General features: G+C 53.1%; 50 protein-coding genes, 2 pseudogenes and 2 riboswitches (2 of these 54 only partly in view). Of the genes and pseudogenes, 15 read left to right on the plus strand and 37 right to left on the minus strand.

All coding sequences use genetic code 11. The features are described 5' to 3' along the window. The 20 genes from HP555_RS08280 to HP555_RS08375 all read right to left on the minus strand — a co-directional run. Positions 1-522, minus strand: the 5' portion of a protein-coding gene (locus tag HP555_RS08280; protein WP_199261437.1) for a tetratricopeptide repeat protein. Its footprint begins 450 nt before the window's first position; only the first 522 of its 972 coding nucleotides appear in the window; the start codon lies at positions 520-522; its stop codon lies beyond the left edge, outside the window. Positions 523-542: 20 nt separating this feature from the next. Beyond that, positions 543-4,565: an eCIS core domain-containing protein gene (locus HP555_RS08285; protein ID WP_199261438.1), complete on the minus strand. Its 4,023-nt coding sequence runs from the start codon at positions 4,563-4,565 to the stop codon at positions 543-545. 18 nt (positions 4,566-4,583) lie between these two features. Then, entirely contained in the window at positions 4,584-6,092 is a 1,509-nt protein-coding gene (locus HP555_RS08290) for a contractile injection system tape measure protein (protein WP_199261439.1), read from the minus strand. Between the two features lie 8 nt (positions 6,093-6,100). Then, positions 6,101-10,030, minus strand: coding sequence for a hypothetical protein (locus HP555_RS08295; protein WP_199261440.1), 3,930 nt, complete (start codon positions 10,028-10,030; stop codon positions 6,101-6,103). A gap of 36 nt (positions 10,031-10,066) precedes the next feature. After that, a complete protein-coding gene (locus HP555_RS08300; RefSeq protein ID WP_199261441.1) occupies positions 10,067-12,880 on the minus strand; it encodes a hypothetical protein in 2,814 nt (937 codons plus the stop codon). Continuing rightward, complete coding sequence (locus HP555_RS08305) at positions 12,873-16,190, minus strand: baseplate J/gp47 family protein (protein WP_199261442.1); 3,318 nt, start codon at positions 16,188-16,190, stop codon at positions 12,873-12,875. The genes HP555_RS08300 and HP555_RS08305 overlap by 8 nt, the downstream gene beginning before the upstream one ends. Beyond that, positions 16,191-16,613 (minus strand): GPW/gp25 family protein, encoded by a 423-nt coding sequence (locus tag HP555_RS08310; RefSeq protein ID WP_199261444.1) that lies wholly within the window; start codon positions 16,611-16,613, stop codon positions 16,191-16,193. It abuts the gene before it with no gap. A gap of 23 nt (positions 16,614-16,636) precedes the next feature. Beyond that, on the minus strand, positions 16,637-16,930 hold the full coding sequence (locus tag HP555_RS08315) for a PAAR domain-containing protein (protein WP_199261446.1): 294 nt from the start codon (positions 16,928-16,930) through the stop codon (positions 16,637-16,639). Between the two features lie 9 nt (positions 16,931-16,939). Then, entirely contained in the window at positions 16,940-18,691 is a 1,752-nt protein-coding gene (vgrG, locus tag HP555_RS08320) for a type VI secretion system tip protein VgrG (RefSeq protein WP_199261447.1), read from the minus strand. Position 18,692: 1 nt separating this feature from the next. Further along, positions 18,693-19,364 (minus strand): CIS tube protein, encoded by a 672-nt coding sequence (locus tag HP555_RS08325; protein ID WP_199261449.1) that lies wholly within the window; start codon positions 19,362-19,364, stop codon positions 18,693-18,695. After that, positions 19,364-19,540 carry a DUF5908 family protein gene (locus HP555_RS08330; RefSeq protein WP_199261451.1) on the minus strand — a complete coding sequence of 59 codons (177 nt, stop codon included), beginning with the start codon at positions 19,538-19,540 and terminating at the stop codon, positions 19,364-19,366. The genes HP555_RS08325 and HP555_RS08330 overlap by 1 nt, the downstream gene beginning before the upstream one ends. A gap of 8 nt (positions 19,541-19,548) precedes the next feature. Further along, a complete protein-coding gene (locus HP555_RS08335; protein WP_199261453.1) occupies positions 19,549-20,001 on the minus strand; it encodes a phage tail protein in 453 nt (150 codons plus the stop codon). 23 nt (positions 20,002-20,024) lie between these two features. Then, the gene (locus HP555_RS08340) at positions 20,025-20,456 is read right to left on the minus strand and encodes a phage tail protein (protein ID WP_199261455.1); all 432 of its coding nucleotides are present in this window, start codon (positions 20,454-20,456) and stop codon (positions 20,025-20,027) included. Positions 20,457-20,564: 108 nt separating this feature from the next. Further along, positions 20,565-22,565, minus strand: coding sequence for a phage tail sheath C-terminal domain-containing protein (locus HP555_RS08345; protein WP_233249114.1), 2,001 nt, complete (start codon positions 22,563-22,565; stop codon positions 20,565-20,567). Positions 22,566-22,610: 45 nt separating this feature from the next. Then, a complete protein-coding gene (locus HP555_RS08350) occupies positions 22,611-24,089 on the minus strand; it encodes a phage tail sheath family protein (RefSeq protein WP_199261457.1) in 1,479 nt (492 codons plus the stop codon). A 24-nt stretch (positions 24,090-24,113) separates the two neighbouring features. After that, positions 24,114-25,325, minus strand: coding sequence for a hypothetical protein (locus tag HP555_RS08355; RefSeq protein ID WP_199261459.1), 1,212 nt, complete (start codon positions 25,323-25,325; stop codon positions 24,114-24,116). Positions 25,326-25,354: 29 nt separating this feature from the next. Next, the gene (locus tag HP555_RS08360) at positions 25,355-25,972 is read right to left on the minus strand and encodes a DUF4255 domain-containing protein (protein ID WP_199261461.1); all 618 of its coding nucleotides are present in this window, start codon (positions 25,970-25,972) and stop codon (positions 25,355-25,357) included. A 355-nt stretch (positions 25,973-26,327) separates the two neighbouring features. Further along, on the minus strand, positions 26,328-26,723 hold the full coding sequence (crcB, locus tag HP555_RS08365) for a fluoride efflux transporter CrcB (RefSeq protein WP_199261462.1): 396 nt from the start codon (positions 26,721-26,723) through the stop codon (positions 26,328-26,330). Positions 26,724-26,836: 113 nt separating this feature from the next. Further along, the gene (locus HP555_RS08370) at positions 26,837-27,097 is read right to left on the minus strand and encodes a hypothetical protein (RefSeq protein ID WP_199261464.1); all 261 of its coding nucleotides are present in this window, start codon (positions 27,095-27,097) and stop codon (positions 26,837-26,839) included. 85 nt (positions 27,098-27,182) lie between these two features. After that, on the minus strand, positions 27,183-27,650 hold the full coding sequence (locus HP555_RS08375; protein ID WP_199261466.1) for a hypothetical protein: 468 nt from the start codon (positions 27,648-27,650) through the stop codon (positions 27,183-27,185). A 296-nt stretch (positions 27,651-27,946) separates the two neighbouring features. Then, positions 27,947-28,129, plus strand: a riboswitch (cobalamin riboswitch). Positions 28,130-28,466: 337 nt separating this feature from the next. On the opposite strand from HP555_RS08375, the gene exbB reads away from it, so the two are divergent. The 7 genes from exbB (at position 28,467) to HP555_RS08410 (ending at position 34,633) form a co-directional block, all read left to right on the plus strand. After that, positions 28,467-28,898, plus strand: coding sequence for a TonB-system energizer ExbB (gene exbB / locus HP555_RS08380; RefSeq protein ID WP_199261468.1), 432 nt, complete (start codon positions 28,467-28,469; stop codon positions 28,896-28,898). After that, on the plus strand, positions 28,879-29,262 hold the full coding sequence (locus HP555_RS08385) for an ExbD/TolR family protein (RefSeq protein WP_199261469.1): 384 nt from the start codon (positions 28,879-28,881) through the stop codon (positions 29,260-29,262). The genes exbB and HP555_RS08385 overlap by 20 nt, the downstream gene beginning before the upstream one ends. After that, positions 29,259-29,993, plus strand: a complete 735-nt coding sequence (locus tag HP555_RS08390; RefSeq protein WP_199261471.1) for an energy transducer TonB — start codon at positions 29,259-29,261, stop codon at positions 29,991-29,993. Before HP555_RS08385 ends, HP555_RS08390 begins: the two co-directional genes overlap by 4 nt. Positions 29,994-30,090: 97 nt before the next feature. Continuing rightward, complete coding sequence (locus HP555_RS08395) at positions 30,091-31,260, plus strand: adenosylcobinamide amidohydrolase (protein ID WP_199261473.1); 1,170 nt, start codon at positions 30,091-30,093, stop codon at positions 31,258-31,260. A 153-nt stretch (positions 31,261-31,413) separates the two neighbouring features. After that, on the plus strand, positions 31,414-31,935 hold the full coding sequence (gene cobO / locus HP555_RS08400; protein WP_199261475.1) for a cob(I)yrinic acid a,c-diamide adenosyltransferase: 522 nt from the start codon (positions 31,414-31,416) through the stop codon (positions 31,933-31,935). Between the two features lie 184 nt (positions 31,936-32,119). After that, positions 32,120-33,646, plus strand: a complete 1,527-nt coding sequence (locus tag HP555_RS08405) for a carbon-nitrogen hydrolase family protein (RefSeq protein ID WP_199261476.1) — start codon at positions 32,120-32,122, stop codon at positions 33,644-33,646. 84 nt (positions 33,647-33,730) lie between these two features. Next, positions 33,731-34,633, plus strand: a complete 903-nt coding sequence (locus HP555_RS08410; protein ID WP_233249115.1) for a sirohydrochlorin cobaltochelatase — start codon at positions 33,731-33,733, stop codon at positions 34,631-34,633. Between the two features lie 445 nt (positions 34,634-35,078). Here HP555_RS08410 and HP555_RS08415 read toward each other — a convergent pair. The 7 genes and pseudogenes from HP555_RS08415 to HP555_RS08445 form a co-directional block, all read right to left on the minus strand. Beyond that, positions 35,079-35,189, minus strand: a pseudogene (locus HP555_RS08415) (GIY-YIG nuclease family protein); the annotation flags it as partial. A gap of 107 nt (positions 35,190-35,296) precedes the next feature. Continuing rightward, the gene (locus tag HP555_RS08420) at positions 35,297-35,560 is read right to left on the minus strand and encodes a GIY-YIG nuclease family protein (RefSeq protein WP_199261480.1); all 264 of its coding nucleotides are present in this window, start codon (positions 35,558-35,560) and stop codon (positions 35,297-35,299) included. Between the two features lie 177 nt (positions 35,561-35,737). Further along, positions 35,738-35,824, minus strand: a pseudogene (locus HP555_RS14380) (GIY-YIG nuclease family protein); the annotation flags it as partial. Positions 35,825-36,144: 320 nt separating this feature from the next. Continuing rightward, the gene (locus HP555_RS08430; protein ID WP_199261482.1) at positions 36,145-36,747 is read right to left on the minus strand and encodes a PqiC family protein; all 603 of its coding nucleotides are present in this window, start codon (positions 36,745-36,747) and stop codon (positions 36,145-36,147) included. After that, the gene (locus HP555_RS08435) at positions 36,740-38,371 is read right to left on the minus strand and encodes a PqiB family protein (protein WP_199261483.1); all 1,632 of its coding nucleotides are present in this window, start codon (positions 38,369-38,371) and stop codon (positions 36,740-36,742) included. The genes HP555_RS08430 and HP555_RS08435 overlap by 8 nt, the downstream gene beginning before the upstream one ends. After that, positions 38,368-38,997: a paraquat-inducible protein A gene (locus tag HP555_RS08440; RefSeq protein ID WP_199261485.1), complete on the minus strand. Its 630-nt coding sequence runs from the start codon at positions 38,995-38,997 to the stop codon at positions 38,368-38,370. The genes HP555_RS08435 and HP555_RS08440 overlap by 4 nt, the downstream gene beginning before the upstream one ends. Next, entirely contained in the window at positions 38,994-39,698 is a 705-nt protein-coding gene (locus HP555_RS08445; protein ID WP_199261487.1) for a paraquat-inducible protein A, read from the minus strand. The genes HP555_RS08440 and HP555_RS08445 overlap by 4 nt, the downstream gene beginning before the upstream one ends. A gap of 438 nt (positions 39,699-40,136) precedes the next feature. After that, positions 40,137-40,315: riboswitch (cobalamin riboswitch) on the plus strand. 403 nt (positions 40,316-40,718) lie between these two features. Here HP555_RS08445 and HP555_RS08450 point away from each other — a divergent pair. The 6 genes from HP555_RS08450 (at position 40,719) to HP555_RS08475 (ending at position 45,999) form a co-directional block, all read left to right on the plus strand. Next, positions 40,719-41,069: a hypothetical protein gene (locus HP555_RS08450; RefSeq protein ID WP_199261489.1), complete on the plus strand. Its 351-nt coding sequence runs from the start codon at positions 40,719-40,721 to the stop codon at positions 41,067-41,069. 196 nt (positions 41,070-41,265) lie between these two features. Beyond that, entirely contained in the window at positions 41,266-42,105 is an 840-nt protein-coding gene (locus HP555_RS08455) for an EFR1 family ferrodoxin (RefSeq protein WP_199261491.1), read from the plus strand. A gap of 181 nt (positions 42,106-42,286) precedes the next feature. After that, positions 42,287-42,649, plus strand: coding sequence for a hypothetical protein (locus HP555_RS14445; protein WP_233249116.1), 363 nt, complete (start codon positions 42,287-42,289; stop codon positions 42,647-42,649). Positions 42,650-42,779: 130 nt separating this feature from the next. Beyond that, positions 42,780-43,793: an AmmeMemoRadiSam system radical SAM enzyme gene (gene amrS, locus HP555_RS08465; protein ID WP_199261493.1), complete on the plus strand. Its 1,014-nt coding sequence runs from the start codon at positions 42,780-42,782 to the stop codon at positions 43,791-43,793. Between the two features lie 96 nt (positions 43,794-43,889). Beyond that, positions 43,890-44,762: a glycosyltransferase family 2 protein gene (locus HP555_RS08470; protein ID WP_233249117.1), complete on the plus strand. Its 873-nt coding sequence runs from the start codon at positions 43,890-43,892 to the stop codon at positions 44,760-44,762. Positions 44,763-44,772: 10 nt separating this feature from the next. Next, positions 44,773-45,999 (plus strand): glycosyltransferase, encoded by a 1,227-nt coding sequence (locus tag HP555_RS08475; protein ID WP_199261497.1) that lies wholly within the window; start codon positions 44,773-44,775, stop codon positions 45,997-45,999. A 21-nt stretch (positions 46,000-46,020) separates the two neighbouring features. Here the strand turns inward: HP555_RS08475 and HP555_RS08480 are convergent, their stop codons facing one another. From HP555_RS08480 to HP555_RS14285, 10 genes are all read right to left on the minus strand, one after another. Next, complete coding sequence (locus HP555_RS08480) at positions 46,021-47,001, minus strand: glycosyltransferase family 4 protein (protein WP_233249118.1); 981 nt, start codon at positions 46,999-47,001, stop codon at positions 46,021-46,023. A gap of 132 nt (positions 47,002-47,133) precedes the next feature. Then, positions 47,134-48,387, minus strand: coding sequence for an oligosaccharide flippase family protein (locus tag HP555_RS08485; RefSeq protein ID WP_199261501.1), 1,254 nt, complete (start codon positions 48,385-48,387; stop codon positions 47,134-47,136). Continuing rightward, complete coding sequence (locus HP555_RS08490; protein ID WP_199261509.1) at positions 48,384-50,102, minus strand: phospholipid carrier-dependent glycosyltransferase; 1,719 nt, start codon at positions 50,100-50,102, stop codon at positions 48,384-48,386. The genes HP555_RS08485 and HP555_RS08490 overlap by 4 nt, the downstream gene beginning before the upstream one ends. Further along, the gene (gene hepT, locus HP555_RS08495) at positions 50,086-50,508 is read right to left on the minus strand and encodes a type VII toxin-antitoxin system HepT family RNase toxin (protein WP_199261511.1); all 423 of its coding nucleotides are present in this window, start codon (positions 50,506-50,508) and stop codon (positions 50,086-50,088) included. Before hepT ends, HP555_RS08490 begins: the two co-directional genes overlap by 17 nt. Then, a complete protein-coding gene (gene mntA, locus HP555_RS08500; RefSeq protein WP_199261513.1) occupies positions 50,498-50,887 on the minus strand; it encodes a type VII toxin-antitoxin system MntA family adenylyltransferase antitoxin in 390 nt (129 codons plus the stop codon). The genes hepT and mntA overlap by 11 nt, the downstream gene beginning before the upstream one ends. A 157-nt stretch (positions 50,888-51,044) precedes the next feature. Next, on the minus strand, positions 51,045-51,269 hold the full coding sequence (gene brnA, locus HP555_RS08505) for a type II toxin-antitoxin system BrnA family antitoxin (protein ID WP_199261515.1): 225 nt from the start codon (positions 51,267-51,269) through the stop codon (positions 51,045-51,047). Further along, complete coding sequence (locus HP555_RS08510) at positions 51,250-51,522, minus strand: BrnT family toxin (RefSeq protein WP_199261517.1); 273 nt, start codon at positions 51,520-51,522, stop codon at positions 51,250-51,252. The genes brnA and HP555_RS08510 overlap by 20 nt, the downstream gene beginning before the upstream one ends. A 329-nt stretch (positions 51,523-51,851) precedes the next feature. Beyond that, positions 51,852-53,069 (minus strand): vitamin K epoxide reductase/DsbA family protein, encoded by a 1,218-nt coding sequence (locus tag HP555_RS08515; protein ID WP_199261519.1) that lies wholly within the window; start codon positions 53,067-53,069, stop codon positions 51,852-51,854. Positions 53,070-53,080: 11 nt separating this feature from the next. Beyond that, positions 53,081-55,165, minus strand: a complete 2,085-nt coding sequence (locus HP555_RS08520) for a tetratricopeptide repeat protein (RefSeq protein WP_199261521.1) — start codon at positions 55,163-55,165, stop codon at positions 53,081-53,083. An 88-nt stretch (positions 55,166-55,253) separates the two neighbouring features. Further along, positions 55,254-55,670 (minus strand): prepilin-type N-terminal cleavage/methylation domain-containing protein, encoded by a 417-nt coding sequence (locus tag HP555_RS14285; protein WP_332908635.1) that lies wholly within the window; start codon positions 55,668-55,670, stop codon positions 55,254-55,256. Between the two features lie 381 nt (positions 55,671-56,051). Between HP555_RS14285 and HP555_RS08530 the strand changes: the two genes are divergently transcribed. Both HP555_RS08530 and HP555_RS08535 read left to right on the plus strand, forming a co-directional pair. Then, complete coding sequence (locus HP555_RS08530; RefSeq protein WP_199261523.1) at positions 56,052-57,581, plus strand: sensor histidine kinase; 1,530 nt, start codon at positions 56,052-56,054, stop codon at positions 57,579-57,581. Continuing rightward, on the plus strand, positions 57,571-57,671 hold the 5' end (the start) of the coding sequence (locus tag HP555_RS08535; protein ID WP_199261524.1) for a sigma-54-dependent transcriptional regulator. Its footprint extends 1,279 nt past the window's final position; the window shows 101 of its 1,380 coding nt (coding positions 1-101); the start codon lies at positions 57,571-57,573; its stop codon lies beyond the right edge, outside the window. The genes HP555_RS08530 and HP555_RS08535 overlap by 11 nt, the downstream gene beginning before the upstream one ends.

Genomic DNA, 57,671 nt, shown 5'->3' on the forward strand with positions numbered 1-57,671 from the left:
ATGCTCGTCATCGTAGTCTGCAGCCAGGGTCAGCACATCCCGTGCCTCATCAAGCCGGCGCTGCTGAACAAGACAGTGGGCCAGGTTGAGCAGGTTTTCCTGGTTGGGTTGAATGCGGTTGGCTATGGTCCAGTACGAGACGGCGCGATCGTTCTCATTGTGGAGCATGGCGAGTTTGGCCAGGCTTTCGTAGGCATGCCATGCGTTGTTGTCAAGCTCTGTTGCCCTGGTCAGGTACTCGTAGGCCTCTTCCCAACGCTGCATCAGCAGGTAGGCCTGGCCGAGGTTCGTATAGGCTGTTGCATAGGCGGGACTCAGTGCAATGGCGCGCTGGTACGCCTGCTCGGCACCCTCAAACTCCCGGCGTTGCATAAGGAGGAAGGCAAGGTTGTTGTGGGCGACAGCGCTCGAGTCGTCAAGCTCCAGTGCCTGCCGGTAACAGCGTTCCGCATCGGCCAGGTTGCCGGCCAGGTGGAGTTCAGCCCCCTCTTTGAGCAGTGTCTGTATAACGGTTGTATCCATGGCAGAGAAGAGTCGTTCTGTTAGAATTCATGAACCAGCGGATCAACGATCTTTTCCCGCACCTTGCCGGTCAGATCATCAAGGCTGGGATAGGTGAACCGCAGGTTTTCAAAGGACACATCCGCCTTGTTATCCTTGTAGGCAAACGGAAATTCAAAGCCGATCTCCAGGCCGGTATCAACCTCTTTCTTGAATATCGGCCATCTCCAGGTCTTGGAGATCTCCGCCGGCCAGACCCCGGCCGAGGCCCGTACGAACAGGTCGCCGCTGAAGCCGAGAATAGCCGCTACCTTGGCGTTGACCAGACCATCCAGTTCAAAGCCGGATGCAGGTGAGTACGAAAGCGCTGTGTGAAAAACCGGTTGTTTGGCTGCCGCCTTGATAAAAGCCGAAAGATCGATGCCACCGGTCAGTGCGGCAACAGCGACACTGGCCGAGAGCCCGAAGTCGACCCCGGCAGTGATGCCCGCTTCGGCAACAAACTCGAAATCAGCCCCACCGGTAATGCTCATCGTTTCCGGGTGCGCTGGATTGTACGTGATCTCGGCACCGACATTCACCAGGCTGCCGGGACCGATCTGCACGCTGGCCGTGAGTCTCGGCGAGATGACCGCCTCAACACCAATGGTGGTGATCCCGAGGGGAATACCGAATAACGGTATATGAATGGGCGGAACTGTGATCAGCGGCTTGTTGGCCACGCTGAGCAAGGTAGGAACCACCTCGAACCGCTGCGGCAGGCGGATGCCTCCGGTGACCTCAATCTCACCATTTTCAAGCAGGTTGACTCCGGCATTGACCACCAGCTTATCGGTGATCATCAGCTCCAAAGTGCTTTTACCATACACTTTGTAGTCCGGAAGGGCCTCACCGGTGGGATTGCCTGCAGCATCGATGGCCCGGTTGGTGATGCCGAGGTTGAGGGTACCCTTCAGGCGGTTCTTGTCATAGGCAACCCGGGCATCGACCAAGAAGATGTTGTTGTGGAATTCGAAATCGATCTGGGTGGAAAGACCGGGAATGTCGGGTGTGATCTTGCCGGCACCGCTGAAGTCGTAGTCATCCCCTGTTTTGATCAGTTTAAGTTGACCGGATCCCTCCTTGACGCCCGGCAGCTTGCCGATTTTGATCGTGCCCTCGATCTCCGAGACCTCTTCACCAAACCTGATGGCCAGGGTCACTTCATCAACTCCTCTCAGCGCCACTTGAGCAGTGCCGTTGGCAGTCAGTTGCCTGTTGGCATAGGCAACAGCGATCTTTGCCGAGTCGATTCCCCTGACCGTACCTTTACTTATCTGCAACTCACCTTTGGCAGCCCAGCCCTGTTTGTTGTTGTACTCAACCTCAATGGAGGCTGCTCCCTGTTTGAAGAGTTTGGGGTCGAAGTCAAAACGGCCTTTAATGCCGAAATCGCCGTTACTCTTGCCAAGACCTGAAATCATACCGGTGCCGAGCTTGCTGATTTCAAAGAGCACGTCGCCTTCAACAAAGATGCCCTTGTTGCCCGCACCGATGGTGAGGAGTGCTGCATTGATCTTGAACGGTGGCGGCAGCTTGAACTCACCGGCAGTGATGGTCTTGCTGATTCCGAAGCTGTCTCCTTCCAGGAAAAAGTCGAGTTCAACGCCTTCAAGAATATCAAGTGTGGGTTGAATCCGACCACGAACCACCAGACCGATCCCGGGAACGAAATCAACCATATCCAGCTCCGCAGGGCTGAGCCCGTTGATCTGCAGTTTACTCAGAATTTTTTCCAGGCCGCCCTGACCTTTTTTGCTGCCGCGTCGGGGCATGTGGCCGCCGAACACGATCCCATCCATCTTGTAGATGGGAATCGGCACCTTGATGTCGCCGTTAACCACGGAAGGAGGTGTGATGGTCAGTTCAATATCGCCAGCCTTTTCACCGGTCGGAGCCGGCGGGAAGGTGAACTTGCTCACCGCGATACCCTTTATTTTTTCAAGGTCTGCTTTGCGTAAACCAGTGCCGCCTGCCTCGGAGGTGTAGATAATCGGGTCGTTTTCAGTGCCTTTGGCCGCCGCAATCTGTCTGGTGGTCATGGGCTTGAACTGTTTCAGGTGTGCTGCATTGTCCGCTATATCTTTCTTTGACCAGTAGTCATCACCCAGTGCACCTTTACTGAAGTTGGCCTTGGCATCGTCATAACCAACACTGCTGAAGGTGATGTCATAGGTGGTTTTGGCTGTTTTGAGACTGGGCAGCTTTTTGCCGGCATCAGCAGCTTGTTTTTTCGCCTCTTCGGAAGCAAGAAATGTGTTGACTGCAATCTCAATGGTCCTCTTCACCGCTGATCCTGAGGCGCGGTTGGCGGAGAAGTTGAGCAGCTCCATGTTATCAAGGGAGTTTTCACCGCCAAGTTGCAGTTCCTTGACATGGTCCACGTCATAGGCTGAAGCCTTGCCGGTCTTATTCCAGAGCGGTACCAGGGCATTTTTGACAATGGTCTCTTTGGAGCCGATCAGGTTCAGAGAGCCCCATTTTAAATAGTAGGCGTTGGCACTTGCATCATAGGCCATACTGTCGGCAGCCTTTTTCGTCAGCTTCTCAACCTCGGTTGTCACCTTGGGCTCAACACCGGTTTTCCACACCACATCCTGAGCCTTGCTGGAACTGGTTGCCGTATCCTTATACGAATCTTTCCGTTTATAGTTGCGATTACGTGTAACCGCTGTACCGATCAGGTTTTTATTGCGGCCCTTGAGCTTGGGAAGATACAGTTTTTTGATGGTGATGGTCTTGTCACTGAAGTTAATTGCCGGCTCTTTGGAGCCCCCGGGATTGGCGGCCCTGTTCACCATTGGCTGTAAGCCGTCACGCTGCTGCAGGGTATGGGTGAGTTCGTGGGCAAGCAGGTGTTTCCCTGCAGAGGTCTCCGGATTGTAGGTCCCCTCATTGAAGTAGATGTCGTTGCCGTGGGTAAAGGCCTGGGCGTTTAAGGTGTTACTGAGGCGGGCAGCCTCATTATCGGTATGGATGCGAACACCGCCAAACTCCGTCCCGAAGCTGGTTTCCATGGTCCCGCGGGTTGTATTGTCCAGCGGCTCACCCCGGCCTTTTTGTGCCTGTAGGCTGCTTTCAAGATCAGGGGTGTTTTCTGCGGATCCCTCATCCTGTTCTTTTTTCTGAACGGCAGCGGTGGTGTGCTGAGCGGTAAAAAAACCGGTATAGGCGGTGCGGGAGCGTTTGTTTTCGGTGATCTCACTGAACAGGCCGCTGTTCCCGTCAATGGATTCGATGCTGTCGCCTTCCACTCTGCTGATAATGCAGTGGTGCTGGTAGGGTTGATCAATGTAGCCGATATCACCGGGTTGCGGGCTGTCGGTGGGCTTGAGTGTACCGTAGGCCGCGACCCCTTTGCCCATCTGCCAGTTGCCGATATCGATACCGGCCTTTTTGATGCAGTAGGTGGCAAAAATGCCGCACCAGGAAGGCAGCCCCGGTCCGATGTACTTGACAACGTCGTCACTCCATACGCCTGGGGCACTCAGTTGAAAGATCTCCAGAAGCAGATCATAGCCGTAACGAAGCGGTCGACCACCATCGCTGCCTTCGGGTTGCTTGGCTTTCACCTTGCCGAGTTTGGAGCGGGCAATGGCCACAATGGCCTCACCTCTGCTCATGCCAACCGGGAGGTCATCTTCACTGCGAAAGACCTTGTCACCCTCTTCAACCTCACGGTGAAAACGCTGAACCGGTTCATCATCATCTGCCTCGCTTTCAAAAAAAGGCTGACGATGGATGTGGGCATCTCCCTGTGTTTGCAGGTCACGGCGGCTAAGACGTTCTTCCTGATTGTCGTTCGTTGGGGCGGTGGGGCTGTCTGTTCTGTTGACCACCTGATCAGCCATGGTCTCAGCTTCCTGCTCGTAGATATCACCCCGTTTGCCGATTTTGAGTTTTGGCTGCACCGGAGCTGTTGTAAAAAAGCCGCTCTGCTGTTCAGGCGTAAAAAACGGTTGTCGGGTACCTGTTGGTTGGGGTTGTCGACTGGTGGCAGGCGGGGCTTTAGCGGTCTCTTTCATGGCCGTATCCAGGAGGATTTAACTGTGCCAGTCAACCAGCAGCGGCGCGGTCAACCAGGGCAGTCTGATGATCCCAAGTCCCCAGGGCAGGTAGTTGAGCAGTATGTCATGACTGTGTGCCTCCACAGTCAGCCGGTTTTCAAAGGTGCTGACAGTGAGTGTGCCCGGACGCTGGAGAAAACCCTCACGTAATCCCGCTGGTGAGGTACTTTTTAAGATCTTCCAGTGACCGATGGCAGCACGCAGGAGCGTGTCGGCCTCCTCCTGCATACGGGCTGTCAGTTGAATAAAGCGTGGAACACCATCAGACGGCTGAAGCCCGCAGAGAAATTTTTCCAGAGTCAGCACGTGCTCCGCCGGGCTCTCCCGGCCGGTTACCAGGTACTGAAGGAGGTGAACAGCAAGAGCACGGGCCGCAGTGTCGCAAAAGTGTGGGCCGTCAAGAAGATCGAATTCCCGGAAAAAGTATTCGAAAAACGGATGGAGAAGAACCAGTCCGGCATGATCAACGTATATGCCGTTTTCTGCAGCTGTCCGGGGTTGGGGCGGCAGCTGTTCGGAGCCTGCATCCTCTTTGAGCAGCTGCCGATCGCCTGCAACGGTTGCAGTGTTGTGCACATCTCTGGCGGCCGGTTGCCTCTTCCTCTCCATGTGGAGTGTAGCTTTGGTTGTTTCCCTGTGCAGCGATCCGGTGAACGTATCCTCCTGGTTGTTCATGTTCTCCAAAGGGTCTGCTGAGGAAGAGAGCAGCGACTGTACCTGTGCCGGTGCAGGCAGGTCCTTGTCCTGGGCAAAGAGCAACCAGCGCAGAAGTTGGTGCAGCGTATTCAGCTCTGCAGAGACAGCCGGTGGCGTCAGCTTTGCAGGACTCGCTGCCCAGCTGCGAAGCAGGGTTTCGATCAGTTGATCAGCGTGTTTTTTCTGGCCGGTTGTCCCTGTCTCTGCCAGCAGGCGGATGAGGCGGTCAACAAAAGCAAGCGGGAATTGAAGGAGTAATCGTTTTGTTGCAGAGGTGTCTGTGGCGAGCAGCACCAGCAGCGATGAGGCAGCTGCTGGTCCGGTCTGCTGCACGTGCAGCAGCAGTATATCGAGTGTATCTTTATCCCAAAAGTCGAACACTCGTTCACTCCACCAGGGGAGTTGACCGGTTGCAAGAAAATGAAGCAGGGTATCAAAGGTCCGCTGCACCGGTGTCCGCACGATGAGGTGTTCGTCGGGCCCTTGGGCGACTCTGCCAAGGGCTGTATCAGCAACATGCTCAAACCTCTTCTGCAGTGCACTGAGGACAGAGCTGCCAAACTCTTCGGAAAAAGTATCTGCATCAAGCGGATCAAGAACAAGATTAAGGGTGTCAATACAAACAACAGTCTCGTCCGGCACCAGTCGGTCCAGCAGTTGCTCTAATCCGGGAAGGATCTGATTATAGAAGATGTGCGCAGCCTCATCCTGCAGACGACCGGCCTCCTGTTCGTCCGGTGCCTCGATCTCAAGATTGACGCGATGGATGATGTAGTGTGCAGCGGTCATGGCAGTGTTCAGATAAACAGATCAAGAACTTCGAGTACCTGTTGGAGTTTTTCCTTTATACGTGCATGCTGAGAAACAAAGTCGGCCTCATACGCCTTGATGGCCTCCTGGAGGATATCCTTGGTATCCAGCTGCGGGTAGTAGGTGTGCAACCAGTTGGTGTGCTCAACAAACCTGTCCAGACTCTCCAGTATAATTTGTAGAGCGGTGTCAGAGAGTTTCTGATCGCACCGCACCAGATTGAGCATGAGCATCAGCAGGACGCGAAGCAGCTCTTCAAGAACACGCGGCAGCTGCCGGGGGATTTCCTCTGGGAATTTGAACGGATAGACCTGCTGCAGGAGCTCGGTTGTTTCACGAAGAACCTGTTCACGAAGAGCTGAATCGTCCTTCTCAACTGCTGTGGTTGCAGTATCAAGCAGTTTACGACAGGCTTCATACAGGCTCCGGATGTCGGGTAGATTGATTCTGCTCAGGAGTGTTTGGAAATCCTCCGAGGTGAGCGTGGCTATTGCCGCAGCAATAAAAGCAAGGACAGTATCCGGGCATGTGTCGGCAACAGGGGGGGCCGGGACCCTCACACTGACGGTAGTGGTGGAGTTGCACGGATCGTCGAGCACTGTTACGGTTGCAGCAATGGTGGTGATCCCTGCTGCTGACAGATCTCTGCGACTGAATGTTTTAACCAGCTGCGCTTTTCCCTGTGTTTTTTCCGTACTGTTGTCGTTGAAGGCCCAGATATACGTATTCTCACCGGACTGTCGCTCATCAGTGGTGTTGGTATAGACAATAACAACACTGCTGCTGTCTGAGGATTGGACCTCTGCAGTGAGCAGAAGGTCAAGCGGTCTTTTGACAACGATCACACAGTCGGTTGTTTCGCCGTCAAGTGTAAAGGTTATGGGCGTATAGAGCTGCCGGACAAGCACCCTGCCGGGATCAAAGGCCGGGTTTTCACCTCTGATGATTGCCTTGGGTGCCTCGGGTGAATCGATAATTGCTCCTTTCGGAGAGTAAAGACTGAAGGGTATGGGAGCGTCTGTGGTACAGGCCAGGTCGGTCGGCAGGGCCAGGATCCTCTTTTCTCTGGGAATGATAAAGGCTATGGGCGGGCAGTCAGAGCAGCAGAGGTAGGGGAGGCAGAAGTCGGCAACAACCACACCTTGTTCAGGTTTTGTGAGTTTCTTTTGAAGTATTGGGGTAAGTTCGTTGACCTTTGTGTTCAGCTCGTCGATCAGGTACCTGGCAGCAAGACTGTCCTGGCGAAGGCCCCTGATGCTGAGGAAGTTGTTCAGCTCGGTCTCCTTGTCCGGGATGCCGGGATTACCGGCAATGTACAGGGCAAAGGTATCGGTATCAATGTAGCGTGAGCCGATTACATCCTCGGTTATCCCCAGTTGTGCAGCACTGGAACGGAAAATGTCGCTCACCAGGGTACCGGTGGCTGCCGGGTTGGAAGTGGCCGGTGTATCGGCATAGACGAGAACAAAGGTACCGCCCCGATGTGTCCCGCCTTTATGCTCCAACCCCGGGTGCTGTTCACTGAAACGGGCAAAGGTAAGCTGCTCGAGAAGTGTTCTTTTCCGTTGTTCAATTTCCTCAAAGAGCACCTCGAGCTTTTCGTGGCTGCAGCGGAGTCGGCCAAGGTGGTCGATCGTGTTCAGGTACTCTGTTTCAAAACCGCGTTGTACATATTGGGGATTGGTGAAGTAGTTTTCCAGCCGCTCACCAATTACCTGCAGGTGGCCATACAGAGTTTCGTTGCCTTGCCGGTACCCGGTGACCAGATCAGCGGTAATGTTGTCCAGTGAAGAGGGGATGAACTTCTGCAGAGCGTTGAGATCAGCGATTATCTGGATCGGATACTCAAACAGGACATACTGCTCATCTTCGGATAAGCCGTCAAGCACACTGGCGGCAGCGGCCTTGGCACGCGTTTTTTCAACAAAGTCCGCAGTCGTTGCCGGTTCATCCTGCAGGGCCCGGGTCACAAACCTGCCGATGCTGAGCTCATCGCTGTTGATATTCGCTGCCACAACACGTTTGGTTGGGAAGATGACCTGGCCGACGGTCTGCAGACCTGTCGGATCCCGTAAGACTGTTTTTATTTCGAGCTCCCTCTTAGTCAGGATCGTTTGTGATGGTCTGGTGCCGATGTTGAGCTGTTCCTCTTCTGCTGCAGGGCGGACAATTTTCTGGAGCTGTTCTTCATCGATTCTCCATTTATGTGCCCCTGACAGTTCACCGATCACCCCGATGTTGACATGCGGTCTGTCGGGGTCTGTCGTAAAACCGGAGAAAAACGTGACCCCTTCGGCCACCAGACAGTTTATTTCAGCCTGAAAAAGAGCGAGTGTGGTTTCCAGATCACTGAAGTAACATGAGAAATTTTCAAGGTCGACATCAGTGAGCTTCACGTCGCCAAGACGGACGGCAACAAGATCAATGGGGAGCCCTTTTGTGGTGCGCAGGTCGTGCAGTTCTTTTAAGGCATCCTTGAATGGTCTGCCCATGTGGCCTTCAATGCGGAAGAAGTTGTAGGCATCGATATCATAATCCAGCGGGTTGAGAGTCTCAGCCGGTATGGGGTTGGCGTACTGGTCCGCATTGTAGGAGAGGTTACGTTTCACCTGATTTTTCAGGCTCTTGCTGTAGCTCCATTCCGGTGCCAGCTTCCTGATATCAGTATAGTAGAAGGGGATGGCCCGTTCAGCGAGTCGCTGATCGTAATCCCGACTGGGCGTAATCCGGATCTTCTCGGTCAACCCGGGTTTGAAGGTCTCGATCATGAGCTTGAGCCTGGCAAGCATGCTGCCGGCTGCATCGAGCCTGACCTTATTCTTGCTGATGGCTGACGACGGGTAGAACTGGTGACGGTAAGCCGGTGGTTTGGGTTCGTACTTGATGTTCGGTGCTCCCAGCATGATGTGCTTGGGAAAGGCATAGAGGTTCGGGTGGCATTCATGGGCCACATTGTAGAGTGTTTCCCGCAGCTCGTTGTAAGCGGCGATCACATCCTTGTAAAAGTCGTACATGTACTGTGCGGTGAAGATATCGCTACCGGGAGTGAGAGCCTGGCTCAGTTTTTTGGTCAGCGTCTCAACCTTGAACGTCTCGCCCGGATCAATCAGCGGCTGAAACGCTCTGTACAGCGTCCTGATGGCTGCATTGAGCGGCGTGGCGCCATTTTTGGCTGCTGTGAAGTAAGCACTGGCCAGGGTGGTGCTGTTTAAGGTGATTGCACTGCCGAGCAGCACCCGTTTTGCCTTGATGACCGGAAAGCTGAAGTAGGGTGTGTAGGCCTCGTGGTACTTCTGGTAGAGATCATCGCCAATGGTTTCACCTGCATCCTTATGGATAAGCTTGTCCATATCCTCTTTGGAGCAGATAAGCAGTTTTGGCGCGGCCTTTTGGCGGATACCCAGGTTGTCGCAGTTGGTGGGCGTGCACTTGACCGGGTCTTTTAAGTAGTACTCCAGGTACAGCAGTGCCACCCAGTTTGTGATGGTAGCATTCAGTTCGCTGATGGGCTGATAGTCCTGGCTGTTCAGGGCATTTTTCTCTTCCTCGGTCAGCAGTTGATAGAGGGTGAGCATCTTTTCCGCTGTGCCGCTCTGATAATAAAACGGATCATAATGACTGCTGTCCGGCGGGGTGTAGGCACTGAAGTAGCGATAGGTCTGCAGCAGGGGCCGGAGCAGATCGCCGTCGGTGGTTACAGCCACACCGGGAGAGAGGGTGACAGCGGTTGGGGTGCGTGAAAGCTCCAGGCCGCAGACAATGCCGGTGCCCAGGAGGCAGGTGCGGGTAAGCCGATGCTGATCTTCGAAGAAGTCGATGATCTCATTCAACTGCACTTCGGTCAACACCTGATCTTTGACAAACCGGCTGTATTCCTGATTCAGTATCTCAAGATGAAGTTCTTGTTTGGTTGTCATAGCTCGTCTTCATATTGTGAGGAGTAGTAAAGCTGCTTAATCCGGCTGCGAATGACCTTCCAGAGACCCCAGCATGGAGCCGCCCAGGACCAGGGTGTTTTTCTGCAGGGTACCGCCGTCGCAATCGGCGAGCCGACCTTCTTCATAAATCGTGAAAATTGCATTGAGCGCTTCGATAAGTGCTTTGAGCGTGTTGTCCGAAGCCTGTCTGCCGGGATCTTCACTGCTGCGTCGTTCGTGGAGCCACTGGGCATGGATCGCTTCGAACAGTTGCATGTGTTCCTGGTCGACAAAGCAGATCCGGGGCAGCACATGGGCCGGTGTTTCCATACGGATCAGCCGTTCGGCAAACTGCCGAAAGTATCGGTTGCGCAGCCGTAGGGAATACCCCGGCAAAAGAACGGTGACCCGGAAGGAGTACGGATCAAGCGGCGGACAGAAAGAACCGTCCGGTTCGATGCAGATCGGCAGGAACAGTTCGGTTTGTGCCGGCGGGGTATCACTGTTCGGCCTGAGTAACAGATGTTCAACCACATGCATGCCTTCCAGGCGAAATTCCGCCAGGAGGTAGTGCATAATGGTATCAATCGCTGCTTCCAGCTGGGCAAAGGGGCCGTCTGGAAGTTCATCCTCAGTGAGCGGATACGCTTTGGGGTGCATGGCAATGGCTGTACCACCGGCATTGAGCAGCACACAGCTGACCATGGTTCGGTCGGCATTGAGTCGGGTTTGATAGTAGATCCGTTCACAGCCAAGTAAACTTGCCAGGCCGAGTTCTTCATAGGCATCCGTCTTTTTGACAAATTCGGTATTGATGCCTTCTAAGATAACCTCACTGCCCTGCTTGATTGTCCAGCCGTACCCCTGCACCTCGGTCGCCACACCGTTGACTTCGGTGTGCACCATGGTGGTGGGGAAAACGTCATAGGAGAGGTTACCCAGTGGTTGTCGCTGGTAGTGGTTGAATCCCAGCAGCCGGGAGATCCGTTTCTCCATGCCGGTTACATTGGTGAGCATCTGCTGGTCATCAAGCGGGTTATAGTAGTCAAAACCACTTCCCCTGCAGGTGCTGAGATTGGCATAGTCCTTGAGATAGTCGACTTTGTGACGGATCACGACCTGTTCGGCGTCCTGACCGTAGAGCCGGTACATTAAAAACACATACTCATTGAACTGTTCGGCAAAGCGGGCGAGCAGGTGATCAAGGAACATGTTCTTGCGCCTGACGTAGGGATCAAGCCCGGTGGACTGTAAGATCGCCTCCACCTCATCCTGCCAGTGGGAGATGTTGGTAAAGATGGTGTCCCCGTCTTTTAATCCCTGCACCACTCCGGCAAAGTATGTTCGCGGGATAGTACGATCAGCTGCAAAGAGCGTACTGACCTGTTCAAGCTGGGCAAAGTAGTTGGCCAGTACCTGTTCAAAGAACAGGAGGTATCCCTTCAGCTGCTGAGCCTGGGCCTTTCGACGGGTTGTTGATCCCTCCGGCAGTCCGGCACTGCCGATACCATAGGTTTCCGGAAAATCGTTTTGAAAGCTGTGGTAGGCACCGATGCGCCGGTACTTTCCTTCAGGCATCGGCATGTCCTGGATGAGTTTTGCCTGCATCTTCTGCCTACGCTCCTGGTGCAGACCTGCAAGCCGTTGCTGTGCCTCTTTTGTTTTCAGCTCAATGGGCATGACCCCTTTCCAGAGGTTCAGCACCGTGCTTTCGGTACAGAGCACAGGTTTGTGTCCGGCAGGAATACAGAGATTCCACTCTTCACCGGTAACAGACTGGTGGACTGCTTCCATGTCGGTTTCTGTACAGTCGCAGAGACCGAAGCCGATCTCCCTGACCAGCCGTACCCCGTCGGTATTCATGATGATGCGGATGAGGTCACTTAAGCGCACCTCGTGACGAAGCTGGCTCTGGACAAGGTCTTCCTGACGGATGAACCCTTTCTTGGCAAAGGGATCGCCCGGTGTTGCGTAGGGATAGGGTGTGGTGAAGAGAAAAACCGGGCCTTCGAAGATCTGGTCGGTGGTTTTCCCCATCTCCTGCATTTCCTGCAGACTGTAGAAGGGGATGTCCGGTGCCAGGTACTGGTCGATGTTGAAGATGATCCTGGCCCACACCTCTTCCGGATCAGCAGTGGGTGTGATATCGATATCACCGCAGATCACCAGGCCAATGGAGGGTACCTCCCGGATGGTATCGATATCCTCGCAGAGGTTACGAAAGCGGTGATACACCGCCATGACCTGCTGACGGACCTCTTTTTTCCTGGCTGTCAGCAGCTCCCGCTGAACCACCGGATCCTTTTGACGGTCTTCCTCACTGAGAAGAGTGGTCTCGTCATAGTCGATCAGGATGGAGTTCAGGCCTTGCAGGTGAAACTCTTTTTGTTCCGCCGGATCAATGACCTCGTCAGGGGCCTTGTAGTGGAGTTGTGGACGGCCGGCAACAGGCAGGTTTTTAAACCGGGCGATAACGCTGCGCTCAGCGGCTGTGAGCCAGCAGTTGCGCACTCCCTCGATCCGAACAAAGAGCTGGCGAAAGTCGTCGGCGGTGAGCGGACAGGAGGGGAGGGCATTGATGGCGGAAAGAAACTGCTCATGCATGTGGTGCAGGTTGTCTTTCGGCTGTGCCAGAATATCCGCCATTGGCATGGCAATGCGGTATCCCAGGTCGGTGATGGTGTAGCAGAGCATCTCCAGGACGGTCACCCCGGGATCGTGGGTGTTGTAGTCGGTCCACAGTTTGTGAGCAAGGTGCTCAATATACTTCAGGCCCTTGGCACGAAGAAAGGCATAGTCCTTGCCGTATTCGTCGCTGATCTCCCGGGGAATGGTGCGGCTCTCATTCATTGCAGACTTTGTCGCTCTCAATCACTGTTATAGTGTGGATAGGGGCTGCAGCAAGAACAGCTCCGGCGCTGGAGGCCACTATCTCATTCTTATCCTTGACATTGCCATCCTGTGTTCCGATTCGATGATACATCTTAAAGCGGGAGATGAAGTCAACGTAAACCAACTCCTCGATAAACCGGATGAGCACACTTTTGTAGAGCCTGCCGCCGAAGTGAATGGTCGAAGACTCGCCAAAGGCCCATGGTGAGAGAAAACGGAGGATATCCTCGTTTAAGATGGCCTGATAGGCATGTGCATCGTATTGGCTGTGGAACTTTACCCGAAAATCGAGCGCCACGGTTTCGTATGCAGGATGGGCCACCCGGCATCTGACATGCAGTCCGATCAGCGGGGCCAGAAAGTGTTCGATCTCCCGGAGGGTGTTTTCACTTGCCCGCGGCTGCAGTCGGTCAAACAGGTGTTTGTTGCGGATATCCGGTATCACGACCAGGGAGACGGAGCCCGGCGCCAGTTCATCATAGGCCGGATCACCGAACTGTGTCGGGACAAAGGTATGGCTGATGCACTTCACCTTGTGGATGGTGGGAAAGGCCTGCAGAATCAGCCGCTCATAGTCCCAGATGGTGACTGCCCGCTGTTTATGTCGCATCCGTTCACTGACACGCAGGTAAAAGGTATGGTCATTTTCCTGGCGGACACCGCCAAATGAGCCGTACGGCTGATCCACGCCTTTAATGCCTGCCGGTTTATCGATCAGTCTGTTGATGGTTGTTGCCGGCAGAGACGAGCTGAGGTGTGCCGGATCGTTGGCACTGTCCTGCAGCACGGCGCTGATCGCCTGGCTGTGAATACCGGTCAGCCGGCAGACGGAAGTGTGGTGCAGCCCCTTGGGGAGCTGTGCCTTCAGCCAGTACAGATCGGCATCCAGCAGGGTGTTGCTGGCGTTGATAGCGGCCGGGAGGTTCATGGTGACGATGCCGGATCGCAGCAGGTCATTGGTCGTGTCGCCGGTCAGAAAATCGTGGTTAAGCAGCTGCCACTCGTTGTTTGCCAGGCTGTACCAGGCAATGTGCTGATCTTTACCAAAAGTGGGAGCCAGCGGATCTTCACTGCCCTCTGCCGCTGCAAAAAGCAGGGAGAGTGAGCTTGAAGGCCGGGCATCGGCTATACCGATATAGAGTTCACCTTCCGGTGCGTAGCGCGGCATAACCGTCATCTGCCGGGAGGCTGTGGGGTCTTCGAAGAAGTCGCACTGTTCTTTCAAAAAGATGTGTTGTTCCGCCTGGCCAAAGGGGTGTTCGTGAAAGAGCTGGATGGCCCGTTTGGTAAAGTTATCGTACTTTTCCTTAGGGGTTGCCTGGCTGGTAAAGATAAAGGTGTTGGTTGCCGTGGCTGTGTAATCAAGGGAAAAAGAGGCAGCCATCGGTGTGTAGGGGGCGTTGGGCATCTGAAGATCGGAGTTGCCATTTGCCCTTTGAGTCATCCACAGGGTGAGGAGTTTCGGGTACAGGTCATGGAGAAAGTCCGTCTGCAACACCAGGCGGATAAACCCGGATGCAGTGGTTGCATTAAAACCGGGCGTCCTGGTCACCAGACTGGCAAAACCGGGGTTAAAGCGAGTCGCCTCAAACCGGTTGGAGATCAGCCGTTTTTTCTGAGCGGTTTTTGTCTCGTCAGCAACGAGGTAGTTGCGAAGCACGGCCTTATTGATGTTCACGCCCTTACGCATCAGAAGCGGTGGTACACGAAGAGCTGCAGGCGGTGCATCAGCAGGATCGTGCTCTATGGTGATCGGCGACTCAAAGAGTGCTGCCGTGGTGCCCTGTGATAGTGCCGAATACCAGCTGTTGTTGTTCAGATACTGGGGGAGGACGGTAAAATCTGTATCACCGGTGATAATGGGCTCCCCTGTCAATCCATTGTCAAGGTAGCCGGCATAATGCGTTGCCAGGTTATCGGGTTTGTCTTTCCACTGCATGTGCAGTTGTACCTGCTGCCAGTCTTTTTGAAAAATTTCATGGCTGCCGATATAAAAACCGGCTCCTTTTTTAGGCAGCGGCCCAAAAGGATGAAAGGGTTTGGACGGATCAAGCCTGCCGTGATCATTTTCCAAAACCACATCCCTGGCCCCGATAACCTGGACGTCGATTTGGGCGCTCTTGATAACGGCATGGCTGAAGAGTGAGTAGATCGCGTAGCCACCGGAAGTTCCGGTGTTGACCAGTACCCGCACAACCGGCAGGTTGGTTGTAAATCGCTCACCATGGATCTTTTCTTCGTACGGAACAATGGCGGGTTGACCGGCATCAATAGTGGCGGTCAGTTCGCATGTTTTTGTTGTTGTGTCCGGAATGTGTGTCAGGTTGATTTCCGTGGCCGCTATCCAGTCCTTTTCGCTGGAGAAAAAAACCTGCAGTTCACTGCGGTAGTCTTCTTCTGTCGGTAGAGCAAGTGTATCGGGAAAGTCGAGATCAAGGGAGAGGGTGATGGTCCGTTCTCCCTCCTGCAGGAGCAGGACCGTGGAGGCAAGCGCAAATCCCAGGGTGGCCGTCGGCCAGCTGTCGTTACCAAATCCGTTCCAGACCGGCTGCCCGTCTTTAAATTCAGTGCCAAGGCCATCAACAGAGTCTGTCATCTCGGCGTAGCGGACAGAGCCTCCTTCCTGGTGGTAGATGCTCTTGATCAGGGCCACTTTAGCGCTGTTCACCGTGATTTCGGATTCTGTGGCATAGTGCAGCGGCCGACCTGAAGCATCTTTACCGCCATCCAGCACACTGCCGGTCGGGACGGTTGTTGCCGCCGCATTTCTGGCCAGCTCAAACAGAACATGTACGCGATCAGGGACTGCCGGTTTTTTACTGAGTTGCAGCACCTGAGTGTAATAAAAGTCGAGGTGGCGTTTACTCAACCTGTTGAGATGTTCCTGCGAAAACCGCATCAGTTTGAGAAAGGCAAGAAACAGCGCGAGATGGGGTTCGTAGTTGCCCCGGAGCGGTCGCTGAAGAATGCGTTCGCGCTCTTCTTCCTCAAGCCACTTCTCCCCGGCAACCAGTGACGCATCCTTGAGCCACTCTCTGATCTCGTCCTCTGCCTTCATGAACTCCTGCCAGTTACCGTCAGGAACATGGGCATCGGCTGTGGAGAAGTAGTTGAGACGCGCACCAAAGTGGTAGGCAAAGCGCATCCAGTCGCGCAGATCAAACTGATGAATCCGGACGTTTTCAGGATCCAGGGCGGCTAAAAATCGCTCGTTCTGCGAGGTGCCGTCATGCTGGAGCGGATGAGTATGTGTGCAGTCTAGAGTCATTTATTCGGTGCTGAGCAGGTTGGAGCCTTCGTTTGTATAGTAGGGGTAGACAAAGTTGAACCTGGAGTTGGTTGTTTTCACCCGGTACCTGATAACAATCAGCACAACTCCCTCTGTCTCCCTGGTTGTGTCAATTTCCAGCTGTTCCAGGTGGATTCGCGGTTCATGGTACAAGATGGCATGTTCCACCAAGTCCTTGATATAGGTGCGCATGGTCAGGTTCATGGCCTCGAAGGTTATCTCATCGAGGTTGCAGCCATAGTCAGGTTGCATGATCCGTTCTCCCAGCCGGGTGGAGAGAAGAATTTCAAGGCTGCTGCGAATATCATCTGCATCGGCCAGCATGCCGACACCACCGGCTGCACGGTTGAATTCAGGTGGAAATCCCCAGCCCCTGCCGAGAAAGGTGGTCTCTGTACTCATTGCTGTCCTGTGTCCCTGTGGTGTTATCCGCCGATGTCAACTGTTGGAAATCCCGCCACGATCGATCCGCCGTGTGCAGTGGAGTCCCCCATTCTTGCCGCTGGTTTTCCCCCGATAAAGACCGTTGTCGATCCCATGGTGACGGTGTCGGGAGGTCCGGCGCAGACACACTGGTCACCGGCCACTGCTGCCGGCAAGCCGCCGATCAGTACGGTCGGCTCACCCGGTGGCAGAATCGGTCCGCCCACATGGGGTTTAGGGCCGGGATCAACCATCGGGCACACATGGGTATCTGTTATACGGGCGGCAGGCGGCATATTTTTTCTCTAATTGATCTGTACCATGGCTCCTTGCACGGTCAGGGTACCGCCTGCCTTTACTTCAGCACTGGCGGTTCCTTCGACACTCAGGGCGCTCTGTGCCTTCATCTCCGCGTTCAGGCCGGCAAGGGCAAGGTCCTGTTGCGCTTTAATCTCAATTTTCCCCTGACTTTCCATGACAATCCCATTGCTGTCCATGACCAGTTTGTTCTGGTGCTCGTCGCTGATGGTGATGGCGTCACTGTCCTCGTCAAGGATGATCGTTTTGCCGCCGGGCGTTTCCACGGTGACAGCCTTTTTTTCATCATCAAACAACAGTCGCATATTTGAACGACTGACGTACCCCTTCTGCGGGTTGCTCTCTTCAGCGGTCAGCGGAGCCGGCAGAGCGCTGCTGTGCAGCATGCCGAGCACCACGGCATACCGTGGATCATCGTTAATAAAGCCGACAATCACCTCATCACCCACCTCGGGCAGAAAAAAGGTACCCCGTTCATGTCCTGCATCCAGGGTGGCCAACCGTGCCCACACCCCCTCTTCCGAGGTACTGATGATCGGCAGCCGTACCTTGATACGGTATTCGCTGCCCGGGTCACTGTCGATTTTGGTCACCACTCCAGCCTGCAGCCCGTGCAGAGAGGCTGTCAGACCGCCTGCCGGCTGCATATTGATCCTGTTTCTGGTGCTGAACCATTCCGGATCCAGGCCAAAGAAGATGTCCGTTGTCCAGTCACCGGCGGCAATGAAGTGCTGCGTGGCACTGACATAGACCTTGCCGTTGAAACGGTCGCCAATACCGGCAAGCTCAATGATCACCCCGGGTCTGACGGTATGAATGCCTTTGCATTTCACCCGTCCGCGAACTTTGGCCAGTTGACGCTTGACCAGGAGCGCACTCCCCCAGGCTTTGAGCTCCGCCTCTTCCATGCCACCGCCATGATCCTGAACGTAGTCGGCAAGCCCGATCACCTCAGCCAGTTGCGAGGGAGTGAGGTTGCCGTTCAGGCTGGTGGCAACAGCTTCTCCCTCTGCAGTCAGCACTGTCTGCTCTGCGGCACTCCATGTTCGGGAGGTGACTTTTTTCAACTGATGCCGGGCATCGATTTCAGCATCAAACTCAAGGATGGTTGCCCCGTATTCCAGCGAGAGAACCGGCGACTGATCAAGTTTCGGTGCCTGTACGGAAAAGGTGCCGTCATCACTCAGACAGACCTTGCCGTTTGCCTCGGCCCTGGTCAGGATGAAGTCCCAGTCAGTGCAGTTGACCTGCACCAGTTCTTTATGGGTCACGGCTGAGGCTTCTGCCGTGGTGCTGAACCCGCTGTATGTGCCACTGATCTGGGCAATGGCGTTACTGTCTGTGATGTCGACAAAGTATCTGCTTTTGCGGCCAACGGTCATCTTCACAGCTGCGTCCCGGCACTCCAGCACCAGTACGCCGTCCCCCTGGCTCCGGATCCGAACGGCATGATTGGTGATGATCCCCTTAAACAGGGAGAGCGAGTCGTTTTGGTACCCGCACTTGATCTCAATCTTTTTGCCGGGGATAAAGAGTTGATCGTTACTGGCTGTAAACACCCCGCCCGATGCATCACCGTCCAGTATGACGATCTTTGCCCAGGCAATACGGTTCACCTCCTTTCTGATCGTGATTGAATCGATTTGCCAGGTGCGGGCCAGCTCGTTGCCCTCAATCAGGATGACAGGGGAGACCGTGGTGGCGGGCTGGTTGGTGGGCAGTACTCTTTCCTGGGCCATATTACTTTGCAATCGGTGGAAAAATGAGTTGCATGCCGGTTGTCAAGTTTCTGAAGCTGTCAAGGCCGTTGGCCTTTGCAACTTCGATATAGTATCTGGAGTCACCGTAGATGCGAAAGGCCATGAGCGGCAGGGTGTCTCCGGCTGTGACGGTACGGACATGGGTGAGGTCCGGCGAGCTCGCATCCTCTTTGGCCACCCGTTTGGTATCGTCAATTGAGCCGATGAACCCGGCCTTGACCAGTGCCCGTAGAGGCAGGCCGTCGGATCGGAACAGTTTATAGGTGATATCCAGATTTTCCAGACAGCAGTCAAACTTGAGCGTACCCCAGTAAATACTGAGAAAACGGGGGCGATGCTTGTCTCCCTTGTACTCAAGGACCAGTTTTTTAAAACGTTCCAGCTCTGATTCAACGCCGTTCTTGTCGTCTTTTGCGCCGTTGATCACGCCGGTGGCATCAAACAGGAGCTCAAAGTCAAGTTTTTGCGGCTCTATTTTGCTGAACTTGGGGAGTTTTCCCGTTGTTCCCGGTGCCTGTTTCTCAGAAAATTTGACAGTGATCTTCTGGGAATAGCTCTCCGGATTGACCAGCACCTCCATCTGATCGTCGGCGCTTTTACGGTCGGCATCGGTATACGAGTAAATTTTCAGTTTGGAGACATTGGGTGTCATCAACGTTCGTTCCGGAGTCGGATAAGTTCCATGACCTGTTCAACACATTCGGCAATCAACTCGTCCTTGTCAGGCATTCCCGACTGAACAGTTTCAGCCGCCGGTCCGCTCTCCTGCTCCTGTTCGTTGCGGGTGACGCTGACCCGGATGTTGAGTTCGCGGATTTCAATGGCCATCGGACAGATCAGGAAAGAGTAAAGTACTGGTACTGGAGTTCAAAGGTCTCAATGGCCAGGGCATTCTGCTCGGCATTGAGGTCGCTATGACTCCACTTTCTCGGCCAGGCATGCTTAACGCTCCAGGTCATGAGCGGTTCATGGTTTTCATTGAGTAGCGAGATCGTCAGGTCAACGGGTCGGATGTCCAGCGACAGGAAGGCATCGTTGCACCATTGTGTCAGCAACTCCGAATCGCTGATCAACCCTCGCTTTAAGACGAGCACCGGGTACTTTGCCCGCACCGGCAGCACGTGCTCATACCGGTTTTCACCACCTTCCTTCTTTGTTTCGGTTTCCAGCTCCATGCTGAGGCCGGAGACCGATTGAAAGCGGCTGTCGATCTCTTCCGTACCGATACCGGTGAACACCACTCGAAAGTGGAAGCCCACCGGTGGGTAGTATTTCCCGCCATCAACCATGATTACTCACAACGTAAAAAGAGTTAGTCGTTCTGAATGACCAACCCTTCATGGGCCAGTTCAATGCTCTCAATGGCCACCTCGTTGGCATCACTCTTGAGGTCAGGTGCCTGGATCTTTACCGGCCAAGCCTGCTTGACCTTGTACGAGACCACTGGTTCATGGTTTTCGTTGAGCAGACTGATGATGAGGTCCCGGCGTTCAATGGTGTTGAGTTTTACCGAGTTGAGCCAGTCGTGATATTCATTGTCACTGGCAAAAATCCCCCGTTTCAGGGTGATATTGCCATACTTGTGCAGGCCGGGCATCTTGATCTTGCTGTACTCCGGACTGCTGCCTTCCCGGTATTCGATGACTTCGTTTTCAATGGTCAGGCCCGTTACTTCAGTAAAACCGATGCGGGTGCCGCCCCACTGTACCTGGAAGTGAAACTTAGGAATCGGATAGGTTGCCATAGTGGATCACTTGTCAGTTAAAGTTGGATGTATCTGCCGGTATCCGTCCAGTGTGGAGGAAACCGACCGGATGAACCTGTGGTTCTCAGACTGCAACTACGTGTTGTGTTATCCTTGACCTGACTGCATCAGGTGGCTGAAGCGCAGGACAATGAACTCCGCCGGCCGGACCACGGCCATCCCGATCTCGACAATCATCCTGCCTTCCAGGATATCAAGAGCGGTCATGGTCTCGTTTAAGCCGACATGCACATAAAAAGCCTCCTCTGGTTTGGCCCCCTGCAGTGCTCCGGCCCGCCACTGCAGGATAAGAAAGTTTTCAATCATGGCGCGAACCTTGACCCAGGTGTTGGCATCATTGGGTTCAAAGACAAAGGGTTCTGTTGCCTTTTTGATGCTCTCCTCAGCCATGATATAAAAACGTCGAACCGGCACATAGCGCCACTCGTTATCGTTACCGGCCAGTGTGCGGGCACCCCAGACAAGAGATCCTCTGCCGGTGAACGCCCGGATGGCATTGATCGATTTGCCGCTGGTGTCCACGTTCATGTTTTCCTGGTCTTTATTGTCCAGGTTGACTGCAGGACCGATGATGGCATTGATGCTGACATTGGCAGGCGCCTTCCATACCCCGCGGCTGCCGTCAACGCTGGCGTAAATACCGGCGACCGTGGCCGAGGGCGGCACGGTGCGCATTTTTTTGATAAGCATGTCGCGAACGCCGTTGAAAAACTCATGGCCTGCAAACAGGGCGTTACCACCTTCCTGTTCAAAGTAGAGGGCAGCATTGCAGAGCCGGTCATAACTGCTGAGTATCTTGGCAGTGTGCGGTGCAAGGGCGGAGATGATCTCCAGTCGGCCAGCACTGTTGTTGGCAAAGGCCGTGGCATCAGCCATGATATCATCCAGGGATGCACCATCCAGCCATTTCGGGGCAAGCGGGCCGTACAGTGTGTTGATTCTGGCAGCGTCCCTGGCTGCTTCGGTATTGGCGATGGTTGCCGGGTTCTTTTCAATGGCAATCAGGCCGACAAGTGCCTCTGTCAGTTCGGTATCCTGTTGCAGAAGGGCGATTTCCCCGGCAAAACCGGAGTCAGTCTGTGCCGATGTCTCGGCCCTGGCAAAGGCCGCTGCAACGCTGGCAAGTGTATTCAGGTAGCCTGTCATGTTGCTCACCAGGGCAGTATTTCTGGTAATGTCTGCCTGGTAGTCGTTCAGACGGGTCTTAAGATAGTTACTGCCGCCTGTTTGCAGCATGAGCTTGTCTGCTTCGGCAACATCAAAACAGGCGTTGGTATCTGCTATGGCCGCTATCGCGGTTGTTGTCAGAGCCTCTTCCTGCGCATTTTTTGCGTAGGGGGTGAGATCAGTGATCTGAGTATCGAGGTCCGCCGTGTCAAAGAGTGCAAGCTGACGAAAACCGACAGCATGGGTGTAACTGGTAACAATCCAGGGATAGTAGGCAGCACCATAGCTGAGATTGTTGATGCCTATGGTATCCCGGAAGTCCTTTATAGGGGTGTTGCTCACATCTTCAGGCAGATACCCTTCCATGATGTCAAGGATGGCAAACCTGTCCTGCAGCTCAGCGCATTGACTGAGCAGCAACTTCTGCAGGTTAGCGAATTGAGCCAGATCCGGTTCGCCGTCACTGTCGAGTAGTCCTGCTGCATCAGGGCAGACCAGCAGGGTCGGCTCATCCACCTTGCGCAGTGTTGCAACTCCCTGTTCCAGCGCATCAAAGGCAACGGCATCGTTAAAACTGCCCACGCTGACGATATAACAGTTTCCGCCGCCATTGTCATAAAACTGTCGGAGACTGTCATAGAGATAGAACCGCTTATCCGGTGTGATTGATTGCAGCGAGTGGTTGGTGGCGGCATCAGCCACAATGGTATAGGTGGCAGGTGTATAGGTATTGCCGAACAGCGCCTGGAATTCCACCAGTGATTTGATACGGACCGGCTGGTTGGTTAAGTTGTTACCGTCCGGATCGCTTGCCCTTTCCGTGTAACCGATAAAGGCTGGAACAGCTGTTTCCACCTGTGCAACGGATGGCGGGAAAAGCGAAATTTCCTGAACATAGACGCCTGGAGTTTTGTAGTTCATAGCCTTGGCACTGGTTGAGGGTTAGTTGTAGGGGGATGTCTTTTATCAGGATACAGCCATCTTGTGGCTGAACCGGAGGATAATAAACTCTGCCGGCCGTACCACTGCCATACCGATCTCAACGATCATGCGTCCTTCAAGGATATCAAGGGCGGTCATGGTTTCGCCAAGACCGACCCGAACGAAAAACGCCTCTTCTGGTTTAGCACCCTGCAGGGCTCCGGCCCGCCACTGCAGAATCAGAAAGTTTTCAATCATTGCCCGCACTTTAATCCAGGTGGTGGCATCGTTGGGCTCAAACACAAAGGGCTCGGTGGCCTTTTTAACGCTCTCTTCCACCATGTTATAAAAGCGACGGACACTGATGTACCGCCATTCGTTGTCGTTACCGGCAAGGGTACGAGCTCCCCAGACCAGCACCCCTTTACCGCTGAACATGCGAACAGCGTTGACTGATTTGCCCGTTGTGGTCACGTTCATATCCTGCTGATCCTGGTCGTCGATCTTGACCATGGGCTCGCTTACGTAGTTCAGTGACACGTTGGCCGGTGCCTTCCACACTCCGCGAGTGCTGTCCACCGCGGCATACACACCGGCAATGGCGGGCGAGGGCGGTGAGATGACCTGAAACTTGGCAATCTCCTTTTTGATCAGAGCATAGATCGCACTCTGGGCATGATAGAGGGAGGTCTGCGCCTCGGTTGCAGCAAGTTCGGTTGTCCCCTCAGGCGGGTACTTGCGCAGGACGGTATTATTTGGAATCTCGGTGGCATCGACATTGGTACCCCGGAGAACAGAAAGAGAGGACTCGTCGATAAAGTAATCCAGGGTGGTACGCAGCCAGGGATAGTAGGCTGCCCCGTAACTGAGATTGTTGATGCCGATCTTAGTGCGAAAAGCACTTGCAACAGTATTGAAATCCGCCTCACCTTTGGCACTTGCGGCAAGATGCAGATCAATGATCACCACCCGGTCCATCAACTCGGCACACTGACCAAGGGCCTTGGTCTGCAGCCCGTAGAACTGATCGGCATCGGTTAAGGAAACCGCATCGGTGAAGACGATCATGGTCGGTTCATCTTCCTTTTTAAGGGAGGCAAGAGCTGTTTCCATCTCTGTGTTGCTCACCAGAGCGCCGCTTGTCTTGTACCTGCCGCAGGAGACAATGTAGCAGGGGCCGCCACCGTTGCCAAAGTAGAGCTGCAGACTGTAGTATAGCCGATACTGCAGGGTGGCAAAGGGATCGGCCAGGGGGCTGTCAAGCTGGAACTGGTTGTCCACCTTTTTGATTTTGATACCGGTGTCTGTCCCGGTTACAAATTTGGCGGGTGTGGCCATACCGAATATCTCCACAAATTCGGCCAACGACTTGATACGTTTGGGTCTGGCCGTGAGAGAAAGTCCTCGGTAGGTGTCTTTTTCCGTGTAGCCGATGAAGGCCGGTATGGCTGTTTCCACCTGAGCCACAGAAGGAGGCAGTTTGGAAATTTCCTCTACATAAACGCCGGGGGTTTTGTATGTCATTGCCATTGTGATCCCTGTCGGTTGTTAGTGGATGTGGATTTCTGAATAAAATTTATTCTCCGTCTCAACAGTCAAAGCCTCTGCCCTGATCATGGTCACTTCCGGATTGGGCAGGTCGTCGACTTGAACACCGTTGCTGTCGGGAACGCTGATGTTGTCGATGAAGCCGAATCGGGTAAGCGGCATGGGGTCGGCAGTCACAGAAGAGGCGTTGAACGATTTGCCGATATATCGCCAGTGTGTGGCCCGGTTTTTGAGCCGAAGTTCGTACACCGGATTAAGCACGTGTCCCTGGGGGTTGAGCATGTTGTACGCTGCGCTGTTGCTGTGCACGGCAAGCTGGAGGATTGCAAAGGGTGTTTCCTGCCCGTGCAGCAGGTAGAAGGACTGCTGGTCCTGATAGCTCTGATCTGCTGATTCAGCGCGCAGTTGATAAAGCCCTTCAGGTAAACCGCGCAGGTCCAGCTGGATGGTGCGGAACTCGCCGGGCAGGACGTCGGTCCTGACGTCGACCGTGGTTCCAGTGGCGGTCTGCACCACGATGTCTGGTTCGAGGTCGGCTGTTGTCACGGTATAGAGCAACCGTTGTCGTACCAGCCGGTACCGGTCATGTGCATTGGCATACGACATCGGCAGGCCGTTACTCTGCTGTTCCGCCAGCCAGTCTGAAGAGGAGGTCGGGGCTGCTGTTGTCTTTACTTTGGCTGTGAACAGCCGGGTAGGCGCGGCCGGGTTATCAATAAGGGTGTCACCCGGCATGTAGGTGCGTCCGGGGCTGAAGGTGCCGGGCAGCGAGCACAGGGATGGGAACAGCTTTCCCGGTGTTGTCGCAAGGTTACTGAACAGGTAGACCTGGCCGGTGTTACCGGTTAAGGGGAGGGCGGTATAGTTGAGCAGGTTGTAATCTTTAATATGGATGTTGAAGGTAAAGATCAGATCATTGTCCAGGCTGTGAAACGGTATGTCCGGCTGTGATGGGTCCATCGCCTTTTCTGTTTTCAGACCAACCAGAAAACCAGTGGCTGTCTGTTTGAAGAGGCACTGGTGCCGGGTAAGATCCTTTTGAGTCTGGACAGAGGGGGTGATCTGGAAAATATCGCTGATATCATACAACAGCATCAGTTCCGCCTGTTCAGCGGCGCTCATGGAGGTGAAGTTCTTCAGGCCGTTATTCAGCAGGTAATGGTGAAGAATCTTCACTTCAAAGAGGATGGTGTAGGTAACGGTTATGGCCATGCTGTTGCTACCTCGGCTGTTGGGCCGGTTTATCGTGCGGCCGAATCATCAATGGTGATCTTTCTGATAACGCCGCGGGTTTCTTTGACAGCGGCTCTCTGCAGGCTCACAAGACGGACCTTGTAGCAGACAAAGGGGTGCTGTTTACCGCCAAGGGTGCTCCACAGGTAGTTTACCTGTTCGAAACTGAGCGAATACAGGTCAAGAATAATATGAAAATCTCCAGGTAACCCGGTGTGAAAATCGTCTGTCAGGCCGGCAAGGATGGGCGCACCGTCCTGTCTGGTAAATATCCTTTTTCCCTGGAAAAAGGATATGGTGTGTGAGAGGTAGATGAGTGCATGCTCATAATTGGACATGCAGACGGAGAACAGAAGGAAAAGGTTCAGATTAACCGGCGGATTGGTGTAGTGGGCTTCGTTGCTGTTAACAACGTAGGTGCCGGGTTCATTTTTCATGGTCGTCTCTTCGGCGAGATTGACCAGGGTAAGAAGGACCTTGTTACTGCTTTTCAGTTCTTCTTCAGTGAGCTGGGAGACGTTTTGCAGGTTGACGGTTGGATGTGCGGTAAGGCCGCCGGGTACTGTCAGGCCGGTGTAGTAGGAGTTCAGGTGCGCTGTTAGAATTTTTAACGCGTGAAAGATCATGGTCCTGTCGTCGTACCCCCAAAGAGTCAAGTGTTTTTCTTGAAATATTGTGGTCAGAGTACTTGTGTCTGGTACGCCGCAACCTGCATGCCGTGGGGAGCAGGGTGTTTTCCGGCGTTAGACAGCCATGTAAAATTCCTCCTGATATGTGTGGCACTGTGTAGTATGCATACAGTCGATAGACATTGATGATTGTGCGCTCAGCATAAACGGTAGCTGTGGAAAATGAAACAGGAAAATATCGGTTTGCAGATTTTTTTCATTACTGCGAAGGTGAATAAGAATATGTATTTGATCGGTATTTTGCTAAACAGGACCGGTAGCGCCGTTGCCTTGTAGCACAGGCGGCACCTTGTCAGCCCTGTTGTGGAACAGCACTAAAGCCAACCCACAGGGCAAGGAGGCAGACAACAACACTGAGCAGGATATACCCTCCGGCCATCAGAAACTCAGCACGACGCAGGAGATAAAAGGTTTCAAGTCCAAAGGCGGAAAAGGTGGTAAACCCACCGGCAATACCGGTGAAGAGGAACAGCCGGGCCTCGGCGGAAAAGAAGTTGTATTTAATAACAAAACCTGCCAGCACGCCAATGACCAGGCAGCCAAGAACATTGACGATAAACGTACCCAGCGGAAAACGCCAGCCCATGGTGTGATGCAGGATCCATCCGGCAAGCAGATGGCGACCTGCTGAACCGAGCGCGCCGCCGGCGGCGACAATGACAAGAGCGTATAGAGTGTGCCTGTTCATCTAAAAATGCAGCAGATGCAGCTGTCGGCATCCGGAAGAGTGAGAATATGAATGTTTGTTGTGTGCACTGAAATCTGGTCGTGCTGCATAGGCAGTTGGCCGGATATATCTGTTTATCGTTTTTTCGTAGTCGGTTGCAAGGTAAAGTCGGCAACAAAATGGTTGTATGCTGCCGGCACCGCTGCATCCGTACTGTAGGTGCAGATGGCATGTTTTCTGATCTCTAAACATCTTCCATCCTCACGCATAAACTGCCGGGGATTTACACGAATCCAATCGTTTAAATTTTCTTCCTTTCCCTGTTCATAAAGTGCCAGCGAGGGTACGTCTGCCCGGCACCCTCCGGCAGTCTCATGGTATCCTTCATCTTCCACAACCCAGTTTTGCGGATATTTGAAGATGAAAGCATACTGTGGATTGCTATAGGTTTTCCAGGTGGCGGTGTTTGTTTGGTCTGTCTTATTTTGTATTGTGAACGTGGCGGCTTGAGATGACCTTGCCGTTTTTGACATCCAGATAAACTTCCTTTTCTCGTGTTGCATCAACGCCCATGGCTCGCGACAGGATCCTACCGCTGCCGAGGCGCAGAGTACCGGAAAACCAGTCCGCCCTCACAGGTGAGACCCACTGTGGATCAATTTCGGTCAGTGGTATGACGCTTCGATGCGGGGTACCGTCGTATAGGGCAACAAGGAACAGCCAATCATCTTCTATTTTCCATGAACCGACGTACCCACGTATACAGGCTGTTGAGGGCGGTCGTGGCACAAAGGTTTTGGTTTTTCCTGCGGGAAAGAGCGCTTCCAGCGGGGTGGTGTACATGTCGTAGGTTGTGTTGTTGTACACCAGCATTTCCGGAAACTGCCTGGTGGCCCAGGCTGTACCTGCCAGTAAACAGACGAGAAGGGTTGTGAGGATTGTTTTCATTTCGCTTGACCACAGGTAAGGGCGATGATGGGAGCAGGTGCTTATGGTCATATGTTTCGTCCACCCGGCACAAGGTCTGTTTGCACGGGCAACTCAGATATATACCCTGACTCTGCCGGAAGATACAACCATACATCACAGGTAAGGAACAGATCAGAAGAGGCCTTTTGCCGTGACGGCTCTCACCACTGGAAGAAAACGCCAGGTCATTGAAAACGCACATATCTTTCCTTCAGTATATGGTATGTGACCCTGCCTGCAAAACAATTTCCTTGACAATCTGTGGTGCATGGGTTCTATCCATTTCAAGTTCAGGTGTTTGTATAAACGTAAGAGGGAACCTCGTGAGAATCGAGGACGGGCCCGCCGCTGTAATCGGGGACGAACGCTGCAGGATGTCACTGGCCCATGGGGCCGGGAAGGCGCAGTCAGTAGGATGAACCGTGAGTCAGAAGACCTGCCTGAATGGATAGAGGAGACGGCTGCGAGGACGGCAGCGTACCCGGTTCATCACTTCTGTGGATAAATAGGGCTATCCCGGATCGAATTTTCGGTCCGGGATTTTTTTTCGCCCGTTTCACAGGCTGTGGTCATTCCGGCTGCTGGTCGGCTTTACCTGACCATCATGTCGGGAGCCCTGCAGAGGATGCTATCGTTTTATCCTTCCGCGACAGTGTTGCACCGGAACAGGCAGTGTTCCCGCTGCTGCCTGCAGGGCCACCTCGCACCATCTCCCGGCTGATGGTCTGTCGGTTATGCGCACTTTTGGCAGGCCGATCTTCTACCCATATCTTTTTTTGATCAGCAAGGATCTCCATGGAACATCTGCAGAGGTTGATAGATTTCGGGGTGCTCGGTTTTCTTGGACTGCTCAGTGTGATTGCAGTTGCCGTGGCGCTCGAGCGCTGGCTCGTCTATCGTTCAACCCGTGTTGAACAGTACCGGGACCGCAGAGAGCTGGAACTGCATCTGACCAGCAAACTCCATATGATTGCCACCATCGGCTCCAATGCCCCCTATATCGGCCTGCTCGGTACAGTGCTCGGCATTATGCTCACCTTTTACGATATCGGCTCGGTGGGATTTGATACCGCCAAGATCATGACCGGTCTGGCCCTGGCCCTGAAAGCAACGGCAATGGGTCTGCTGGTTGCCATTCCGGCGGTGGCCATGTACAACTTTTTACTCCGGCGTTGCAAGGTACTGCTCATGCAATGGGATATCAGTCATGGACGAAAGGGAATTTGATTATCTGAATGTTATTCCGCTGGTTGATGTGATGCTGGTGTTGCTGACCATTGTTCTCACCACTTCAACCTTCATCGCCACCGGCGGTATTAAGGTTGACCTGCCTAAAGCCGAGGCTGTGCAGGATGCGTCTCTTCAGCAGCCTCTGACCATTGCCATTACCAAAGAGGGAACCGTCTGGGTGGAAAACAGTGAAACCCCGTTACCGGAACTGGCAACTGCACTGGCGGAGGTGAGCCGGGACACGCCGATCACGATCCGTGCAGACCGGGATATAGCGCTCCAGCTGTTTGTCGATCTGTATGAGGCTGTCAAACAGCTGGAATTTACCACCTTAAGCCTGCAGACCGAACAGCAGCCATGAATCGACAGGCCGGGGCCACCACTTTTTCCGTACTTTTACATGCAGTGCTTCTGTGGAGTGCGGTCTCTCTGGGGCAGCAAAGCCAGATCATGCGGGTACCGGTGCCTCTTGATTTTTCCATCCTGGCTGCCGGTCCTGTCGAAACCGTTGAACCGGCAGCACCGCCGAAGGTCGAATCAACGCCGCCGACCCCGGCAGTGAAAAAAAAGACGGTTCCCAAACCAGTGGCAAAAAAGAAGCCACAACAGCAGGTAAAGCCCAAAAAAACCATTCAGCCGGTACCGGAAAAGACGCAGGCTGTGGAAATCGTACCGGTTGCAGCGGCAGAAACCACAGAGTCCCGGGAAACACCTTCGACAGCTGAGACAGCAGCACCCGCCGCACCTGCGAATCAGCCGAAAACAACCGAACCGAGAAGAGGTGGCGGCGGTGGCGGTGTTTTCAGTGTCAGTCAGCTCGACGGTCCCCTGGCTGTGCTGGCCAAGGCATCGCCGATCTATCCGCCGGCTGCCAAACGGCGCAATATTCAGGGGTGGATCAAGGTGAGGTTTTTGGTTGACGAGCGCGGCAAGGTCGGGCGCATTGCGGTGCTGAGCGCCGATCCCCAGGGTGTTTTTGAAGAGAGTGTGCTGCGTTGTATCAGCAACTGGCGCTTTAAGCCGGGCACGGTGAAGGGTGTGGCGGTCAAGGCCATGGTGGAACAGACGATCACCTTCAAGCTTGAAGGGTGAAAAGTTTTATCAGCATCTGACCTGGACCAACCCGCCAACCCACTGAAGAACTCCTTTTCGGCTCGAGAAACCAGAAGGTTTCGAGGAAAACCCCGGCATGCTCATCGACACTTTGTACAATGGCGTTGAAATTCATCGGCAGGAAAAAATACTTTGCGCCTGTTTTCTCAAACCGCACAGCATCCTCTCCACCTGTCCTGTTGCCGGAGGCCTGCGTTTTGATCTTACCTGTGTGTACAATCACCAGAGCTGTGAACCCGCTGGTCACAGCAAGCGCTTGTCGGCACAGCCCTGTGATGACCCCCACAGCTACCGTCGGACCATCTGTGCCCAGTACGGCCTGCCTGCTGAACAGTGCGCCACTTTGGGGACGGCTGCCAACATGCACAATGCCTGTATTGCACAGCAACAGTTTCGCGGTCTGACCGTTGCTGCAATCTGTACCGGCGGTGTGGATGCCAATGCCGGCCGGGTGGGTGATCCTGCCACGGTTGTGGAGACTGCGACCGGGTTTGAATCCCTGACCACGGCAACCACTGTTCCCGGGCCGGGCACGATCAACACCATGGTGTTTATCAGCAGACCGTTAACCCCTGGAGCCCTGACCCGCTGCATTATGACTGCCACTGAGGCCAAGGTGGCGGTGTTGCAGGAGCTGGCGGTTAACTCCCGGTATTCCGATGGTCTGGCCACCGGCACCGGCACTGATCAGATCGCGGTTGCCGCCCTGGAAAACGACGAAGTGCCGCTGACCAGCAGTGGTAAACACGTCAAACTGGGAGAGATGATCGGCCGGGCTGTGTACGAGGCCACAAAACAGTCGCTTGCCCGCCAGAACCAGCTCACGCCGATCAGCCAATGTTCAGCGAAAATTCATCTGGAACGTTTCGGCTTAAACCGGATCGGAATGCAGGATATGATCTGTGCGTTTCTTGATCAGGAACTGGCTGCACTGCTGCGCAGTAATTTTCTGGCAATCGAACGTGATCCTTTAACCGTTGCCGCCGTAGCCGCCCTGGTTCATTTGCGAGACAAGATCTCCTGGGGGGTACTGCCGCAGACCTGTCAACAGGAGATCATGGCTGCCCATGCCGCCCAGGTGGCCTGTGCGGTGAGCGGGCAGTATGAGCGGCTGGCCGCCTACCGGGAACAGCTGGCAACCTCGGCAGCCACAGAGGACAACCATGCTTTCCTGATGCTGGCATGCCGGGCCCTGGCCCTGGGGTTTGCCGATAAGTGGTCTGTGCTCACTGATGCCTCCTTATAACAATACGTTGTGGACCGCTGTTGCCGGCTGTGAAAGAGTGTGCTCTTTGTGCGCATGGCTGTTGTCTGTGGACATCACCGCATCTTTTGAAACAGTGAAAACTACAGTGTGCAGCAATATAACATCATCCCGCAGACATGGAGAAAGGGCGGTATGCAAAAAGGACTGTTAATCGTCTATACCGGTGACGGCAAAGGCAAGACCACCGCAGCCCTTGGTATGGCCATGCGGGCGGCCGGACATGGCCTGCCGGTCTGTTTTGTCCAGTTTATCAAGGGGTCATGGCACTATGGTGAGTTGGAGGCGGTCAAACGATTTGATGGTCTGATCGATCTGCATGTCATGGGAAGGGGATTTACCTGGAAATCCGAAGACAGGGAAGAAGACGCCCGGCTGGCGCGCCAGGCCTGGGATTTTGCCTGCCAGGCTGTTGACTCCGGCAGATATCATACCGTGGTCCTTGATGAGTTTACCTATCTTCTCCATTACGGTATGCTTGCGGTGGAGCCCTGCCTGGAGTTTCTGGCGCGTCGCAACCCTGACCAGCATGTGGTGATCACCGGCCGGTATGCACCGGAGGCCCTGATTGGCGCTGCTGATCTGGTCACTGAGATGCGGATGATCAAACATCCTTTAAAGAGCGGGGTGAGGGCGCAACGGGGTATTGAGTTCTGACAGCAGGTTGGGCCGGATTTGCCTGTATACCTGCCCCTGTAGCTGTAGAATGCGGCTCTGATCCGTAACGTTGCGTTTAACTGTCTTGAACCTGGTTTTCGTGTCATCCGGCAAGGTTGTGTGAAGATAGACACCTGCATGCCTGCCGACCGGTCAGGATGCTCTTTTGCCCACAGAGGAAAACATGTCTGTCTTAAAAATCGCCCTGGTGCATGCAGTTGTTGTGCACAAACAACCGCAGACAAACCGGCGGGAACTGTTGGCGCTTGTGCAGGAGGCCGGTGAGCAGGGGGCACAGCTGGTGGTTGCTCCGGAGCTTATGATCTCCGGCTACTCCTTTGCCGGTCATCACGATATGGAACCTTATGCGGAGACTGCAGAGGGCCCAACGGTTACCGCCGTGGCGGCTCTCTGCCGCCAATACGGCATGTACGTCTGTGTGGGCATGGCCGAACTGGAGCCGTTGACCGGTATTTTATATAACAGTGCCTTTGTCCTTGATCCTGTGGGCAGCATTGTATGCCGGTACCGAAAAATCAATGCTGAGTGTAGATGGGCCTGTCCAGGCGATCCTTGTCAGGATAACACCTTTGATACTCCCTGGGGGCGCATGGGGGTGCTCATCTGTTCTGATTCGTATCACAGCCTGATGGCCAGAGTTACAGCGCTTCGGGGGGCTGTGCTGCTGCTGATCCCGTCGACCTGGCCGCCGATCGGGGTCAACCCGGTGGAGATCTGGCAGGCCAGGGCCCTGGAAAACAGTCTGTTTATCGCGGCCTGTAATCGAACCGGCTGTGATCTGATTATGGACTGTCGACAGGCTCCTTCTGCTTTCGTCGATCCGCAGGGGACTGTTGTGCTGCAGAAACAGGCGGCAACCTCACAGCTGCTGATCGTTGATCTGCACCTGCAGGATAGCGGCCGGATACAACCAGCCCATCAGTCTGTCCCTCTGCCTGCAGGAGATCTTTCCCGGTTGCGCTCATGCTATCTCAACCTGTCCGGCATCACTAACCTGACGCAGTTTCTACAGCTGCCGCCTCCGGGTCGGCTGTTGCTTTGCTGTCATGCGCTTCTGTCGCCGGATGGTGCCCCTGCCCTGGCTGTGGCAGAGACAACAGATGCAAAGACAGACACACTACATGTGTTGCCCGCCCATGCCTACAGCCGGAATTTTCTGGATGAGGTGCGCAGCCGGTGTGCGGCCACCGGGCACAGTGCCCTGTTCATCAACACCTCGCAGACCGTACCTGTTGTCCACTGGTTGAACGGTGCGGCCGATCCCTGTCTGTGGAACTGGGATACTCTTACGGGTGGACAGGAGGGCCGGCCGGTTGATTGCACCTACGGGCCGGCCCGGGTCCGGCTGTTGCCAATGCAGACGCTCCGGCAGCCGGAACTGGTTTTAGCCTCGGCAAAAGAGGGTGTGGATGTGGTGATTGTGCTGAGTCCTCATTTTAACGAGATCATTCGGCTCCTGGCAGGGGTCCGCACCATTGAACAGGTGGCCGTGGCGGTCTGCTCTCCGGAGGGTGCCGGCATATGGATGATACCGACTGACCATCAGCGCTGGGGAGAGACCCTTGTCGGGCCCGGCGGGAGTTGTTGCTGTTTTCTTGATACCGGTAAGACACGTGTCAAACGGTTTCAGGAACGTATTGATTATTCGGTTCTTCTGCAGAGGCGGGCATCAACGTCTCAGAGCCGTTGATGCTGCTTCCGGAGAATAACACAGACAGGCTGTGGATAAGGTATCCATGGCATTTATCAACCTTTCCGATAAGGAGAATTTCGTATGTGGCGTATGTTGATGAAGCAGCAGTGGCTGATGCTGTTGTGTGCAACCCTTGTGCTGACCGGTGTATCTGTTCGGGATGGTCATGCCGCTGACCAGCCGGGCAAAGAGGAGAAAAAACCTGCCATCCTGCTGGTAACATTCGGCACCAGTGTTGAGAGTGCGCAGGCGGCCTTTCGCACCATCGAGCGACGGGTAAAGGCAGCCTTTCCGAAAATCGAGGTGCGCTGGGCATACACATCAAAGATTATCCGAACAAAGCTGGCCAAAGAGGGTGTGGCCATCGACTCTCCGGAAATGGCCATGGCCAGGCTGATGGAAGACGGCTACACCAGGGTGGCGGTGCAGTCACTGCACATGATTCCAGGAATAGAGTTTCATGAGCTGTATGCCAATGCTCGTCTGTTTGGTCAGATGTCCGGCGGATTTGAAAAAGTGGTCATCTCAAAGCCCCTGCTGGTGAGCAACGAGACCATGGAAAAGGCGTTGCAGGAGATCGCCACCCGGGTGGTTCCCAAAGAACGGAAATCAACCGAGGCTGTGGTTCTCATGGGGCATGGTACCCATCATCCCAGTGATGCTATGTACAGCGCCCTGATGTACAAGGCCCAGAAGATGGATCCCAATATGTTTGTCGGTACTGTTGAAGGGGCACCGTCTTTTGATGAGATCAAAGATGCGCTGGTGGAGAAGAAGATCAAGAAGGCGTACCTTATTCCCTTTATGACCGTTGCCGGTGATCATGCCATGAACGATATGGCTGGTGATGAGCCGGACTCCTGGAAGAGCAGGTTGGCTGAGGTCGGGATAGAGGCTGTGCCGGTCATGAAGGGGTTGGCTGAGTTTCCCTCTGTTGCTGATATGTGGGTCGACCAGTTAAAGATCGCCATGGCTGAGTTGTAATAGAGTGAGATACGCTGTTGCAGTTGTTCTTCAGTGGCCCGGTGCACCGAGCCGGGCTGCTGGAGACACTGCTGGTGTAAAGCGTTCCATTTTGTTTGCTGGCGAGAATATAGGTGGAAGCGTGTTTATCTTCCATATGGTGTTCCTGCATTCAACTGGATTCCGCGACTATCGCGCGGAATGACACCAATCGGGCTCATACATCACCTCCGCCACCTGCAACAGCATTCTGCGCGAAGGACGCGTAGCGGCCGTAGTCGCAGAATCCATCATCTTTGATGCGCCAGACATGGACTCCGTAACTGTACGCGGAATGACATCAATCGGGCTCAGACATCACCCTGTCACCTGCAACCGTCATTCTGCGCGGTATGACATCAAATTGACTCAGACATCACCCCATCACCCGCACCGGTCATTCTGCGCTGAAGCTTTCAGAGTGTGTTTTGTTTTTATGTTCATACATACGACGTTCCAGGTTGCTGGTCACCCCGGTGTAAAGCGTTCCATTTTGTTTGCCGGCGAGAATATAGGTGGAAGCGTGTTTACCTTCCATGTGGCGTCCCTGCATTCAACTGGATTCCGCGACTACGCGCGGAATGACACTAATCGGGCTCAGACATCACCCCATCACCTGCAACCGTCATTCTGCGCGGTATGACATCAAATTGACTCAGACATCACCCCATCACCCGCACCGGTCATTCTGCGCGAAGGACGCGTAGCGGCCGTAGTCGCAGAATCCATACAATCCAGACTCAGATCTTTCCAATCCGGATTGTTTTTCTCAATCAAAGCAATTTTCCATGCTCTACTTCTGTTTTTATGTTCATACATACGGTGCTCCAGATTGCTGGTCACCCCGGTGTAAAGCGTTCCATTTTGTTTGCTGGCGAGAATGTAGGTGGAAGCGTGTTTACCTTCCATGTGGCGTCCCTGCATTCAACTGGATTCCGCGACTACGCGCGGAATGACATCAATTTGGCTCAGATATCACCTTGTCACCCTACGACAGTCATTCTGCGCGGTATGACATCAAATTGACTCAGACATCACCCTATCACCCTGCAACGGTCATTCTGCGCTGAAGCTTTCAGAGTGTGTTTTGTTTTTATGTTCATACATACGACGTTCCAGGTTGCTGGTCACCCCGGTGTAAAGCGTTCCATTTCGTTTACTTGCTAGAGGTATAGGCGTGTTTACCTTCCATGTGGCGTCCCTGCATTCAACTGGATTCCGCGACTACGCGCGGAATGACATCAATTTGGCTCAGATATCACCTTGTCACCCTACGACAGTCATTCTGCGCGGTATGACATCAAATTGACTCAGACATCACCTCGTCACCCTACAACGGTCATTCTGCGCGAAGGACGCGCAGCGGCCGTAGTCGCAGAATCCATCATCCTTGATATGCCAAACATGAACTCTGCGATAGTCTCAAAATCCATACAACCCAGGCTCAGATCTTTCCAATCCGGATTATTTTTCTCAATCGTTTTACCCTTTGGCTACCAGCTACCTGTTTGGATAGCGCGGGCAATCTCTTCGCTGAGTGCGGCGATGTTCTGGCGCTGCGTCGCAACCCAGGCGGCTTGGCTGCTGTCTGTTGGTTGTCTGCCAAACGTACTGCGCCGGACGAAGCGGACGGCTCGTGTATCAGGGTCAATGATTGACCAGCGCACACTAAAAGATGCCTCCTGACCGGGCAGACCTTCTAACGTCAGCACATCAAGCACAATCTGACAGGTTATCTGTGCGTATCGGTTTTCCGGAAAAAGAGCGATCTGCTCTGTTTTGAGCCTGACAGCCAGCTGTTCACCAATGGCCCGGGCAATGTCATGGTCAAGGTCATCGGCCCAGCGATGCTGGTCGCTGAACTGAAAGGTACCGTTGGTTCCGAAAACCAGCCGTGATTGTTTGAGCCTGTCCGGCAGGTTGACCGGCCCGATCTGCAGCACGAGTTGGCTGTGGTTGTCCCTGGTTTCAGTCGCTGCCGGAAAACCGGTAAGGGTATGATAGCTGATGGGTTGGACAGCCGGGCCGCAGCCCAAAAGGCCGAGCTGCACTGTTCCAAGTATCAACCAGAGTACACTGAGGTTAAATTTATTCATCCGGCTGCCTTTTTTTGCCGAAAAGGATCGATTGTGGCTGATGTTCAAGGGTGGTGGTAAGCTCGCGCAATGCACGCAGGGTACGCGACAACTCTTCCAGGGTTTTGGTGGTGTTGTACTGCAGGGGTGAATTCGCACCCAGACTCTTTTGAACATCGATCAGTGTTTTTTGCAGCTCCATCAGGGCTGTCTGCAGTTTGGGTGCGGTCTCGCTGTTGAGCGTTGCGGTCAGGTTGCCGACCTCAGCTATGGTGGCGGTGGCGGCTTTGAGTGTCAGCTGGAGTTCGTTGCCGATCTGATCAAAGGGCACATTTTCAAGCCGGGTAAGGATACGGCTCACACTTTCCTGCAGTCGTTCAAACGATCCGGTAACGGTGGGCACCACCTGCACCCCGTTTCTGGTGGTTAAGGTGGCCCTGGGGGCATCCGGCACAAAGACGAGGTTGACCATCAACTGGCCGGTGAGCAGGTTGGCGCTTTGCAGTTGGGCCCGCAGGCCATGCCGTTCCACCATGGTTTTGATGAACAGGCTTGGATCGTTGTTGAAGATCTTTAAAATCTTCTCTCTGTTGGAAAAACTCATCCGCTCCGGTTCGATGGCCACAGTTACCGGGGCCACGAATTTTTTCTGTTCCAGGTCAAATTCCAGGTTCAGGTCGACAACTTCGCCCATTTTGATACCGTAGAGTTCCACCGGTGCACCGATCTGCAGGCCGCGTACCGATTCATCAAAGAGCAGGGTATAGTAGGTGCGGATCGTGTACCGTTTTTCCTGGATGGCGTTGCGGTCGGCATACAGATGGAAGGTTGTGTCCTCCTCCGCCTCCTTACCCGGTCCCGAATCCTTGGGCAGGTCAAAGGCAATGCCGCCGTTGATGATCGACACCATGGATTGGGTGTCGATTTTTAACCCATGGGCACTGAGCGATACATCAAAACCACTGGCGTTCCAGAATTTAGTATTCTTCGTCACCCTGGTAAAGTGGGGGGCATCAACAAAGATCACGATGTCCACACCGGTCCCTTTTTCGTTCAGGTTGTAACCCACCACCTGACCCACCTGAATCTGCCGATAGTACACCGGAGAACCGATATCAAGAGAACCCAGTGAGTCGGCAACGATCTTGAACGATCTGCCGGGATGGTCAAAGGTGACCACCGGTGGTGTCTCCAGTCCGGTGAAGGTGGAGGCAGGCTTTCCCAGTCTGCTGCCGTCAATGCCGATATAGGCGCCGGACAGCACGGTTCCGAGTCCGGTTATCGAACCACCGCTGATGCGCGGCCGGACCACCCAGAACTTGGTCTGATCGGTTAAAAACACCTCACTTCCCTTAATCATTTTGGCGGTGACCATCACTTTGGCGGCATCTTCACTCAGAGCAATGGATTCCACCTGGCCGATATCCACATCCTTGAACTTGATTTTAGTCTTCCCCGCCTCCAGACCGTCAGCCGTGGCAAAGGTGATGGTAATGGTCGGCCCCTTGTCACGGATGGCCTTGAACGCCAGCCAGCCGCCGATGGCCAGGGCCACCAGTGGTACAATCCACACAAGGGAAAAACGGCGTTTGGCCGGAACAACGGGTGCGGCAATATGTTGTTCGATCGTTGAACGATCAGTCATACGTCCTCCTCAAGTACATCCCAGATCAGACGGGGATCAAAGCTGTTGGCGGCAAACATCGTCGTCACCACCACGGCAGCAAAGTAGATGGCGGCAGGCCCGGCCTCAATATCGGCTATGGCTCCCAGCTTGACCAGGGCCACCAGAATGGTGACCACGTAGATGTCCACCATGGACCAGCGGCCCACCAGCTCGGTTAAGCGGTAAAGACCGGTGCGGTCTCTGGGGCGCCACTGTGACCGAAAGCGGACAGTGAGCAGCAGAAAGATCAGAATACACAACTTGGCAAAGGGAACAAAGATGCTGGCAATAAAGATGACCGCTGCAATCTCCCAGGAACCGGTCTGCATAAAGTAGATCACGCCGCTGAGGATGGTGTCGGTCTGCTTGGTTCCCAGGGAGGTGGTAATGGTGATCGGCAGCAGGTTGGCCGGAATAAGCAGGATCATCGCTGCACAGATCAGGGCCCAGGTACGGGTCAGGCTGTTAGGTTTACGCCGGTGGAGACGGGCACCACAGCGAGGACAGTACGGAGAGTTGTCTGCCTGTTGAACCGAGACCAGTTGCCGGCAGTCGTGACAGCTGATCAATCCCACTTGCAGGGCGGTGGCGGTTTTGGTGTTCATCGGCGCTGGTCAAGACGATCCCACAACAGGACCGGGTCAAGGCTTGCAAAGGCGGCGGCCATGACAAAGATCAGGGCTGCAAAGGAAAAGACGGAAATCCCCAGGACAATGGTTGCCAGGTGATCGAGTTTTACCAGAGCCACCAGAATGCCCACCATAAAAACCTCCATCATTCCCCAGGGGGCAAGCTCCTGGACAATCCGATACAAGGAGCCTGCAGAGGGCGCCGGCCGTCCACCCAGCTGCAGTGGGACCAGAATATAGAGCAGCCCCAGCATCTGTACAAGCGGTATGAGTACGCAGGTGAGAAGAACCAGCACGGCAAGGCTGTGCATATCCTGTTTCCAGAGTTCATGGATACCGGACAACAGGATGGTCTCCTGCGCCAGACCGCTGCTCCGGATGGCCAGAAAGGGAAAACTGTTGGAGAGAATGAAGAGGATCAGAGCGGCTGTGATCCAGGCCAGTGAGCGTTCAACTGTTGCCGGTTTTTGACGGTGCAGCACCGCGCCGCACCGGGAGCAGAGCAGGGTGGTGATTGCATGTTCGGGCAGGTGGTGCAGCAGATCACAGTCATGGCAGGCGATAAGCCGGTTTGTGTTGAAACCGACAACTGCTTTGGTGTGCTGCTGTGCCGTTGCTATACCGTTTCTGCCGGATAAGGATGACAAGGTATGGTCTTGAGCGGATGTGTTGCGCATAAGATGCAGAAAGAAGTAAGGGATGCCGGATAAAGAGACCTCATTGGCCCCTCTGTTTTGGAAAGTGCCTTTGATGTCGGTTTTCCCGGGCGTATACAACAGGTTGGCAACGCATGGCTGATGGGGGTGGAGGTCTGTTCAGGGGTAGATGCCAATTTTTACATGGTACGATCTTGCTGATAAAGGGAGCGTAAGCAGTGGTTTATACCACTGTTCAGGGTTGATGTCACCTGTTCACATGTCCGGTGTTTTTATTGAACGTGGTGATACCCCGAGGCAGGGTGCTTGGGCTGCAGCAGCCGACCCGGGACAGACAGGCGGCATTTTTCAGACAGTTCACCATCCCGCAGACACCGGTGACCGGCGGGATTGTGTGGGCAGTGTGCTTTTTTTATGCTTGACAAGAAGGGGGTGAACCGCTTAGGTGTGCATGTAATTCAGTTGAATAGTTTTTCAGGTTCCGTAAGGATGAAAAGGGAACCCCGTGAGAATCGGGGACGGGCCCGCCGCTGTATTCGGGGACGAAGCTGCACAATGTCACTGGCCGTACGGTCGGGAAGACGCAGATAGTAGAGCGATCCGAAAGTCAGAAGACCTGCCTGAAAAGATGATAGTTGTTTTCTCTCTGGACAAGGGGAAACATCGGTACGTGGATAAACCAGGGCATCCCCGGATCAAGAGTCATTGATCCGGGGATTTTTTTTGTTCAACCCTGCTGTTGTACGGCTTGTCCCGGACCACCTCTTCCTGCTGTAAAATTGTACCTGTTGCCATGTTGCTCCGGGCGTTTTGTTTGCCGGCAGACGCCTTAGTTGTTGTACAGGAAGGAGGTCCGGGGCCGGTTTTTTGTACTCCGGCGTTTAAAGCGCGTCATCAGAGCATCTTTTCTCGATGCCGCCGTAGTTTTTTCAAAAGCGTTCACCCAAAAAGATCGAAGTATGGTATAGAGACAGTACAGGTAAGATAGCGGCAGGGAAAACTCCTGTATCCCCTCCTTGAACCTTGCACTGTGAAATCGCCATGAAAAAGACAACGATCTTTGTCCTTGTTTTCTGTATCCTGTCCATCTCCTTTAATCCGGTGTCTGCATGGAGCCGTCATCACTGCTGCAGTGGTGTTGCCCTGGGATGGGGGTTGACCGGACTCTTTCTCGGTTCAGCGCTCACAGCCCTGGCCTATCGTCCTCCACCACCTGTCTATCCACCGCCGGTTGCTGCTGCTCCGGTAACCACCTACGCGCCGGTTGTGCCGCCGGGCATGTGCCGGTGGGAACGGTATGTGCTTGATCACTACGGTCAGGTTCTGCTGAATCAATATGGGTATCCGATAAAGGAGTACACCATAGGTTCTTGTCAGTATCCGCCGTATTGACGGTATGTTCTGTCATTGGATGTACCTGCCTGTACATCGGACTGTTTGCAAGGTCAGAGACGTGTCACCGGGTTGGAAGGCATGCAGCGCGGTTGCGTTGCCGACAGACTGTTTATCCGGCAACAGATCTTTGTTGAACAGGCCGAACGTGTGCCAATCGTCATGTTCGGGATGACCCTAACAGGAGACTTGTTTTATGAACTACGCGCATCGTATTGTCTACTTCTCACCCGCCGGCACCACCCGCCTGGTGGCGGAAACCATCCAACAACGTTTACTTGAACAGCAGTGTCAGGTCGAGATGGCTGACCTCAGTGTGCAGGGTGCGGCCGCTGCCCGGTCTCTCCCCGATCTGTCCGATACACCTGTCTGTCTGTGGATCGGCTCACCTGTCTATTGCGATCATGCCATTCCTCTGGTCAGCCGCTGGATCGATGCCCTGACACCGAATCAAACCGGCCGTGCCGTTCCCTTTGTCACCTGGGGTGGTGTTGCCAGCGGTCTGGCCCTGCCTGAGATGGCTGCCCAGCTCGTTGAAAAACAGTATATCCCTGTGGCTGCGGCAAAAGTTCTGGCTGTACATGCCTCGATGTGGGGTGCGGTAGAACCACTGGCCCAGGGACGCCCGGACCAGGCAGACCTGGATCAGGTGCGGACACTGGTTGATGTGGTGGTGGAGCGACTTGCACAACAGGAACAAGTGGTGCTTGATCTGCAGAAGCTTGATTATCTTCCGCCGACCATGCGTGCTGAGGCACAGATCAAATCGTTGGCTGCAGCAAAGGCCTCCATGCCGCCGCTGGCTGCAGACGAGCAACTCTGCACAAGCTGCGGGATCTGCGCTGAGGTGTGCCCGACCGGGGCCATTGTCGTAGATCCGTATCCGATCATCAGTGAGGCCTGTGTGGTGTGTCAGCAATGTGTGCAGGCGTGTCCGGAGGGAGCGTTTCCTTCAAATCCCGAGGCCATGGCCGCCCGTATCAGGGAGATGGCCGCCCGCAGCCAGGAGGAACAGGCAACAGTCTTGCTGTATTGAGCAGCAGCCGATGGCAGCGAAAGATGATCGGAGCTGGTTTGCCTGCAGCTGCCTGTTCTTTATGACCCTGTCCGCCGGAAATCGTACGTTTAACTGTACAGCTTTTTTTACGAGCGCTCGTTGATGACCGGGCTCGACATGATGCTCCACGACAAGAATTTCTTTCAACAGGAGGATGACCATGGTCAAGATACAGTCCTTTACAAAGATTGAAAATGAACTGCTGCCCAAATTCAGAAAACAGCTCAACGAGGCCGAATCAACCGAGGACGTAAGAAAATTCTTTGTGTACTGTGTTCATGAGCTCTGCAACGAGGCCCTGGATAGACAGGTGTCGCTGCAGTTTGAAGATATCAGCCTGCAGCCGGAAGGCGAACAGCCGTTTCAGGTTGCTGATCACCTGCTTGCCAATGCAGCCTTTGCCGAGGTCTGGCAAAGTTCCGACCTCTCCCATATCATCGGCCGATTTGCAGAACAGGCCGTTGGCCGTTATCGGCGTCTTGAGAAAAATCCGGCCAAGACAGAGGCTAAAATACGCATGTAGCGGTCTCTGCTCTCTGAAGAGAATGCCTTGGTTCAGGCAGGTGGTGCCTGAAGGTCCGGCAGAATAAAAGAGAAACAGTCGTCACTGTACAGTGCGCGACCTGGCCCGAATGCCGACAAGGGAGGGGAGTATGCATGAAGCATTGTTTTACAGACAGTCTCCAGACGGCAGAGTCGTCTGTGAACTGTGTCATCACCGCTGTCGGATAAGCGAAGGCAAACGCGGCATCTGCGGTGTGCGTGAGCACCGGAACGGCCGACTGTACTCCCTTGTCTACGGTAGGCTGGTTTCAGAAAACATCGATCCCATCGAAAAAAAACCGCTCTTTCATGTTGTCCCCGGCAGCCGATCCTATTCCATTGCCACGGTGGGGTGTAACTTTCAATGCCTGCACTGCCAGAACTATCAGATCTCCCAGTACCCGCACCTCTGCTCAGGCGAAATCACCGGTGCACGCAGAACACCGCAGGATGTGGTGGATGCGGCACAGCGCAGCGGTTGTGCCGGCATCAGCTACACCTATGTGGAGCCGACAATTTTTTATGAGTTTGCCTACGATTGCGCCAAGCTGGCAAAGGAAAGGGGCCTGAAAAATGTGTTTGTCAGTAACGGTTATATGACCGGTGAGGTGGTGCAGCATCTGGCACCGGTGCTCGACGGCATTAACATCGATCTCAAGGCATTTACCACCGAATTTTATCAGGAAGTCTGTAAGGCCAGGCTTGAACCGGTTGTCGAAAATATCCGTCTGTTTCACAGCCTGGGTGTGCTGGTTGAGGTGACCACGCTGCTTATTCCGGGCTTAAACGACAGTGAACAGGAGGTGCGAAACATCGCCCGTTTTCTTCAGGATGTTTCTGCAGATATCCCCTGGCATGTCAGCGGCTTTTATCCTACTTACAAGATGCAGGACCGGCCGGCCACACCGGCGGCAACCATTGCCAGGGCCTGTGCCATCGGCAGGGAAGAGGGGTTGCACTTTGTCTATGCAGGCAATGTGGGTGGAGCCGGAGGAATGGATACCCACTGTCCCGGCTGCGGGGCGCTGCTTGTGCAGCGGGTTGGTTTTGGCGGTCAGGTAAAGGGCATGCATGATGGTGCGTGCAGTGCATGCGGCCTCCCCATTGTGGGCATCTGGTCATAACCAACTCTTTTTCCTGGAGTTCTTGTTATAATCCCTTTGTTTTTTGCCTGGTTTCTGCTCTAATTCATCCCAGAAGAGAATTTCAGCCTGGGGAGAATGACTGTGGCGGATACCAAAAAATACGAGGTGACCATCCTTTTGCCCGCCTTTAATGAGGAGGGGGTGATCGGCACCACGATACAACGCATTCGTGAGTTGTATCCGGAGTATGAGATCCTGGTGGTGGACGACGGCTCCACTGATCAGACCATGGCAGAGGCCATGGCTGCCGGAGCCAATGTCTGGCCCCATCCCTACAATATCGGTAACGGTGCGGCCATTAAATCCGGGCTGCGCTGCGCCCGGGGCGAGTGGGTGGTGATGATGGATGCCGACGGTCAGCACCAGCCCGAAGATATTGCCCGGTTGCTTGCACATCGCGACAGGTTTGACATGGTGGTGGGGGCGCGGACCAGACAGTCGGAAACCAGGGCACATCGCGACCTGGCCAACTGGCTGTACAACAAGTTTGCCTCCTATGTTACCAAGTTCAAGATCGAGGACCTTACCTCCGGTTTTCGCCTGGTCCGGGTTTCCGTGGCCAAACAATTTCTCTACCTGTTGCCCAACACCTTTTCCTACCCATCCACCTTAACCATGGCCTATCTGCGAAGCGGCCGCAGCGTCAAGTACATCCCCATTCAAACCAGGGCACGGGTCGGTAAAAGCAAAATCAAACTCCTGCGGGACGGTACCCGGTTTTTCCTTATCATCACTAAAATAGCCACCCTGTTTTCACCGTTTCGCGTGTTCCTACCCATCAGTTTCAGCCTGTTCACCACCGGGGTCTGCTACTATGCCTACACCTTTTTCACCCAGGGCCGGTTCACCAATATGTCGGCACTGCTGTTCAACACTTCGGTCATTATCTTTATGATCGGTCTGGTGGCCGAGCAGGTCAGTCAGATGCGCTACGATCGGACAGAGTAGTCACATCCTGATGAAGCCAAAGCTGCTGGTTGTTACCTCAACCTTTCCTCGCTGGCTGAATGACACAGACCCTCCATTTGTGTATGAACTGTCCAGAAGATTGGTCCGCTCGTTTGATGTAACCGTACATACACCGTGCTATCATGGTGCATTGGCCTCTGAGTGGATGGATGGAGTACACATCCACCGTTTCCGTTATTTTTTTTCTCCATTTGAACGGTTAGCAGGAGGGCAGGGGATTGTTCCGAAAATACGACGAAACAAACTCTATTTTTTGCTTCTTCCTTTTTTTCTTGCTGCGCAATTATTTTCGCTGATTTTTTTAATCAACAAAATCCGGCCAGATGTGATTCATGCGCACTGGCTGATACCACAAGGGTTTTGGGCGGTATTGGTTGGAAAATTTTTTAACATTCCAGTTGTTATAACTGCTCATGGTGCGGATGTCTTCGGTCTGAGAGCACCTGTTTTTTTACAGTTCAAAAAATGGGTGATGAAAAATGCTGATCGAATAGTAACGGTCAGTTCACCACTGGCCGATGTGTTGCGTGCCGATACAAAGAGTCATCGACAACCGGATATTATTCCCATGGGTGTGGATTCGTCACTGTTTTCGCCGGAGAAAAAGAGCCATGCTATTAAAAAACAGTACGGTATTGATGGCCCGTTTCTTCTTTTTGTTGGTCGTTTGACAGAGAAAAAAGGTGTTCGTTATCTTATTGATGCAATGTCTTTTGTTATTAAGGAATTTCCAAGCACAAGGCTGTTAATCGTCGGTCATGGAGAGTTGGAGCAAGAGTTGCGTGATCAGGTAAAAGCCCGTGGTCTTGAAAAGGTTGTCTTATTTGCAGGAGGAGTAGCCAACACTCAACTTCCAGCTTACTACGCAACCGCTGATATCTTTATCGGCCCTTCTGTGCAGGTGAAAGGCGGTGACACTGAAGGCTTTGGACTTACCTTTGTTGAAGCAGCAATGAGCGGTTGCCTGGTAATTGGAACCAAAGTAGGCGGGATTGAGGATATCATTCGTGACGATCAAAATGGTTTTCTTGTGAAACCTGGCGATGTATGTCTGTTGGCTGAAAAAATTATTACTGTTATTTCCGGATTAGAAAATTTTGAAGAAATGCGAGGAAAGGTCAGGCAGTTGATGACTGTAAAATATGACTGGAACGTCATTAGTGAGCAGTATTCTGATTTAATTAAGACGACAATCTATCCCAGCAAACCCAAATAATTTTCCCTCCAGAAGCCTATTTCAGCCTGTTGTCAGAAGTCGCTCAAAAAGTTCGATATACTGATTTACCATCTGCTCAAGAGTAAACGTTTTTTCTATCTTATTCCGGTTGTATTCTCCCATCTCCCGGCGTTGCAAAGGGTTGTCCGCCAGTAGCTGAATCTTCTGGGCAAAAGACGTCACATCTCCTATCCGGCATAAGAATCCACCTTTACCCTCATCGATCAGCTCCGGCAAGGATGAGCAATCGGTGGCCACGACCGGTAATCCGCAGGCCATAGCCTCGGCAGCTGCAAGGCCAAAGCCTTCCCTCACTGTTGGGAAGAGCAGGATATCAGCTGATTGATATACAGCCGGCATAGCGTGGTGAGGAATTGTGCCCAGGCATTCAAGTTGTGGATGTACAGAAAGAGAATTGCGTGTACGTAAACCTGCAGTGTATGCAATGGTTATATTTGGACCGACTCGTTCAGCGATAGGTTTGAGCCACTGTGCGCCTTTTCTTTGAGTGAGATTGCCACAAAACAGTACTCTGACTTTTTTGTCAGATCGAAATTTTTGCTGTTTGCATGGTCTGAATAGGGTGTGATCAACTCCATTGTATATCACTTTGACTGGTCGTTTCAGGCGTAAATCATCGCGAGCCAGTTGAGCTGTATATTGACTGACTGCGGTAAGAGCGTCGGCTCTGGTTGCAGCCATCTTTGTCAATAATCGTAGATCTGTTTGATAATGAATATTTTGTAAAAAACTGCTGTACTTCCGCATGAAAGAATCGAGTACATAATTGTGGAATGTCAAAACCAAAGGAATATTTTTTCGATGGTGAAAGATTGCATAGTCTGGTGTGGTGTGGGTCAAGCGTGTTTTTTGGGGATAGGAGGAAAGCAGGAGTGACAGGGGAAAGAGGGTACGGTAGGGAGAATAGGGAATTACCCTATACCCAGGAATTCTATTTTCCAGAATTTTGTGTATGACGAAGGCACCATTGCCTGTTGCCATTGGAGATGCGTACATAGCTATTTAAAAATTTCTGTAAAAAATATTATCATTTTTAAAAAGTTGTCTGATGTTGTCTTGCTGGAAGTTTTAAGAAGAAATCCATGTTTAATTTCTATATTTCCAGACTTTAATTTACTTTTGCTGCCAGCTTTTATGGATATAAAAGAGCATCACAACAATCATAAATCCCTCCGCAGTGTAAGAGGCTATCACCGCACCACGCCAACCCCACAAAGGAATTAAAAACAGGTTAAGTGCAATGTTGGCCCCGGCCCCGGTGAGCAGCGCTTTCATCCCCGCATGTTGAAGACCGCTGGTTATAAGTGGATAGTGGAGCAGCATTCTCGGAACCGTCATCAACGGGAGCCAGGCCAGCCAGCAGACAATGGCTGTTGTCTCGGTATAGGCTTGACCCAGCAGGAATGAGGGGACAGGCGCACACCACAGAATCAAACAACCGGCCGCAATACCATAACAAATCGGTATGACGCCAATTTTCAGTGAATACCTTATTGCTCCCTTTATTCCGGATTGGCCATGTCGAAAATACCGTGGGGTTGCCGCTCCCAGCAGGGCCTGTAAGGGAATAAAGGCGAGGTCAACAAAGCGATATCCCGCCGAGTACAGACCTGCGGGCCCAACAGCATCTAAGCGGGCCAGCATAAACTTGTCCGCATCCACATACAGTTTTTCTGCAGCACTTGAAAAGGAAAATGGAATACTTTTGCGGATATGTTGCAGGATACCTTTACGTCGCGGCAGAATCCGGACGGAAAAATCTTTTGTTATGTTTCTGAACACATAAGTGACGGCAGCCAAGGCACTGCAAAAATACAGTGCAGACCAGGTCACCAGCAGGTCCGGTATTATTGGTATATACTGGAGAGCAAAAAACAAGAGTGCAGCACTAAAACGAGCCACAGTCGGAACAAGCTGCATCAGAGAGACCTTGGTCATCTGTTCGTGGCCCTGATAAATGAAGACTCCAAAACCAGCTAAGGGAATACAGACTATTTCCCCAGCACCAATAAGAAGTATTGCTGCCCATGGAATGTTGCCGGGTAATATCAGGCTGACAAGTACAATGTAGATCGAGGCTGCAACCGGTGTACCCAAACAGTATGCCATCAAGGCATATCCCCAGCTTTTTGCAAGTTGGGCAGGGTTACGGGCTATATCCCGCACCATCAGGATACTGGCCCCAAGCCCGCTGAACGAGGAGAGAGCCCCGGCAACGGTCAGTACAGCCACAAAACTACCAAATCCATCTGCTCCGAGAGTGCGGGCAACAATCAGAAACACCAGGGCCTGTGTCAGTGCCCGGGCTGCCATGCCAACAGTAAGGATGAGTGTGCCGTTGGCCAGTTTACCGGGTTTCCAGATCATGGTGTCAACAGTTCAGCCTGTGCATGCTGCTGAACGGGATGGTGTTGTTCGGCTGTTGTTGACTGGTGGTTTTGATCTGTGCGCAGGTATACGGAGTAGCCGCCTGCTGCAAACTGTGGTGAAACAGGTTGAAAGGGTAGATTCACAGCCGGCTCTGTACCAGGATGGTTGAGCCAGGCATGGAGGAGATCATCCCGAACAAGAATATATGGAGAGGTCGTCTGCTCAAGGGACATCGGCCCATTGTACGGTGTATGGAAGATCGGGAAAAAGTCCATATAATACCCTCGGTTACCAAGAAAGAGACAGATGAGCCGGTCACGGGCTGTTGTCCGGGCATTCAGCCATTGAATTACAGGATACTCAGGGCGGAAGGTGGTGATGTAGTCGTCGCGGCTTACTTTTCCTTGCACATAGGGTAACGGCTGTACCATGGAAAACTGCTGAATAACATACTGGCTATTGTACCAGAGCATTATTCCGCAGGTACAGGCTACAGTTGCCAAAGAGATTTTTTTTCTTGCCTGTGAGTTGCTACTCCAACCGGCTAGTTTCTGCAGGGTTCCTTGCAGCCCGTACATGGACAGGATGACCAGCGGCGGCACAATTGCAACAACATAGCGAATCCGCATGGCTTCCTGGAAAAAGGTAAAGAAAAAGTAGAGCAGAGCAAACCAGAGGAGAAAGTTTTGCTCACGTCGCAGCCGCCTGTTTGCTGGCCTGCAGCAAAAGGCCAGTGCCGGCAGGATGAGAAGGAAGGGGGTGAGTTTACCATCAAAGTAGCGGGGATCGTCGTCTTGTCCTTCGAAGAAAAAACGAACCGGTAAAAGAACAGCCTGCCACCATGGCTCATTGTACAGAACTTTTCGCGCGACAAAGGCGTTGTTGCCTGCCTGAACTGGTGTCTGTTCGGTGGTGGTGAGCACTGCCTGGTCGGTAGCCTGCCTGCCCTTGTCCGTGGTATGCAGTTTTTGCACGAATGTATCATGCAGAGGGTAGATGGGGTTGCCGGTCCACAGATAGTTTCTCACCAGCCAGGGAGAGTAAGCAGTGAGGGTTACTGCAGCAAAAACCATGGCCCAGAGCAGCGCCCGACCACTGTTTTGTTTGTCTCTGGAGGCATACTGCTGGTAGAGCAGGGGCACCAGCAGGGTCAGCACCACCACAGAGACCAGGCCGTTGTACTTTGTGCCGGCCGCAAGACCGCAGCACAGCCCGGCTAAAAGAAGAAAACGGGGTTGAAAACCATGCTCTGCCCAGGCAAGAAGCGCAAGCAGGGCGGCGGTGGTAAAAAACACGATGCCCAGATCAACATACACCGTGATCGACAGTTTAACGATAATGGGCACAGAGAGAAAAAACAGGGCGCCGAGCAGACCGTACAGGCGGCCCAACCGTTTGTTAAGATATTGGTACACCAGCAGGGCGGTGAGCAGGGCAAAACTGTAATGGATGTACTTGGGGATGATGTCGTTTTTGAAGTAGAGCGGGATGGTATAGAGCAGGTCGAGATTCATGGGATAGTAGGAGAAGGGAATCTCTGGAATCTCGTAGATGCCGCCGTGCTGCAGCCAGAGTTTGGGAACAAAGAGATGGTGCGTTAAGGCGTCGCGGTCCACCGGCGGCACCGAACCCAGCAGGAGAGTGGCAATGATCAGCGCGGACAGGAGCAGGATCAGCCCCCAGGTCAGGGCTCTCTCACATTGTTTCGTCATTGAGAGGGGCCATGAGAAAGTCGAGGAGTAGTTTGTAGCGTCCTTCGCTGACCAAGGTCAGGATCTTGTCCATATCCACATTCATGTAATCATGGACAATACGGTTGCGGAGGCCAATGATTCCATGCCAATCGGCCAGTATCTCCTGGCTGATGAGTCCTGTCCGGGCCAGGACGGCAAAGGCGTCGTAGGCGGATATCGGCACTGTTTCACCCCGTGCCTTGAGCAGTTGCTTGGCCTTGCCGATGGCGTTTTCAATCAATACTTGGAGCCCGTGCAACACGCCATTTTGTTCCAAGGGGGTGAGTTGCCGCGAAGCAAGCAGACGTGAGCGGGCCTCGTCCAGCAGGGCGCCCTGGTGTGCGGCGATACGCTTGGTTTCGGCATGATACAGGTCAGTGCGCATAAATCTCCTGCCAGTAATGGTCTTCCAGTTCTCTCCAGGTTCGCCGAAGAAATCGTTGCCAGGGCAGCCCATCCTCACCGGTCAGGACGATGCCGTTTTCAGCGATTTCAGCCCGCATCGCCAAACTCGCCCGGGGAACGTCAATGCAATCAACAGTCGTGACCGGCAGCATCAGTGCGTTGGCCAGGCCGTGGCGCAGGGTTTCGGTGCGCGCCAGTTGTTCCAGCCAGTCCATATCCCTTTGCCATTGCAGGGCGAAATCCCAGTCGCTGTCCGGGGTATGGGTGTTGTCGGCCCGGCTGCCGATCAGTACGGCAAACTCCAGGTTGGGTTCGGAAGCCAGTATCCGGCGGATAGCGGTGATCTCTAAAGTGGGCATGGTCTATGGCCGCTGGTTGTTGACTCGAATAAACGGCGATGCACTCGTAAAAAGCAGGCAAGCGGCTGTTTTGTCATTTCGAGCATAGCGAGAACTCTCTAAAATGATCAGGATATGGTGGGTCAACCCATTCTCCTGGTTTGGGTGAGGAGGCGCATTAAACAGCTTCTTTCAGCTTTTCGGCAATCCATACCTTGACAAGCGCTTGCCGAGTTATCCCAAGGCGTTTGGCTTGTTTGTCGAGCCCTTCGACAACCCAGGCCGGAAAGTCTATATTCACGCGCCGGTTTTGCTGGTTCACCCGGCGGGCTTTGGAGAAATCAAGATCATCGGTTAAGTCCTCGCCGGCTTCAAATTTCGTGTCAAATCCCTGTGCTTTCATAGTATTCCACCTCTTTTTCGCGTGACCGGCGAACGGAAATGATCTGGATTGTGTCGTCACGATAGGTGATAACCGCGGACCAATGCTTGATTCCGATCTTGCCGATCACAAGGCAGCGGTTTTCATCTTCAACAATTTTATCCGGAATTTCCAGCAGATCCCAATCGTCCCATAGTTCTTGAGCTTCAACAAAATCTATTCCGTGCTTTTGTTTATTGGCAGCGCTTTTCTGGGAATCAAACACAAATTTCATACTTTTATGGTATATTTTTTATATTATTTTTCAATATGCAATGTATTTGTATTTATTGTATCGGCTGGTTACTGAATCAGCTACTGTTTCGGCTGCTTGGCCGCGACCTCAGTTATCAGATAGGCAAGGCCGCAGCACAGCCCGGCTAAAAGAAGAAAACGAGGTTGAAAACCATGCTCTGCCCAGGCAAGAAGAGCAAGCAGGGCCGTGGTGAGCAGAGTTAACAGAGAGTGATAGATTTATTGTAGCATGCTGCCGACAGTATACAAGAATTGCTTACAAGCAACTGTTGGTGTGCTGCCGGAAAGTGATGTCTTGTTGAGCAAAATTTAAGGGGCTACAGTGGTATCGGGTGTTTTGCCAGGCTGTGACGGTTGGAGCGCTGTTTTAAGAATCGTTGGTGGAATTGATCCTGTATACACCTCGCCGTCTATCACATAGGAAGGCGTGCCCGTAATGTGCAGTTTCATGCCCAGACGGATGTCAACCAGTAGTGCGTTCCTGATTGGCGGATACTGAATGGCCGCGGTCAGCTCACCTGCCGAGATCCCGGTTTTATCAGCCAGAGTTTTGGTGCTAAACGCCTGTTTTTCGCGGCCCAGCTCGTAGAGTGCATCGTTCATTTCCCAAAATTTATTTTGAGAAACAGCGTAGATGGCAAGCATGGCCATCTTGCCGGAGCCGATATGAAAGGGTTCCGGCACAATAACAGTGTTAAACTCATGATCCATGGGATAGTGGTGATGAACCAGCCTGATGGTATCCGGATGTTCGGCAACCAGTCTACGCAGGAACTGATGCATCTTACCGCACTGAAAACACTGATAATCGGTATACTCGTGGATGGTGAGTTGTGGATTGGCTGCACCGATCCAGGGGTGACCTTCTTCAGTCAGACCGTGCGCTACCTTTTCTGTAACAGCGGGCAGAGTGTAGTACCAGTAGGAGGGCAATAACAGTTGAACAAGAATAAAGGCCGCAAAAAGAACTGGCAACCCCGCAGCCGATAAAGGCGAGCGGATCGCAGTGCGCAGGGTTGCAACAAGGCCGCTTATGGAGAAGGTCCCACAGAAACGACGAATAATAATAAACGAGTATATGAGAAGCAGGAAAGTAATGGCATAGCTTGCCATACAGAGGATGCAGTGCGCGTGGATCCGGGTGGCGGAAATAAAGCCAAGGTAGACAGAGAAGGCCGAGTAACCAAGTGCCAGGGTAAAGAGCACATACCAGAGCGGCATTTTGGCCTGATTGTGCCGAAAAACCAATAAAAAGAGAACAAGAAAAACCAGATAGGCAAAGATGCCCCAGACGGCGAGCGGCATGCCAAAGAGGATTGACCACGGGCTCTGCGAGACTGTATCGCAGTTGATGGATGTTGACAGGGCACAGAAACTGCTGAAGGTGATGTCTGTATAGTTTTTATAGTGCAACCAGCCCAGGTAACCACTGTCAATAAATCCGAGCAGAAGCAGGAAAAGAACCGGGACAGTGTAGAAACGGTACGGCAAGGTGTTTGCTATGCGTTTTCTTTTCAAAGTGGACATTATTGAGTGTGTTAATGAGATGCTTGAGGCGGGAAAAACTCTTGCGCTGCCAGCATAATAAAAGGTGTAATCAGTTCACTATCAACAGGCAGTGAGCTGTAGTCTGTACGCAGTGCTTGCAACGTGTCTGTGAGTGTTTGCGCAGTATTCTTGGCAACCAGCTGTTGTGCCAATAGCTTACTTTTGTCCTGGTGTTGTGCGCGGACACTGTTTTCTAAAAGACTGAGCAGGATACGGATATCCGTTGGTTGCTCTTGATGAGCCAGGGTGAGAAACCATTGTCCTCTCTCATGGTACCCGGCTTTTGTCAGCGCTACCCCCAGGGAATAATATCCTGTTGTATGATGAGGCAATGATGTTGACATCATATACTTTCTGCTCGCTTCAGCTGCTTCCAAAGGCTTGTTGAGCCAAAGCAGTACTGTTGATTGTACTAAATAGAATCGAGGGTTGATACTGTTATGGGATAAAATGATGTTGATTTCCTGTAATGCTTTTTCGAGTTTACCTGATTTTTGGAGAGCGTCAGCCAGGTCAATCCTTGCTTTTGTAAAATCTTTATTGATAGCAAGAGCCTGGTGATAATAACCAATCGCCTCATCATATAATCCGTACATTGCGTACAGTTTACCGATATTATCTACTGCCATTGCTTTGAAGTTGACGTTGGGAAAGTCAAGTTCAGTGGCTTTGCGCATAAAAGCAGTTGCTTTTCTTAAGTTTTCAGGAGTCTGTTCTTTTTGCCATCCATAGATAATACCCAGCTTTGCCCAGGCCCGGGCGTTGTCAGCCCCTTTCTGCAGGGCATCGGCCCACAACGACTCTTCACTTGCCCAAACCAGGTTACGACTGTAGGTGCCCAACCCGGTGGCAACAAGCAACATTGGAATAAGAAGTAAAACAGTTGTGTGAATCAGGCGTGAACGAGAAGAGTAAAGCTGCAAAAATTGCCATAGTCCACCGGTTAGAAGCATGAAAAGAAACATGGAGGGCAGGTAGTTCCGGTGCTCAAACACCATTTCCAAGGGGATAATGGTGGATTCAACAAGATGGTTAATGAGGTAGAAAAAAAGAGCAAAGCTGACAAGAGGTGTTTTTTTCCGTAGAGAGTATCCAAGCCAGACCAGCAGGATGATGCAGAGTATTGCAGGCACAGTTGTCCACGGTGCAAACAGGGAAGTTGAGCTAGTGAAATTGTGGTCAATTGATAATCGCGTCGGGTTGGGGTAGAGCAACAGTGTGAGATAAAAGAGCAGAACCGAGGGTTGGGTGAGCAGTCGTTCGGCAATGGAAAAGGGCCTGTCTTTATAAGGCGTTGTGAGGTTTGTTAAGTATCCTTGACTGTAGGTAAAGTAACCGGCTGCCAGCAGAACCAGCACATTGGCTGCGACCACTAAGAAAAACACGTTCTTTGCAAACCGATCATCCCGGTTCAAAAGGGTTAATTCAACAAGCAGAAGGGTGGGGATAAAGGTGATGGCGTTCTCTTTGCACCCCAGTGCCAGCAGGAAAAACAGACCGCAGAGAAAGAGATGGAAGAGGCGTTGTACTGTACCTGCAACCACCAGGCGAGTGTAGCTGTACTGGAACAGGGCGAGCATAAAAAACATGGCACTCATGGAGGCCATGCGTTGCACAATATAGGTAACCGCCTGGGTTTGAATAGGACTGATGGCCCAGAGCGCGGCACCGAACAGGCTGATAAAGAAAATTGCCTCAGGAGATCGTTTCTGAAGCTTTGGAGACTGAAGTAAAAGAACCGTTGTTTTGTAAAGAAAAAAGGCGGTCAGTATATGAACAATAATATTAACGAGATGGTAGCCAAATGGGCTGTCCTGGCCAAAATACCAGTTCAGGGCAAAGGTGAAACAGGCAATCGGTCGATACAGAGTATCGTTAAATGATGGTTCAGCAAAAAATGTTTTAATAAGAGCGCTTGGTTGGAGATGCTCAAGGTGTATGGCCGGGTTTTGCAGGATGTTCTGATAGTCATCCAGCTGCCACGAGTTGTTCAGTGAGTTACTGTAACAGAGCGCGATGAGAAGAGTTAGTAAAAGAAAGGAAGATGTGTTCTTTATGTTTAGGGCGTGTTTCATTCGAAGCGTGTAAATGCAAAAGAGCCGGCCACTTGAGGTGAGCCGGCTCTTGATGTAATAGAGAGTAACTTGAAAAGACTGTTGATAATTATCGAGTAGCTATATTTTTTTGGTAGGTAAGATCATTCCAACCGTCGCGTGTACCCGCAGCTGCATTGGCATCCCTGTAATCTTCCGGGCAACGTCCTGATGCATCCTTTACGTCAATTCGAATGTTAGTGTTTGGATTGTTAACTCCAAATTCCCAAGTGTTCTCAGGTGGCTGGTAACTAGTTCGCTCCTTTGTTATTGAAATGTTGGTAGGGATTGCGAAGTAATCTGCCACAGCCGAGGCAATATTATTTGCATCCGATTCCGCACGCGAGCAAAATGACTTGTTCCGGTAAGCAATAAAGTTCGGGATGGCAATGGCAGCCAGGATACCGATGATGGCGATAACGATCATCAACTCGATCAGGGTAAAGCCTTTTTCGTTTGCGTTCAGTCTCAATTTGGTCAGTGTCATGTTTTGCCTCCAATGTGGATGATGGTGTACCGTCGGTTGGTTGTCAGCCGGCAGTTGTTTGTATTGCCGCTCTTATAGCATTCGCCGTGCCAGAAATTGCCAGGTTTTATATTTACCATCCTTTTCAGCAGGTTAGCTGGTTTCCTTTGTTTTTTGCTGCTGCTGTCCGTACAATACAAACAGCAAAAAGAGCCAATCTGTTGACAAAGTTTGCCTGTTGGTGACAATAATTGTCAATCAGTAGACATTCCGGTCGAGTACTTTATCCATACCATGGTTTGGCTCCTACCTTGCTCTACAGGTTGCAGCAGGCAGAGCGGCCGGCTGAACCAGAATGAGACTATATAAAAACTTCTTTTTTTTCCATACGATAGATATCGCATGAAGCTGCGCACCACCCTTACCATTGGGCTGTTGATTGCCCTGGCCACAGGCATGACATTTTTTGTCGTCACCCTGTTCTGGCAGCGTGAGTCTGCCCTTGGATTTGCCGGTAAAAAAGAAGAGATACTTGCACAGCGTGTTGTACATCTTTTGCCCAAAACAGCAGAGACTGCCGATGTTGCCGCCTTTTTAACGGCTGATGTGCAGGCTACCGGTGCGCTTGTCGGTTGTCTGCAACAGGTTGGACAGCCGTTGCTCTGCACCGATGCTACAACAGCAGAAGCACTGGCTGCTCTGCAGAGTGTCTCCGCCCAAACCATGGCTGCCAGGCACACTGTCCGCTCTCTCAGCGGTGTGCAGTGGTCTGCCTTCCTGCCCCATCAGCGTTACCTTGATATCGGTCTGTACATTGATAAGCCTGGTCAAGAGCCCCAGGCCCTGGCCCTGCGCTACCCGTTGGCCGATCATTATCAGGCCATGCAGGCTATGCAGCGCTACATTGCAGGCTACCTGGGCCTTAACTTTGTGATTGTGCTGGTGCTGGGTTTTTTCAGGTTGCACCACCAGCTCTTTCGACCCATGGAACGCCTGGTGCACATGAGTGACTCGTACCGGGATGAGAGCGGGGTACCGTTTTTAACGCTTCGGGGTGGTGACGAGCTTGGGCAGTTGTCAGTGGCCCTGCAGCAGATGCTGGCCCGCATCACCGCCGACCGCACTACCATGCAGCAGCAGATGGCCTCTTTGGAAGAGGCCAACCAGCAGCTCATTGCCACCCGTGAAGAGATGGTGCGCAGCGAAAAGCTCTCGTCCGTGGGCAGATTGGCTGCGGGCCTGGCCCATGATATCGGCAACCCCATTGGCATAGTGCAGGGGTATCTGGGGCTTTTGCAGCAGCATGATATCAGTAAAGCTGAGCGTCACGATTTCTGCACCCGGGCCGGGCAGGAGCTGGAGCGTGTCAGCCGGCTGGTGCGTCAGCTGCTGGATCTGGCCCGGCCGTCCACTGGTGTGGCAGCGGTAATCGATACCCATGAGGTGCTTGAAGAGGTTCTGGAGCTGCTGCGACCGCAGTCGTTGTTAACTGGTATCAGGATTGAGCTGCGTCTCCAGGCTGAACAGTCTCTGGTGCATGCTGTGCAGCCGCATCTCTTCCAGGTGCTGCTTAACTGCCTGATCAACAGTGCTGATGCCATGCAGGCGCATCCCACCGATACCGGTGAGCGTGGCGTTCTGACGGTTCACACCAACAATCAGATCACTGATAATAAACAACAGCTTGTTTTCTCTCTTACAGATACCGGCGGTGGCCTGTCGCCGGAGGCAGCGGCCAATGCCTTTGATCCGTTTTTTACGACCAAGGCACCGGGCAAGGGCACTGGCTTGGGATTGTCGGTCTCCTATGCCCTGATAACCGCCATGGGCGGGGAGATTTATCTGGCCGGTCAACCAAAAGGCGGCGCAAAACTGACCATTGTACTGCCTGTCTGTCAATCTGATCATAACAATGAAAACCATGTCGAATAAACGCTGGGTACTGATAATAGATGATGAGGAGAACATGCGGCACATGCTGTCTTCAGTGTTGGGCCGTCTCGGCTATACTGTACAGGCAGC

This window comes from Desulfobulbus oligotrophicus (assembly GCF_016446285.1).
In the GTDB taxonomy this organism is placed as follows: domain Bacteria; phylum Desulfobacterota; class Desulfobulbia; order Desulfobulbales; family Desulfobulbaceae; genus Desulfobulbus; species Desulfobulbus oligotrophicus.

Bases quoted from the DNA above. Each gene is read 5' to 3' on its own strand.
- HP555_RS08285 (WP_199261438.1), bottom strand. From the start codon at position 4,565: ATGAAAGAGACCGCTAAAGCCCCGCCTGCCACCAGTCGACAACCCCAA.
- HP555_RS08475 (WP_199261497.1), top strand. From the start codon at position 44,773: ATGAAGCCAAAGCTGCTGGTTGTTACCTCAACCTTTCCTCGCTGGCTG.
- brnA (WP_199261515.1), bottom strand. From the start codon at position 51,269: ATGAAAGCACAGGGATTTGACACGAAATTTGAAGCCGGCGAGGACTTA.
- HP555_RS08355 (WP_199261459.1), bottom strand. From the start codon at position 25,325: ATGGCCATAACCGTTACCTACACCATCCTCTTTGAAGTGAAGATTCTT.
- HP555_RS08490 (WP_199261509.1), bottom strand. From the start codon at position 50,102: ATGACGAAACAATGTGAGAGAGCCCTGACCTGGGGGCTGATCCTGCTC.
- HP555_RS08445 (WP_199261487.1), bottom strand. From the start codon at position 39,698: ATGCGCAACACATCCGCTCAAGACCATACCTTGTCATCCTTATCCGGC.
- HP555_RS08350 (WP_199261457.1), bottom strand. From the start codon at position 24,089: ATGACATACAAAACCCCCGGCGTTTATGTAGAGGAAATTTCCAAACTG.
- HP555_RS08290 (WP_199261439.1), bottom strand. From the start codon at position 6,092: ATGACCGCTGCACACTACATCATCCATCGCGTCAATCTTGAGATCGAG.
- HP555_RS08395 (WP_199261473.1), top strand. From the start codon at position 30,091: ATGCTCATCGACACTTTGTACAATGGCGTTGAAATTCATCGGCAGGAA.
- HP555_RS08340 (WP_199261455.1), bottom strand. From the start codon at position 20,456: ATGGCAACCTATCCGATTCCTAAGTTTCACTTCCAGGTACAGTGGGGC.
- crcB (WP_199261462.1), bottom strand. From the start codon at position 26,723: ATGAACAGGCACACTCTATACGCTCTTGTCATTGTCGCCGCCGGCGGC.
- cobO (WP_199261475.1), top strand. From the start codon at position 31,414: ATGCAAAAAGGACTGTTAATCGTCTATACCGGTGACGGCAAAGGCAAG.
- HP555_RS08485 (WP_199261501.1), bottom strand. From the start codon at position 48,387: ATGATCTGGAAACCCGGTAAACTGGCCAACGGCACACTCATCCTTACT.
- HP555_RS08405 (WP_199261476.1), top strand. From the start codon at position 32,120: ATGTCTGTCTTAAAAATCGCCCTGGTGCATGCAGTTGTTGTGCACAAA.
- HP555_RS08330 (WP_199261451.1), bottom strand. From the start codon at position 19,540: ATGGCCATTGAAATCCGCGAACTCAACATCCGGGTCAGCGTCACCCGC.
- vgrG (WP_199261447.1), bottom strand. From the start codon at position 18,691: ATGGCCCAGGAAAGAGTACTGCCCACCAACCAGCCCGCCACCACGGTC.
- HP555_RS08440 (WP_199261485.1), bottom strand. From the start codon at position 38,997: ATGAACACCAAAACCGCCACCGCCCTGCAAGTGGGATTGATCAGCTGT.
- HP555_RS08325 (WP_199261449.1), bottom strand. From the start codon at position 19,364: ATGACACCCAATGTCTCCAAACTGAAAATTTACTCGTATACCGATGCC.
- HP555_RS08520 (WP_199261521.1), bottom strand. From the start codon at position 55,165: ATGAAACACGCCCTAAACATAAAGAACACATCTTCCTTTCTTTTACTA.
- HP555_RS08470 (WP_233249117.1), top strand. From the start codon at position 43,890: ATGACTGTGGCGGATACCAAAAAATACGAGGTGACCATCCTTTTGCCC.
- HP555_RS08480 (WP_233249118.1), bottom strand. From the start codon at position 47,001: ATGGCAACAGGCAATGGTGCCTTCGTCATACACAAAATTCTGGAAAAT.
- HP555_RS08390 (WP_199261471.1), top strand. From the start codon at position 29,259: ATGAATCGACAGGCCGGGGCCACCACTTTTTCCGTACTTTTACATGCA.
- HP555_RS08375 (WP_199261466.1), bottom strand. From the start codon at position 27,650: ATGAAAACAATCCTCACAACCCTTCTCGTCTGTTTACTGGCAGGTACA.
- HP555_RS08315 (WP_199261446.1), bottom strand. From the start codon at position 16,930: ATGCCGCCTGCCGCCCGTATAACAGATACCCATGTGTGCCCGATGGTT.
- HP555_RS14445 (WP_233249116.1), top strand. From the start codon at position 42,287: ATGGTCAAGATACAGTCCTTTACAAAGATTGAAAATGAACTGCTGCCC.
- exbB (WP_199261468.1), top strand. From the start codon at position 28,467: ATGGAACATCTGCAGAGGTTGATAGATTTCGGGGTGCTCGGTTTTCTT.
- HP555_RS08305 (WP_199261442.1), bottom strand. From the start codon at position 16,190: ATGACTCTAGACTGCACACATACTCATCCGCTCCAGCATGACGGCACC.
- HP555_RS08310 (WP_199261444.1), bottom strand. From the start codon at position 16,613: ATGAGTACAGAGACCACCTTTCTCGGCAGGGGCTGGGGATTTCCACCT.
- HP555_RS08420 (WP_199261480.1), bottom strand. From the start codon at position 35,560: ATGGAAGGTAAACACGCTTCCACCTACATTCTCGCCAGCAAACAAAAT.
- mntA (WP_199261513.1), bottom strand. From the start codon at position 50,887: ATGCCCACTTTAGAGATCACCGCTATCCGCCGGATACTGGCTTCCGAA.
- HP555_RS08530 (WP_199261523.1), top strand. From the start codon at position 56,052: ATGAAGCTGCGCACCACCCTTACCATTGGGCTGTTGATTGCCCTGGCC.
- amrS (WP_199261493.1), top strand. From the start codon at position 42,780: ATGCATGAAGCATTGTTTTACAGACAGTCTCCAGACGGCAGAGTCGTC.
- HP555_RS08345 (WP_233249114.1), bottom strand. From the start codon at position 22,565: ATGAACTACAAAACTCCAGGCGTCTATGTTCAGGAAATTTCGCTTTTC.
- HP555_RS08295 (WP_199261440.1), bottom strand. From the start codon at position 10,030: ATGACAACCAAACAAGAACTTCATCTTGAGATACTGAATCAGGAATAC.
- HP555_RS08385 (WP_199261469.1), top strand. From the start codon at position 28,879: ATGGACGAAAGGGAATTTGATTATCTGAATGTTATTCCGCTGGTTGAT.
- HP555_RS08510 (WP_199261517.1), bottom strand. From the start codon at position 51,522: ATGAAATTTGTGTTTGATTCCCAGAAAAGCGCTGCCAATAAACAAAAG.
- HP555_RS08300 (WP_199261441.1), bottom strand. From the start codon at position 12,880: ATGAATGAGAGCCGCACCATTCCCCGGGAGATCAGCGACGAATACGGC.
- hepT (WP_199261511.1), bottom strand. From the start codon at position 50,508: ATGCGCACTGACCTGTATCATGCCGAAACCAAGCGTATCGCCGCACAC.
- HP555_RS08410 (WP_233249115.1), top strand. From the start codon at position 33,731: ATGTGGCGTATGTTGATGAAGCAGCAGTGGCTGATGCTGTTGTGTGCA.
- HP555_RS08360 (WP_199261461.1), bottom strand. From the start codon at position 25,972: ATGATCTTTCACGCGTTAAAAATTCTAACAGCGCACCTGAACTCCTAC.
- HP555_RS08450 (WP_199261489.1), top strand. From the start codon at position 40,719: ATGAAAAAGACAACGATCTTTGTCCTTGTTTTCTGTATCCTGTCCATC.
- HP555_RS08435 (WP_199261483.1), bottom strand. From the start codon at position 38,371: ATGACTGATCGTTCAACGATCGAACAACATATTGCCGCACCCGTTGTT.
- HP555_RS14285 (WP_332908635.1), bottom strand. From the start codon at position 55,670: ATGACACTGACCAAATTGAGACTGAACGCAAACGAAAAAGGCTTTACC.
- HP555_RS08335 (WP_199261453.1), bottom strand. From the start codon at position 20,001: ATGGTTGATGGCGGGAAATACTACCCACCGGTGGGCTTCCACTTTCGA.
- HP555_RS08430 (WP_199261482.1), bottom strand. From the start codon at position 36,747: ATGAATAAATTTAACCTCAGTGTACTCTGGTTGATACTTGGAACAGTG.
- HP555_RS08515 (WP_199261519.1), bottom strand. From the start codon at position 53,069: ATGTCCACTTTGAAAAGAAAACGCATAGCAAACACCTTGCCGTACCGT.
- HP555_RS08455 (WP_199261491.1), top strand. From the start codon at position 41,266: ATGAACTACGCGCATCGTATTGTCTACTTCTCACCCGCCGGCACCACC.